Raw genomic sequence first — 56272 nt, 5'->3', positions numbered from 1 at the left:
TGGGTCGGTCATCGCTGGTGCCATCTGATGGCCGACGACACCGACGAACTGCATCGTTTCGCGGCTAAGCTTGGCATCAAGCGCTCGTCCTACCAGGGTCCGCCGAAGACATCGGCGCCGCACTATGACATAACCGGCTTTGAACGCGATCGCGCGGTACGGCTCGGCGCGATTGAATGCAGCCGCGAGGAGATCGTCGCGATCTTCCGGCGCGTGCGGGTACCGAAAGGGAAGATAAGGTCATGACATTGACGGCTTTTGTGGCCTATTGCGTCGCCATCACGCTCGCCGCCGCCACGCCGGGTCCGGCGATGTTTGCCGTCATCACCAACGGCGTGTCGCGCGGCTTTGTCAGGGCTTTCATGGCCGGCCTCGGCGTCGCCGCCGGAGACGCGGTGCTGGTCACTTTGGCCCTGCTGGGCCTGGTGGCGCTGGCCCAGACCTTCGAATGGGTGTTTCTCGCCCTGAAATATGCAGGTGCCGCCTATCTGGTTTTTCTCGGTATCAGGATGTGGCGGTCGGCCGCCGCGCAATCGGATGGGTTGCAGGCAGAACAGGCAAGGTTGTCGCGATCGTTTTTCCTCGGCGCCTCGATCGCGCTGGGCAACCCCAAGGCGATCCTGTTCCACGCCTCCATCATGCCGCTGATCCTCGATCTCAACACCATGACCTTCGCTGACGGGCTGCTGGTGATTGCGGTGGTGATCAGCGTCAACATTGTCACCATGGGCGCCTATGCGGCACTTGCAGGCAGAGCCTCGGGCTGGTTCAGGACACCGCGGCGCATGCGGCTGATGAACAGGTTTGCCGGTGGCGCCATGATTGGCACCGGTGCGCTGATCGCCGCACGCTGAACCGCAGGGCGCCACAGCGCTTGCCTTTATCGCGCATCCCCTCTATATGCGCGCTCATTCCACACACGGACTTTGGTGTCTTCCCGGGAGAAATCCGGCTGAAACCTCCGGTGGCGTTCGAGGACAAAGTCCAAAAATGCCTGTGTCCGTGGAGGCTAACCGGAAAAGGAACTAAGAATGGCACTGCCTGATTTCAGCATGCGCCAGCTTTTGGAAGCTGGCATTCACTTCGGCCACCAGACCCACCGCTGGAACCCGAAGATGGCGCCTTACATCTATGGCGCCCGCAACAACATCCACATCATCGACCTCTCGCAGACGGTGCCTTTGCTGCACCAGGCGCTGAAGCAGGTTTCCGACACCGTCGCCAAGGGCGGCCGCGTGCTGTTCGTCGGCACCAAGCGCCAGGCGTCCGACATCGTCGCCGACGCCGCACAGCGCTCGGCCCAGTATTATGTCAACTCCCGCTGGCTCGGTGGCATGCTGACCAACTGGAAGACGATCTCGAACTCGATCCAGCGCTTGCGCAAGCTCGACGAGATGCTGGCCGGCGAGGCCCAGGGCCTCACCAAGAAGGAGCGCCTCAACCTCGATCGCGAGCGCGAGAAGCTCAACAAGGCGCTCGGCGGCATCAAGGACATGGGCTCGACGCCCGACCTGATGTTCGTCATCGACACCAACAAGGAAGCGATTGCCATCCTCGAGGCCAAGCGTCTCGGCATCCCGGTTGTCGCCATCATCGATTCCAACTGCGATCCGGACAAGATCGACTTCCCGATCCCGGGCAATGACGACGCGGCTCGCGCCATCCAGCTCTATTGCGATCTGATCGCCAAGGCAGCGCTTGACGGTATCGCCCGCCAGCAGGGCGCGCTCGGCGTCGACATCGGCGCTTCGGTCGAAGCTCCGGTCGAGCCTGCGCTCGATCCGGCCCCGGCCGCCGAGACCCCGGAAGCCTGATAGTCGAAGGCCGGCTCCGGCCTTCATATTTCTCATATTTTGGCGCGCTAAGCGCTGGCGTTGGGCGCATCACCGAGATTCGGTGGTGCGTCGGCGCATTTTAAACCAAAGAGGCGACAATGAGCATTTCGGCTGCACAGGTCAAAGAACTCCGCGACTTGACCGGCGCGGGCATGATGGACTGCAAGGCGGCGTTGACCGAGACCAACGGCAATATGGAAGAGGCCGTCGACTGGCTGCGCAAGAAGGGCATCTCCAAGGCCGACAAGAAGGCTGGCCGCACCGCGGCTGAAGGCCTGATCGGTGTCGACAACGGCGTCCGCGAGGCCGCTGTCGTCGAGGTCAATTCCGAGACTGACTTCGTCGCCCGCAACGCCGCTTTCCAGGAAATCGTCGCCAATGTTGCCAAGGTTGCTCTCGCCTACGGCACGACAGAGGCTGTGGCTGCCGCAAAGTATCCGGGTTCGGACAAGTCGGTTGCCGACACCATCAAGGACGCCGTCGGTACCATTGGCGAGAATATGGGCTTCCGCCGCTCGGCCAAGCTGACCGTTCCGCACGGCGCAGTCGCTACCTACGTCCACAACGCGGTTGCCGACGGTCTTGGCAAGCTCGGCGTTCTGGTCGCGATCGAGACCACGGGTAATGAGCATGCCGCCAACGCCTTTGGGCGCCAGGTCGCCATGCACGTCGCCGCCACCAACCCGCTGGCGCTGACCGCAGAGCAGATCGATCCGGCAGCGGTCGAGCGCGAGAAGGCGATCTTCTCCGACCAGGCGCGCCAGTCCGGCAAGCCGGAAGCGATCATCGAAAAGATGGTCGAGGGCCGTATGCGCAAGTTCTACGAAGAGGTTGTGCTGTTGAAGCAGGCTTTCGTGCTCAATCCCGACATCACCGTCGAGAAGGCGCTGAAGGATGCCGAGAAGGACATCGGCGCTCCGGCCAAGATCACCGCCTATCTGCGCTTCGCGCTCGGCGAGGGCATCGAGAAGGAAGAGACCGATTTCGCGGCGGAAGTTGCGGCTGCGGTGAAGAAATAGTCCTTTAGAATAGTCCCTGAAGAGGGGCTTCTCAGCTCAGGCAACTCGGCCGGGTGTCCGCAAGGATGTCCGGCCGATCTCTTGTGCGGAATCGATGAAGGCCCGCAGCTTCGGCGCCATCGCCGCCCGGCGCGGGAAGTAGAGGAACAGGCCGGGCTCCTCGATCGCCGTCTGCGGCAGGATCTGCACCAGCCGGCCTGCGGCAAGATCCGCGCGCACCAAAGGTTCGAAGGCATAGGCTAGACCGACTCCGGCAAGCGCCAGGTCGATCGCGGCAAGCGAATCCGTGACGATGACCGTACCTTTCGCCTCCACAACGACATCCTTGCCGTCCTCGGTCAGGTCCCAGCGGTAGAGCGCACCGGAGCGGACAAGCCGGTAGCCGATGCAATTGTGGTTGGCGAGATCGGCCACGCTGCGTGGACGGCCATGCCGTCCGATATAGGCGGGAGAGGCAACGATGACGGCCTTGAATGCCGGTGTCAGCCGGACCGTGACCATATCCTGCGCGATCATCTCGCCCAGCCGGATGCCGGCGTCGAAACCCTCGCCGACAATGTCGACCAGCCCCTGCTCGGTGAGCAATTCAACGGTCACATCCGGATAGCGCTCCGCCATCGCCGCGATCACCGGCGTCACCGCCAGCGGAACAGCGATGTTGGGAACGTTGAGCCTGAGCAGGCCCGAAGGTCGGCCCTTGATGGCACGGATCCGGTCCATTCGCTCTGTAATGTCCTGAAGGGCAGGGGCCGCCGTCTCCACCAGTGCCTTGCCGGCTTCGGTCAATGAGACGCTGCGCGTCGTGCGCGCGAACAGAGGCTGGCCGATGCGCTCCTCGACAAGGCGCACCGCATGGCTGACCGCGGACGGGCTCATGCCGAGTTCGGCCGCGGCAAGCGCGAAGCCGCCGCGCCGGGCAACGGCGACGATGACGGGCAGATGGCTGAGCAGGTCCCGATCCATTCATGAGCAATATCGCATAGTGCTTGCGAACAATGCAATCTTATAGATGTCAGCGAACTGCTCCACATTCTCGCCAACACATCGGCAGCGGGCCGATGCGCAAAGGAGAAGGCAGATGAGTGCGCTGAAGCAAATTACCTTCGCGGCAAGCCTTGCGCTGGCGCCGTTCGATGCCGGCGGGGCTGAACCACCTCGGGCAATGGCGCTCGCCGATGAGCGTGCCGTCATCCGCATCGCCGATGCCATCGATCGCGCTGTCGATGCCCAGGATTGGCGGCTCGCCCGCAGCTTTTTCGCCGACCGCGTCACGGTCGACTTCAGCAGCCTGAGCGGACAGCCTGCGGCCACCATCGCGTCGGACGATTTGATCGCAACCTGGGCAGCGAATCTCAGGGGCAGCAAGACCAGCCTGCATCTGCGCACCAACCATCAGGTCGTCATGGCCGCCGGCGCTGCGACCGTCTTCTCCAACGCCTATGCCTGGAACCGGATGGAAGGCAATGGCGACCCGCTGTGGGAAGTCTGGGGCACCTACGAACACCATCTCATCCGTTCCGGCGCAGGCTGGAAAGTGGATGGCTTCACCTTCCGCATGACGCATGAGCGCGGCAATCCCTGGGTCAAGACGACCCCCGGGCAGGATCGGCGTTGAACATCGGATCAGGAACGGAACGACATCATGAGCATGACCTACTACACCCTTGGCAACAGCGGCCTCAGGGTCAGCCGGCTGGCGCTGGGCACAATGACCTTCGGCACCGAATGGGGCTGGGGGGCGGACAGAGAAACCGCGCGCGCCATGTTCGACGCCTATGTCGAGGCCGGCGGCAATTTCTTCGACACTGCTGACCTCTACACCGGCGGCACCAGCGAGACCTGGCTGGGCGAATTCATCGCCGAGCGTGGAATGCGCGACAACGCGGTCATCGCCACCAAGTTCACCTTCAACGCGGAGCCTGGCAACCCGAATGGCGGCGGCAACGGCCGCAAGAACATTTTGCGCGCCGTGGACGCCTCACTGAAGCGGCTGGGCACGGACTATATCGACCTCTATCTCCTGCATGTCTGGGACAGGCTGACGCCGGCCGAGGAGGTCATGCGCACGCTGGACGACCTCGTCCGCATGGGCAAGGTGCGCCATATCGGCCTGTCCGACGTGCCGGCCTGGTATGCCGGTCGGGCGCAGGCGATCGCCGAACTGCGCGGCTATGAGTCGGTCTCGGCCTTGCAGCTCGAATACTCGCTCGCCGAGCGCACCATCGAACATGAATTCGTGCCCTTCGGCACGCGCCATGGCGCCGGCATCATGGTGTGGAGCCCGCTGGCCAGCGGCTTACTCAGCGGCAAATACCGGCCGACCCAGAGCGGAAACGTTGGCCGGCTCGATGGTTTCCGCAACACCACCCATCCAGGGTTCCAGAAATTCACGGAGCGCAACTGGGCGATCGTGGCCGAACTCGAAAACGTCGCCGCTGAACTCGGCCGCAGCATGCCCCAGGTCGCACTCAACTGGGTGGCGACGCAGCCGGGCATCGCCTCCGTCATCCTCGGAGCCACCAAGCTTGCTCAGCTGCAGGACAATCTCGCGGCGCTGGACTTCTCGCTTCCCCCTGACCTTCGCGATCGGCTGGATGCGGTCAGCCGCGTTCCGGCACCGTTTCCCCATTCGTATTTCGGTTCCGAGATACAGGCCAGGGTTACCGGCGGCACCGCGACCGGCGACAAGCCTTCCGGCTATGCACCGCCGGTGGTTGTCGAAGGCGAAGCCGTCAGCATCAGCAGCAACTGATCGGCTGCACGCGAAACGGCTGGGAATTTGCGACAGGGCGCGGCGTGACATCGCCGCGCCCTTCGTGTATCGGGTCAACGCATCGTGACAGCACCGCCGGGCGAAGCGGGGTCGGTTTTGCCTCCCGAATTCCCGCGCCGAGATTTTCGAGGAACCAGATGACGGCCAAGCCTCTCTTTCGACGTGTCTTGCTGAAAGCGTCAGGCGAAGCGTTGATGGGTGAGCAGCATTTCGGGATCGACGTGTCGGTGGTCGATCGCATCGCCGCCGACATCGCCGAGGCCCGCGCTTTGGGCATCGAGGTCGGCGTCGTCATCGGCGGCGGCAACATCTTTCGCGGCGTGGCCGTAGCCTCCAAGGGCGGCGACCGCGTCACCGGCGACCACATGGGCATGCTCGCCACCGTCATCAACTCGCTGGCGCTGCGCACGTCGCTGAACAAGATCGGCGTCGACGCCGTGGTGCTGTCGGCAATCGCCATGCCCGAGCTTTGCGAGAGCTTTTCGCAACGCCAGGCGACCGCCTACATGAACCAGGGCAAAGTCGTCATTTTCGCCGGCGGCACCGGCAATCCGTTCTTCACCACCGATTCGGCCGCAGCGCTTCGCGCCGCTGAGATCGGCGCCGACGCGCTGTTCAAGGGCACCCAGGTCGACGGTGTCTATTCGGCCGATCCCAAGAAGGATCCGCACGCGACGCGCTTCGAGCGCATCAGCCATGCCGAAGTGATCAACAAAGGCCTTTCGATCATGGATACCGCGGCGATTGCACTTGCGCGCGAAAATAACATTCCGATAATCGTCTATTCGATCCACGAAAAGGGTGGTTTTGGCGACATTCTGAGGGGCGGCGGCCGTTGCACGGTCGTTGCCGACGATTGATCCGGAGCAAGATCCCGAAAACCGGGTTTTCGGAGTGAGGCTCGAACACAAGCAGTGAACCCGGGCAAACGGGTCGAGGAGACAATGATGAGTGGTGAGTTCGACGATCTCAAGCGGCGCATGGATGGCGCGATCGCCGCATTCAGGCACGACCTGGCTTCGCTGCGCACCGGCCGCGCCTCCGGCAACCTGCTCGACGCCATCCAGGTTCAGGCATACGGCACAACCATGCCGATCAACCAGGTGGCGAATGTGTCGGTGCCCGAGCCGCGCATGATCTCGGTTTCGGTCTGGGACAAGTCGATGGTCGGCGCGGTCGACCGTGCCATCCGCGAATCCAATCTCGGCTTCAACCCGATCGTCGACGGTACCAATCTCAGAATTCCGCTGCCGGAGCTCAACGAGCAGCGCCGCAAGGAGCTGGTCAAGATTTCGCATGGCTATGCCGAGAATGCCCGCGTCGCCGTGCGCCATGTCCGCCGCGACGGCATGGATTTCCTGAAGAAGGCGGAAAAGGACGGCGATATCAGCGAGGACGATCAGCGCAAGCGCTCCGATCAGGTCCAGAAGCTGACCGACGAGACGATCAGCACCATCGACCACCTGCTTTCCGATAAGGAAGCTGAAATCATGCAGGTTTAGGGTCTGGCCATCGGCTGGCCCGAAAGCGAGAACATGGCAACGCCCGCGCATGTCGCGATCATCATGGACGGAAACGGACGCTGGGCCAAGGCGCGTGGCATGCCGCGGCTCGCCGGCCATCGCGCCGGCGTCGAGGCGCTGCGCAAGACGGTACGCGCAGCACCCGGTCTCGGCATCTCCTTCCTGACCGTCTATGCCTTCTCGTCAGAAAACTGGTCGCGGCCGAAAGCCGAAGTCAGCGACCTAATGGGTCTGTTGAAGCTGTTCATCCGCCGCGACCTTGCCGAGCTGCACCAGAGCGGCGTGCGGGTGCGGATCATCGGTGACAGGGCAGGGCTGCAGCCCGACATCAGGGGCCTACTCGAAGAGGCCGAATCGCTGACCGCTGGCAACGAGTCGCTGACCCTGGTCATCGCTTTCAACTATGGCGGACGCGACGAGATCGTGCGCGCGGCGCGCAAGCTCGCCGAGGCCGTGGCGCGCGGCGAACTCGCCAGCGAGGCGATATCAGTCGAATCCTTTGCCGGCTCCCTCGACACGCAAGGCATTCCCGATCCGGAATTGGTCATACGCACCAGCGGCGAGCTTCGTTTGTCGAACTTCCTTTTGTGGCAGGCAGCCTACAGCGAACTTGTCTTCCTGCCTTGCTACTGGCCCGACTTCAGTCGTGAGCATCTGGCTGACGCATTGCGCGATTTCGCCGGCCGCGAGCGCCGTTTTGGCGGACTTGCCGCCCAAGACGTCGCATCGTGACCGGCGCCGGCATGAGCAATCTCCAGCTTCGTGTCGTCTCGGCAGTCGTTCTGGCCGCGATTGCCCTTGGCTTGACCTGGCTCGGCGGGTTGTCGTTCCGTTTGCTTTGCGCTGCCATGGCGGCGGTGATATTCTATGAATGGACGCGCATGTCGCGCCCGGCCGCCGTTGCGGGGCTCGGCTTTCTGCCGGAAGCGCTGCTTCTTGTTTTCATTGGTGCCTTGATCGCCGGCCTGCCGGCGTCCTGGCTGCTGCCTCTTGTCGTGGCCCTTGTTGTCGTCACTTCTGTCGCCGCACGGATTGGCGGAACAACCCAGTGGGATGCTCCTGGCCTTGCCTATGCCGCTGTTTCCGGTCTTTCGCTGGCGCTGTTGCGCGACGGCGACCATTCCGGCCTGATTGCGATCCTGTTTCTGTTCGCGGTGATATGGGCGACCGACATTTTTGCCTATTTCGTTGGCCGCGCTGTCGGCGGCCCAAAGCTGGCGCCGTCGATTTCACCCGGCAAGACGCAGAGCGGTGCGCTCGGCGGCGCCGTCGGCGGCGTGGTTGCGGGGGTGCTTTTGGCTGCTGCGGCCGGAGCCGGCAATCTTGGTGTCCTTGGCCTGGTCGCGCTGGTGCTGTCGATCGTCGCCCAGGCCGGCGACCTTTTCGAATCATGGGTCAAGCGCCGCCACGGCCGCAAGGATTCCAGCGCGTTGATACCGGGCCATGGCGGCGTCATGGACAGGGTCGACGGGCTTGTCGCGGCGGCTTTCGCCCTGTACGTCATCGGCTGGATTTCGGCGACCGCCGATCATCCGGCGCAGGGGTTGTTTCCGGCTTGAGCAGCATTTTCAGGGCGAAGAATGGCGCGCGCCACGGATTCGCCCGGATTGATGTCACAGTCGCGGCGCGAGCTGCGCTGCGGATGGAATTTGAGGGCATGAATTGAACGAGATTCTTCACGCGGTTTTCAGCACGCAGGGCTTCGTCCTCGGCACGCTGGTGCCTTTCCTGTTCGTGCTGACCGTGGTCGTGTTCGTCCATGAAATGGGCCACTACCTCGTCGGTCGCTGGTGCGGCATCGGCGTGAAAGCCTTTTCGATCGGCTTCGGCCCCGAACTTTTCGGCTTCAACGACAGTCATGGCACGCGCTGGAAGCTCTGCGCCATACCGCTTGGCGGCTATGTCAAATTCGTCGGTGACATGAACGCCACGTCGAGCCAGCCCAGCGCGGAAGATCTGGAAACGCTGACCGATGCGGAGCGCAAGATTGCCTTCCACGCCCAGCCGATCTGGAAGCGCGCGGCCACGGTGGTGGCCGGGCCGCTGTTCAATTTCCTGCTGACGATCGCCGTCTTCGCCGTGTTGTTTTCGGCCTATGGTCGCCCCGTGATGGAGCCGATGGTGGCTCAAGTTACTGCCGGCAGTCCGGCGGAAAGGGCCGGCATTCTGCCCGGCGACCGATTCGTTGCTGTCGACGGCAGCAAGGTCGAGACCTTCGCCGACGTCCAGCGCCTGGTTTCGGGCCGCGGCGGCGATGCCATCACGTTCATCATGCTGCGCGACGGCAAGGAGGTCACCGTAACGGCGACGCCGGAACCGATGGAGCAGACGGATGCGCTGGGCAACAAGGGCAAGGTGGCGGTAATCGGCGTCGTCAACAACAATGAAGTCGGTCAGCCCAGGCTGATCACCTACAGCCCTGTCGGAGCGGTAGGCGCCGCGGTCGAGGAGACGGGGCACCTCATTCAGCGCACCGGCCAGTTTCTGCAGCGATTCGTCGTCGGCCGCGAAGACAAATGCCAGCTGGGCGGCCCGATCAAGATCGCGAAGATGTCGGGGCAGGCGGCAAAACTGGGCTTCCTGTGGTTGGTGCAACTCGTTGCCGGGCTGTCAGTCGGGATAGGGTTTCTCAACCTTCTGCCGATTCCCCCCCTCGACGGCGGCCATCTCTTGTTCTACGGCGTGGAGGCTGTCATCCGGCGGCCTGTGTCGGAACGGATGATGGAAATGGTCTACAGGGCCGGCCTGCTTCTGGTGCTCGGCTTCATGGTCTTCGTTGTCTGGAACGATCTGTTTGGGTGCTGAAATCATGAAGGAATTTGGCTTCGGCACGACCAATGTTGAGACGCCGTTTACCATGCAGGGGGGTATGAGTGACGCGAAAGCCACGCACCAGGGTTAAGTAATTACAAATTAACCAGAAGCCTTGCGTGTAGGGAAAATCCGGTTAATACGGTAGGAGAAATTACCGCACGTCCGGTTTTCTCGCCGTGGGGACTTCGAGAAAAGGTACAAAAGCCCGATGAAGGCAGCATCCAAGTTTCTGAGCGCCGCGTCCGCGGTGGCTTTGTCCGCCGCTCTGGTTGTGCCAGGCGCGCTCGCAGTGCAGTTCGTTGCCACATCTGCGGCAGAGGCTGCTGTTGTCAGCAGAGTGGAAGTCAGCGGCAACCAGCGTGTCGACGCCGATACCATCCGCAACTACGTCACCATCAAGCCCGGCAAGGCCTTTTCCAGCTCCGATATCGATGAGGCGGTCAAGGCCCTGTTCGGCACTGGACTGTTCTCGGACGTCCAGATCAACCAGGTCGGTTCGACGCTGGTCATCAAGGTTTCCGAATACCAGGTCGTCAACCAGGTTCTGTTCCAGGGCAACAAGAAGCTAAAGGACAACGCCCTGGCGGCAGCAGTCCAGCTGAAGCCGCGCGGCACGTTTTCGCAAGCAGCTCTCGATGCTGATGTCGAGGCGGTCAAGGCTGCCTACAAGCGAATCGGCCGCGACGACGCCGCTGTCACCACGCAGATCATGGATCTCGGCGACAACCGCGTGAACGTGGTCTTCAACATCAATGAAGGCGGCCGCACCCAGATCGCTTCGATCAATTTCGTCGGCAACAGCGCCTATTCGAGCCGCCGCCTGTCCGATGTCATCGCTACCAAGCGCTCGACTTTCCTGTCCTTCGTGCTGCGTGACGACGTCTATGACGAGGACAAGCTGCGCGCCGACCAGGAACTGCTGCGTCGCTTCTACTACAATCACGGCTATGCCGATTTCCAGGTTGTTTCCGCGGTCGGCGAACTCGACGACACGACAAACAAATACACGGTGACCATCACCGTGCAGGAAGGCGACCGCTACAATTTCGGCGACATCAGCGTCGAGAGCACGATCCCCGAGGTCGACTCGAAGTCGCTGGAATCAGTGGTCCAGACACACAAGGGCGACGTCTACAACGCCAAGGATGTCGAGGACTCGATCATCGCGCTGACCGAGAAGGTCGCGGGTTCCGGTTATGCCTTTGCCCAGGTGACGCCGCGCGGCGATCGCAACTTCGAGAACCACACCATTTCGGTCGTCTACACGGTCGACCAGGGCACCAAGGCCTATATCGAGCGCATCGAGATCCGCGGCAACGATCGCACGCGTGACTATGTCATTCGTCGCGAATTCGACGTCAGCGAAGGCGACGCCTTCAACCAGGTTCTCATCCAGCGCGCGAAGAAGCGGCTGGAAAACCTCAATTATTTTGACAAAGTCGACATCTCGACGGTGCCCGGCTCCGAGCCCGACCAGGTTGTGCTGGTGGTCGATGTGGTCGAGAAGTCGACCGGCGAGTTCTCCGTCGGCGCCGGCTATTCGACCGGTGGCGACACGGCAGGTCCATCTGTCGAAGGCTCGATCACCGAGCGCAACTTCCTCGGCCGCGGCCAGTTCATCAAGATCTCGGCGGGTGGCGGCAAGAATTCCCGCGACTACAGTCTGTCCTTCACCGAGCCCTATTTCCTCGGACGGCGTATTGCCGCCGGCTTCGACATCTTCCAGCAGACCCGGAACTACGACCACTACGACAGCGAGACGTTGGGAGCGACGGTTCGCTTCGGCCTGCCGATCACCGACAGCATCTCGACCCAGTTGGCGTATAACATCGCGCAAGAAAAATACGCGATTGCAGACGGTTGCTTGACCAGTGGGATTTACGATCCCACCAAGTGCACTATCTCCACCGCGATCCTGGATGGTGTGGAACAAAGCCCGTGGATCAAGTCGTCGGTCAGCCTTGGACTGGTCTACAACACCATCGACGACATGAAGAATCCGCATGAAGGCATCTACGCCACTGCCACCACGGAAGTGGCTGGCCTCGGCGGTGACGCCAAGTTCGTCAAGGTCACCGGCCGTACCAGTGTCTACCAGACGCTGTCAGAGCAGCTGGATCTTGTGGGGCTTGTTTCGGGCGGCGCCGGCCATATCTATGGCTATGGCAGTGACGACCTGCGCGTCTTCGATCATTTCCAGAGCAGTGACCGCATGATCCGCGGCTTTGCCTACGGCGGTATTGGCCCGGTGGCTCTGGGCACCAGCGGCGACCATCTCGGCGGCACAACGTATTTCAATGCTTCGGCCGAAGCCCAGTTCCCGCTACCTGTGATCCCGGAAAGCTTCGGTCTGCGCGGTGCGGTCTTCGCCGATGCGGCGACGCTCTATGGCAGCAAGGTCACTGGTGTCGACCCAACGTCAACCGGCATGCAACTGCGCGCGTCGGTCGGTCTCGGGCTGATGTGGGCATCGCCGTTTGGCCCGATCCGCATCGACTACGCGATCCCGGTCAAGAAGGAAGCGACTGACGACGTGCAGGAATTCAACTTCGGCATATCGACCCGCTTCTGATCTGCGGGTAACGATGCTTCCGGGCCGTTGGGGTCCGGAAGAAAGTGATCCGACCTAGCTGGATATTGCTTTTGGAATGACCGATCCGGTGTTCTTCGCGCCCTCACGCCGATACACGGCTGGCGAAGTCGCGAATCTGACCGGCGCGATGCTTGTCGATTCCGACCAATCCCACATATCGATTGCAGCCTTGGCACCGGCGAACGAGGGCGGCGAGGATGCGCTCGTCTTCGTCGACGGCAAGCGCAATTTTGCGCTGATGCAGTCCCTGAAGGCTGCGGCGGTCCTCTGTCCCGCCGAATTTGCTGTCAAGGCGCCGACGGGCGTTGCGGTTCTGGTCCATCCGCGTCCGCAACAGGCTTTCGCGATGGTCGGACGCCTGCTTTTCCCGGCGGCTGCCACGCCGGGACCGATGACCAGCGAAACCGGGGTCTCGCCGCATGCCCATGTCGACCCGACGGCGCATGTCGAGGCGGGTGCGATCATCGAGGCCGGCGCGGTCATCGGTCCGCGCGCTTCCATCGGCAGCGGAACCGTCGTTGCTCCCCATGCGGTGATCGGTCCTTCCTGCCAGATCGGCCGTGACGGCTACATCGGCCCGGGCACCAGCATCCAGTATGCGCTGATCGGCAACCGCGTCATCATCCATGGCGGCGCCCGCATCGGACAGGACGGCTTTGGTTTCGTGGGCGGCGCCAAGGGACCGGAGCGCGTCCCGCAGATCGGCCGTGTCATCATCCAGGACGATGTCGAGATCGGCTCGAACACAACGGTCGATCGCGGCGCCATGTCCGATACCATCATCGGCCAGGGCACCAAGATCGACAATCTGGTGCAGATCGCCCATAATGTTCGCATCGGCCGCAATTGCATCATCGCAGGGCTTTCGGGTATTTCCGGTTCCGTAACTGTAGGCGACAACGTCACCATGGGTGGTGGTGTCGGTCTTGCGGATCATTTGACCATAGGGGCAGGGGCCAAGCTTGCTGCGAGAAGTGGATTTATGAGCAACGTGCCTGCCGGCGAGATCTGGGGGGGCTATCCGGCCCAGCCGATGGCGGAAGCCATGCGCGAGATTGCCATGCTGCGCAAGCTGGCCAGGACGCGCAAGCAGGGCGACGGGGGGAATAGCTGATATGACGGCGGCGACGACGCTGGAGGCGGTTGACATATTGGGGCTGATGAAGCTCCTGCCGCATCGCTATCCGTTCCTGATGATCGATCGCATCATCGACATCGATGGCGATGACTCCGCCGTCGGCATCAAGAACGTCACCATAAACGAGCCGCATTTCCAAGGTCATTTCCCCGATCAGCCGGTGATGCCGGGTGTGCTGATCGTCGAGGCAATGGCGCAAACCGCCGGCGCCATCTGCATCCGCAGCCTTGCCGCCGAAAAACCATCCCTGGTCTATTTCCTGACCATCGACAACGCCAAATTCCGCAAGCCGGTCGTCCCTGGCGACCAGTTGAAAATCTATGTCAAAAAAATCAAGAAACGTGGCAATCTGCTCAAATTCGCCTGTGAAGCTCTGGTCGACGGCGCCAAGGCCGCTGAGGCCGAGATTTCGGCGATGATGGTCACCAGCGGCTGACGATCGAATGCTCATGAAAATCCAGACATCAATCCATCCTTCGTCGGTCATCGAGGAAGGCGCTCAAATCGGCGAAGGCGCCCGTATCGGGCCTTTCTGTCACATCAGTGCCGACGCCGTGATTGGCGATCGCGTTGAGCTGGTCAGCCACGTCTCAGTGCTGGGCGCAACCACCATCGGCGCCTCGACCAAGGTCTATCCGATGGCGACACTGGGCGGGCCGCCGCAGAACACCAAGCACAAGGGCGGCCGAACCACCCTGATCATCGGCGAGAACTGCACGATCCGCGAAGGCGTCACCATGCATCTCGGCACCGATTCCAGTCGCGGCGAGACGACGGTCGGCAACAACGGCAATTTCCTTGCCTACGCCCACATTGCGCATGATTGCGTCGTCGGCAAGAACGCCACCTTCGCCAATGGCGCGACGTTGGGCGGCCATTGCGAGGTGGGCGACAATGTCTATATCGGCGGCCTTACCGCCGTGCACCAGTTTGTCCGCATCGGTGACAACGCCTTTCTCGGCGGCTGCTCGGCTGTCGTGGGTGACGTCATCCCCTTTGCCATTGCCGTCGGCAATCGCGCCAGCCTGCGCGGCCTCAACATCATCGGCCTGAAGCGCTCCGGCCTGCCGCGCTCGGAAATCCATGTGCTGCGCAAGGCTTACCGGACGATCTTCGATCGCTCCCGCACCGTCGGCGAGAACATCGAATTCGCCAAGGCGGAATTCGCCGCGTCGCCGACCGCCATGAAAATCATCGATTTCATCGCCAGTCGCGGCAAGCGGCACTATGCCGTCCCGTCGCTCAAGGGTGGCGACGGCGATACCGATGACGAAGACTGAGGTCAGCGGAACGACGCTAGATCTCGCGCCAGGCTCCAGAGTCGGCATCATTGCCGGCGGCGGCAGCCTGCCGGTCGAAGTGGCAGTCGGCCTGGCGGAGCGGGGATATCCGCCTGTTATCATCCTGATGGAAGGCGAAGTCGACCGTATACCGGACCTCGCCGGGTACGAGCAGGAAACCCTTGCTCTGGAGGACATCGGCTCACTCGTGCCGTTGCTGAAGCGACGCCGAATTACACATCTGGTGCTGGCAGGAGAGATCAGGCGCCGGCCAAGGCTGACCAGTCTGCGACCAAGTCTCAGCCTGATCGCCGTGATTCCCGTGGTAATCAGGGCACTGGCCCGCGGTGACGACGGCCTATTGAAGGTTGTGGCGCGAGGTCTGCAAGCGAGAGGCATCAAGCTTGTCGGTGCTCACGAGGTCGTTCCTGAATTGGCCGCGGCCGAGGGCTCGCTGACCAGGGCCGAGCCGCGAAAATCCGACTGGCGCGACATCGAGGCTGCCCGCGCGGCGGCAAAAGCCATCGGCGCGCTGGACATTGGCCAGGCGGCGGTCGCGATCGGTGGCCGGGTGATTGCCCTGGAAGGCGTCGAGGGCACCAACGGGCTGCTTGAGCGGACGGCACAATTGCGTGGTCATGGCAGGCTCGCCGGCAACACGCGCGGTGTCCTGGTCAAATGCGCCAAGCCCGGTCAGGAACTGCGTGCCGACTTACCATCCATCGGCCCGCAGACCGTCGCCGCAGCGCATGCCGCCGGGCTTGCCGGCATTGCCATCGAGGCCGGGCGTTCGCTTGTCCTTGAAGGCCCAGCCACAATCGCCAATGCCAATGCGCTCGGCCTATTCATCGTCGGTCTGCCTGCAGCGGAGCTGGCGCATGGCCACTGACAAGCCGCTGAAGATCGCCATCGTTGCCGGCGAAGAATCCGGCGACCTGCTTGGAGCCGACATCGTCCAGGGGCTCAGGCGCGCGACCGGCCGCGACATCCAGCTGGTCGGCATCGGCGGCCGCCATTTGCAGGCGCACGGGCTTAACTCCCTGTTCGACGGCAGTGAAATCGCGCTGATGGGATTTAGCGCCATCCTGCGCGACCTGCCGCGGCTGATCCAGCGGATCGGCCAGACGGCAAAGGCGATCGCGGCTGAAAAACCCGACTGTCTCATCACCATCGACAGCCCGGATTTCTCGCTGCGGGTGGCAAAAAAGGTGCGTGCCGCCGATCCGGCAATCCCGATCATCCACTATGTCTGCCCGAGCGTCTGGGCGTGGCGGCCGGGCAGGGCTGTGGCGATGAAGCCTTATGTCGACCACATCCTGTGCATTCTGCCATTCGAGGTGAAGGCGCTCTCCCGCCTTGGCGGCCCGCCCGGCACCTATGTCGGGCATCGCCTCACCCATGACGCGGGCCTGGCAGGTGCTGCTAGGGCACAAGGCCTGCCACGCGACCTGTCCAATGACCGTGTGAAGACATTGCTCGTGCTGCCCGGTTCGCGCCGCGGCGAAGTGCGCCGGTTGATCGAGCCCTTTGGCAAGACAGTGTCGGCACTGCGCGCGCGGGGGCACCGCTTGCGCCTGCTGTTGCCAACCGTGCCGCATGTCGCCGACCTGGTCAGGGCGTCGGTGGCTCGCTGGGACGAGACGCCGGAGATCATTCTCGACCCCGAACGCAAGTGGCAGGCTTTCGGCAAGGCCGATGCGGCTCTGATCGCCTCGGGAACGGTGTCCCTGGAGCTGGCGCTGTCCGGTGTTCCGATGGTGTCCTGCTACAAGCTCGACCCCATCGCGCGCCTGATCGCGCAGCATGTCATCAACGTCTGGTCGGCGCTGTTGCCCAATTTGATCGCCGACCGCGCGCTGATCGCGGAATTCTACGACCAGTATGTCAGGCCGGACAATTTGGCCCATCAGCTGGAGGCCCTGTTTGCCGAGACCGGCATGCGTGCCTGGCAAAAGGACGGTTTCGCCGAGATCGCACGGCGCATGACGACCGACAGGCCGTCCGGGGACATCGCCGCCGATGTCGTGCTTCGCCACATCAAACCTGGTCACCACAAATAGAAAGCGCCCTTGCGGGCGCTTTTGACGGTTCGGTCTTGGCCTGCTCAGCGCTTGGCGATCGGCACGTAGTCGCGTTCGGGCGCGCCCGTATAGAGCTGGCGCGGGCGGCCGATCTTCTGGTGCGGATCCTCGATCATCTCCTTCCACTGCGCGATCCAGCCGACGGTGCGGGCGACCGCGAACAGCACGGTGAACATGGTGGTGGGGAAACCCAGTGCCTTCAAGGTGATGCCCGAGTAGAAGTCGACGTTCGGATAGAGCTTCTTCTCGATGAAATAGGAATCGGTCAGCGCGATCTTTTCCAGCTCCATGGCGATGTCGAGCAGCGGATCGTCCTTGATGCCGAGCTCGCCCAAGACCTCATGCGCGGTCTTCTGCATGATCTTGGCGCGCGGATCGTAGTTCTTGTAGACGCGGTGGCCAAAGCCCATCAGCCGGAATGGATCGTTCTTGTCCTTGGCGCGGGCGATGAATTCCGGGATGTGGTCGACATGACCGATTTCGCCCAGCATGTTCAGCGCTGCCTCGTTGGCGCCGCCATGGGCGGGACCCCACAGGCAGGCGATGCCGGCGGCAATGCAGGCGAACGGGTTGGCGCCCGACGAGCCGGCAAGACGAACGGTCGAGGTCGAGGCGTTCTGCTCGTGATCGGCATGCAGGATGAAGATACGCTCCATCGCACGCGCCAGCACCGGGTTGATCTTGTATTCCTCGCACGGCACCGCAAAGCACATATGCAGGAAGTTGGCGGCGAAGTTCAGCTCGTTCTTCGGGTAAATGAAGGGCTGGCCGATGTGGTACTTGTAGGCCATCGCCGCGATCGTCGGCATTTTGGCGATCAGCCGCATCGAGGCGACCATGCGCTGGTAGGGGTCGGAGATGTCGGTGGAGTCGTGATAGAAGGCCGACAGCGCGCCGACCACGCCGCACATCACCGCCATCGGGTGCGCGTCGCGGCGGAAGCCGGTGAAGAAGCGCGACATCTGCTCATGCACCATGGTATGGCGCGTCACCCGGTAGTCGAAATCGTCCTTCTGCGCCTTGGTCGGCAATTCGCCGTAAAGCAGGAGGTAGCAGACTTCGAGGAAGTCGCCATGCTCGGCCAACTGGTCGATCGGATAGCCGCGATGCAACAGGATGCCGGCATCGCCGTCGATGAAGGTGATTTCGGACTCGCAGCTCGCGGTCGAGGTGAAGCCGGGATCATAGGTGAAGGCACCGGTGGTGCTGTACAGCGAGCCGATATCGATAACATCTGGCCCGACCGAGCCGCTTCGCACCTTGAACTCGTGCGTTTTGCCGCCGAGTTCCAGCGTTGCGGTCGACGTGTGCGGTTTGCCGCCAAATTCCAGTTTTGTCGCAGCTTCGGTCATTGCAAGCTCCTTTTGTTTCGTCATGCCGGCAAAGGCAAATATCTGCAACGCAACACGTCGAAGGCATCGGACTGCGCGCTGGCGCCCGCAGGGGGATTTCCGTGCCAGATTGGACCAAGACCTAATGTTGCACTGCGAAACGTACCTTTCAATGCCAATCTTCTTGGGCCAGATCTCTCCTAATCGATTTGATCGGCGATGCGGGCCAGGCTTTCCTCGCGGCCAAGCACGGCAAGCACGTCGAAAACGCCGGGCGACGTGGTCTTGCCGGTCAGGGCTGCCCGCAGCGGCTGGGCCACGGCGCCGAGCTTGTGGCCACCGGCCAGCGCGTAGTCGCGGATCGCGGCTTCCGCATTGGCGGCCGTCCAGTCGCCCGAAACCGTCTGCAGTGCCGCGCGGGCGCCGCGCAGAACCGTGCGTGCATCGGCATTCAGCACCAGCGCTGCCTTCTCGTCGATCGGCAACGGCCGCTCGACGAACAGGAAAGCGGCGCCGTCGACCAGCTCCACGAGCGTCTTGGCACGCTCTTTCAGGCCGGGCAGGGCGGCAATCAATTGCGCCTTGCGCTTGTCGTCGAGACGTGCGGCAAGCGCCGGCCCGCCTTCGAGATAGGGCAGAGTGGCGACGAAGATATCGAACAGCGCCTTGTCGTCCATCTTGCGCATATGCGCGCCGTTGATCGACTCCAGCTTGGCGAAGTCAAAACGCGCAGCACCCTTGTTGACATCGCCGATGTCGAACCAGGCAACCATGTCCTTGATCGACATGATCTCGTCGTCGCCATGGCTCCAGCCGAGCCGGGCCAGATAGTTGAGCAATGCCTCGGGCAGGTAGCCCATGGCACGATAGGCCTCGACGCCGAGCGCACCGTGCCGCTTCGACAGTTTTGCGCCGTCGGCGCCGTGGATCAGCGGGATGTGCGACATTGACGGCACGTCCCAGCCCATGGCGTTGTAGATGACGGTCTGGCGCGCGGCGTTGGTCAGATGATCGTCACCGCGAATGATGTGGGTGACGCCCATGTCGTGATCGTCGACGACGACGGCATGCATATAGGTCGGATTGCCGTCCGAGCGCAGGATGATGAAATCGTCGAGATCCTTGTTGGGAAAGCGCACCTCGCCCTGCACGCGGTCGTGCACGACGGTCTCGCCCTCGGTCGGCGCCTTGATGCGGATGGCGCCCTTGACGCCTGCAGGCGCCTCTGAGGGGTCGCGGTCGCGCCACTGGCCATTGTAGCGCGGCGGCAGGCCCTTGGCGCGTGCCGCCTCGCGCATCGCCTCGAGCTCGCCTGGCGTCTCATAGCTGTAATAGGCCTTGCCCAGGCGCACCAGCTCCTCGGCCACCTCGCGGTGGCGCGGTGCACGCTCGAACTGCGATATGGCCTCGCCGTCCCAGGAAAGCCCAAGCCAGGTCAGCCCATCCAGAATGGCCTGGGTAGCCGCCTCGTTGAAGCGCTCGCGATCCGTGTCCTCGATGCGCAGCACCATAGTGCCGTCGGTGTGCTTGGCATAGAGCCAGTTGAACAGCGCCGTGCGCGCGCCACCGATGTGCAGGTAGCCGGTGGGCGAGGGGGCAAAACGGGTGACGACCTTGTCGGACATGGAACTCTCGGGGAACGTAGGAAGCGGGTGCGGTTTCGCGGGCTTTCGCGCGTTGCGCGTTCATGTAGCATAGGAGGTCTAGGGCGCAAGGGGCAGACCCGATGGCTGGACGAGGCCGCAGCGTGGACGACAGCGATGGCGCGACCACAAGCGTCAGCGAACGGTCGCTGTTTGCCGACGTTCCGCTTGTCGAGCAAACGCCGGTTTTGCTGCCGGTGCCAGACCTGGGCATCCCCCCTTCATCGCTCGATGGTCCCACGCCGGTACCAGCTCCCGCGACCGGTCCGGTGTTGCGCTTCCACAGCAGGCTTCGCCGTTCGTCATTGCCCGCAATCCGCCGCGGCATCGCGGTGGCCGCCGGCACGGAACTCGACCGCGGCGTCGCCTTCCTGCTGGTGCCGGTTTTCCTCGCCGCCGGCGTGATCATCTACTTCTCGCTGGCCAACGAGCCGAGCTTTCTGCAACCCATCGCCTTCGTGATGCTGATGGCATCCTGTTCCATTGTCTCGCGGTCGTGGCCGAGGACGCATCTGTGCTGCATGGCTGCGATGCTGTGCGCGCTCGGCGTGGTCGCCGCCAAGCTGGAGACCTGGCGCGCCGGAACGCAAATGCTCGGTTCCGAGATTCAAACACGGCTGACCGCGCGCGTCGTCAGCCTTGAGGAGATGGAAAGCGGCCGCGTCAGGCTGACGCTAGACGTGGTCTCGACCGCTTATCCCAAGCTGCGCTACGCGCCGGAGCGTGTCAGGCTCTCGGCGCGCACGGTTCCCGCCGATATGACCGCCGGTTCCCTGATCACCGGTTATGCCAGGCTGATGGCGCCAACCGGCCCGGTGCGGCCGGACAGCTATGACTTCTCCTTCGACAGCTATTACTCCGGCATCGGCGCCAGCGGCTTCTTTCTCGGCAACCCAAGAACCATTGCCTCGGTGGACCCCCCGCGGCTTACCGCATGGCTTTCTTCCGCGATCGAAAACGCGCGCGAGAACATTGCAGACCGTATCAGGGGCAAAATCGGCGGCGCAGAAGGTGAGATTGCCGCGGCACTGATTGTCGGCGTGCGTGCCGGCATCCCGGAAGAGATCAATGAGGCGATGCGGCGCACCGGCATCTATCACATCATCTCCATTTCCGGCCTGCACATGGCCTTGGTCGCCGGCACCATCATGGCGCTGCTGCGCGGCGCCTTTGCCCTGTTTCCAGATTTTTCCTCACACCGGCCGGTCAAGAAATATGCCGCGGCTGCCGCGCTCATTTCTATCGCTGCCTATCTCGTCATTTCAGGCGTCGTGGTTGCAGCCGAACGCAGCTTCATCATGCTGGCGGTGATGCTGATCGCCGTGCTGTTCGATCGGGCAGCACTCACCATGCGCAATCTGGCGATCTCAGCCATCGCCGTCATCCTGGTGTCGCCGCACGAAGTCGTCGGCCCGAGTTTCCAGATGTCCTTCGCCGCCACCGCGGCGCTGGTCGGCGCCTATGACGGTTGGTCCGACTACCGCGAGGGCAAGGCAACGTCACCACCGCCTCGGCGCTCACTGCCAGCCTTCCTCAGTGGAAAATTCCTGCTGGCGACAGGCGGTCTGGCCATGACCTCGATCATCGCCGGCAGCGCCACCGCGCTGTTCGCCATATGGCATTTCCAGCGTGTGTCGCCGCTCAGCCTGTTCGCCAATCTGGCCATCATGCCGATCGTCTCCGTCGTCATGCTTTTGGCCGTGATCAGCGCCCTTGCGATGCCGTTTGGCGCCGATGGAATACCACTGTATTTGATGGGCAAGGGGCTGACGGCGATGATCGCCCTGTCGGCATGGATTTCGGAGCGCTCGCCGATCGATGCGGTCGGGTTGATCTCGCTCAAATCGGTGTTTCTGACGACCATCGCGCTGATCATCGCCACCATGGCGACGACATGGCTTCGGCTGGCAGCACTGCCATTTGCACTCGCAGGCCTGCTGACGATTTCCGACACACGCACGCCCGACGTGCTGATTTCCGAAGACGCCCATCTGGTTGCGCTGCCGATTGGCGGCGGTGAGCTGGCCCTCAACCGGGCGCGTTCGAACGAATTCACGACCGACAACTGGAAGCGCGCCCTAAAGTCCGAAACCATCGTCGAGCCCGAGACGTTCGACAACAGCAGCGAACAATTCGATATTGCCGACCCGACCGAATTGCCGCCAGGCTCGCCCTTCTATTGCAAAGCCGGGCTGTGCCTTGCACGGCATCCCTCCGGCGCGATCGTCGCCTATGTCGAAGACCGCAAGAACGCGTGGAAAGCCTGCTCTTTCGCGACCCTGATTGTCATCGACGACGCCACCGCCCATGACCCTTGCCGCGATCCGCTGGTCCTTGTCGTCAACAAGCGACAACTTGCCCGTTCGGGCAGCGCAGCCATCTTCTTCGATCCGCAATCGGCGATCAGGCCGGCAGAGATCGACTTTGCCGTCGACAAGCCATACCGCCCCTGGCACGTCCAACGAAAATTCTCTCGCGAAGCGAGGGGGCTACCGCCCTACAAGAAGCCCGAAAAATCAGCCGTCAAGCCGGCTCAGTAACGGCGGATCAGCCCGACCAACTTGCCTTGCACCTTGACCCGGTCCGGGCCGAAAATGCGGGTCTCATAGGCCGGATTGGCGGCCTCGAGCGCGATCGAGGCGCCCTTGCGGCGGAACCGCTTCAGCGTTGCTTCCTCGTCATCGACCAGCGCCACGATGATCTCGCCCGGGCTGGCGGTATCGGCGTTGCGGATGATGACCGTGTCGCCATCGAAAATGCCGGCCTCGATCATCGAATCGCCCTTCACCTCCAGTGCATAGTGTTCGCCGCCCATGATCATGTCCGGTGGCACCGAGATCGAATGCGTCTGGTGCTGGATGGCGTCGATCGGCACACCGGCGGCAATGCGTCCCATCACCGGGATCGACACGGCGGCGACCACATCGTCGTCATTGCCGGCCGAAGGCATGCGCGAAGGCGCTGGCTTGATTTGCCGCCCGAGGCCGCCTTGTCCAAGACTGCCCTGGATAACGCTCGGCGAGAATTTGCGCGCTGCGTTGAGGCCGGGCGCGATCGAGTCCGGCAGCCGCAGCACTTCCAGGGCGCGGGCACGGTTGGGTAGCCGGCGAATGAAGCCGCGTTCTTCTAGCGCCGTGATCAGCCGGTGAATGCCTGACTTGGAGGCAAGGTCCAGCGCTTCCTTCATCTCGTCAAACGACGGCGGAATGCCGCTCTCCTTCAGTCGCTCATGGATGAACATCAGAAGTTCATGTTGCTTGCGCGTCAGCATGGCGGCCCCCAAGGGTTTCGAACCAGAGATTTCGAACCAGAATCAGAAAAACAAACCCAGAACAAACACTATCTGTTCCAGTTGTGTTCCGCAACCGTTTAAAGTTTAATGAATATGTTAGGGCTCTGGAAACAATGCCGCCGCGCCAACGGCGTCGCCCGCTTTCACCGGAACGAGCCTCATCGCCTTGATTCTGCTGTCGTTTGCCGCCTCCGGGCTCCCGCAAGGCGGCACTTGCATCGGCCGTCAGCCGGCAAAGAGGGCACGCTATTGCAGCCATATCGACGGGGCGATTTGGTTAATGCACCGTGAACGAAACGAAGTCAAAACGCCAACCTTGGGCAGGTTTGGCTCCTGATTTTCAGCACCTGGTCGGACAGCTTGTCATCGGTGGAACCTTGCCGCGCGATGCCAGGTGGTGGAAAAGCGCTGGTGACCGATGGATGCCGTCGTTCCGGCGTTGCGTCGAATGTTGGGGGAGTAGACAAACCATGACAGGAATTCCCGATCTGGCGGCCATCGAGGCGATGGATGCCGCGGATCCGCTGCGCGCCATGCGCGACCGCTTTGTGCTGCCGCAAGGAGTGATCTATCTCGACGGCAATTCGCTGGGAGCCGCCTCGCATGCCGCTTTCGACGAGTTGCGCAAGGCGGCGACCGAGGAATGGGCGCATGACCTGATCCGCGCCTGGAACACGGCCGGCTGGTTCGACATGCCGCTCGAGCTCGGTGACCAGCTTGGGCGCCTGATCGGCGCCGCCGCCGGCCAGACGGTGGTCTGCGACACGACCTCGGTCAACATTTACAAGCTGCTGCACGCCGCGATGGCGATGCGGCCGGAGCGGCCGGTCATCGTCGCCGAGGGTGACAGTTTCCCGACCGACCTCTACATGGCCGAAGGCGTGGTCTCGACGCGAAAGAACACTCAGCTGCGCCTTTCGGGTTTCGACGCGCCTGATATCGAAGGGCTGATCGACGAACGCACCGCCGTGGTGTTGGTCAACCACGTCAACTACAAGTCCGGCGAGTTGCGCGACATGCCGGCGCTGACGCGCAAGGCTCAGGATGCCGGGGCGCTGATCGTCTGGGATCTCTGCCACACCGCCGGTGCGATGCCAGTCGAACTGGACAATGCAAACGCCGACTTCGCCGTCGGCTGCACCTACAAATATCTGAATGGCGGCCCGGGCGCCCCTGCCTTCATCTATGCGGCCGAGCGCCACCTTGCCGACATCCAGCAGCCGCTCACCGGCTGGTGGGGCCATGCAAGGCCCTTCGCCTTCGAGCCGGGCTATGCCGCCGGCATTGGCATCCGGCGGTTTCTGTGCGGCACGCAGCCGGTGCTGTCGATGCGCACGCTGAAGGGCGCGCTCGACATCTGGAGCGATGTCGACATGGCGGCGGTGCGAAGCAAGAGCATTGCGCTGGCCGACCTGTTCATCGAACTCGTCGAGGCCAAGTGCGGCGCTTACGGGCTGACGCTGGAAAGCACCCGCGACGGCAATAAACGCGGCAGCCAGATTTCGTTCGCGCACGAGCATGGCTACCAGATCATGCGGGCGCTGATCGAGCGTGGCGTGATCGGCGATTTCCGCGCGCCTTCGACCATGCGCTTCGGCTTCACCCCGCTCTATGTCGGTTATGCCGATGTCTGGCAGGCGGTCGAGGTGCTCGAAGATATCCTGCGCACCGGCGCCTGGAGGGACGCGCGCTTCGCCGTCAAGACGGCTGTCACCTGATCGGGAGCGCTGGTATCAAACGCCTTTCGGCGCGCGCAGCCGGAAACGCTGGATCTTGCCGGTCTGCGTCTTGGGCAAGGCGTCGACGAATTTCACCGAGCGCGGGTATTTGTAAGGCGCGATCGTTGCCTTGACGTGGTCCTGCAGGCGTTTGACGGTTTCCTGGTTTGCTGAGACGCCTTGCACCAGCACGATATGGGCTTCGACGATCTGGCCGCGTTCGATATCTTCGGCGCCGATCACCGCGCATTCGGCGACGTCGGCATGCGAAAGCAGCGCCGCCTCGACCTCCGGCCCGGCAATGTTGTACCCGGCGCTGACGATCATGTCGTCGGAGCGGGCAGCAAAGTGGAAGAAACCGTCTTCATCCTGCAGAAAGGTGTCGCCGGTGAGGTTCCAGCCGTCGCGGACATACTCCTTCTGCCTGATATCGGCCATGTAGCGGCAACCTGTGGGGCCGCGCACCGCCAACCTGCCTGTCGTGCCGCGCGGCACTTCGCGCATTTCGTCGTCGACGATGCGCGCCTCATAACCGCCAACGGGTTTTCCGGTTGAAGCCGGTTTCATGTCACCAAAACGGTTGGAGATGAAGATGTGCAGCATTTCGGTGGCGCCGATGCCGTCGAGGATCGGCTTGCCGGTCTTCTGCGTCCATTCCTCGAAAACCGGCGCCGGCAACGTCTCGCCGGCCGAAACGGCGACGCGCAGCGACGACAGGTCGGCGCCTTCATCCATCGCCTTCAGCATCGCCCGATAGGCGGTCGGCGCGGTGAACGAGATGGTCGCCCTGTAGGTCTCGATGATGTTGACCATGTTGGGCGGCGTCGCCTGTTCGAGCAAGGTCGCGGCGGCGCCGAAGCGCAGCGGGAAGATCGCGAGCCCGCCGAGACCGAAGGTGAAGGCGAGCGGCGGTGAGCCGACAAAGATATCGTCCGGCGTCACCTCGAGGATTTCGCGCGCATAGGCGTCGGCGATGATCAGCAGGTCGCGGTGAAAATGCATCGTCGCTTTCGGCACGCCGGTCGTGCCGGAGGTGAAGCCGAGCAGGGCGACGTCGTCGCGGCCGGTCTTCACCGCGGCAAAAACGACCGGCTTGTCGAGCGCCGCGCGATCGAGTTCGGCATCATGGTTGGCGGTGCCGTCGAAGCCCACGACCTGCTTCAGGAACTGGCTGTCCCTGGCGCAAGCCGCCATCTCGTCCATCAGCCTGACATCGCACAGCGCCAGGGTTATCTCCGCCTTGTCGACGATCTTGGCCAACTCGCCGGCGCGCAGCATCGGCATGGTGTTGACGACGACCGCACCCGCCTTGGTGGCGGCCAGCCAGCAGGCGACCATGGCCGGATTGTTGGCCGAGCGGATCAGCACCCGGTTGCCCGGCCTGACGCCAAAATTCTCGACCAGCGCGTGCGCCAGACGGTTCGTCCAGTCGGACAGTTCCTTGTAGGTGCGGCGGCGGCCATTGCCGATCAGCGCCGTATGGTCGCCAAGGCCTTTTTCGACCAGCCTGTCGGTCAGTTCGACCCCGGCATTGAGAAAATCGGGATAGGCAAAGCCGTCGAGCAGGAAGTTTGGCCATTGCTCCTGCGGCGGAAGATTGTCGCGGGTAAATGTGTCGGTATGGGCTGTCGGTCCAAGCATTTCGCGGCTGTGTCCCCACCTGCTTTGTGACCATGGCGTGCGTTGCCTGGACAGGCAACATCGCATCTGCCGAAAATTGTTTCAAGCCTAAAGGTTTTCGCCTCGAAGCATTGACGGCGCCCCGCGCCATGCTCATTGCTACGTTGCAAAAGCCACATCGCCAGGGGGAGGGCGCCAGTGCTCGAACATCACATTGCCGATTGGGACAACGCCTATGCCAACGGCGCCAACATCGCCGGCAGCGACCGCTGGCCCGCGGCATGGGACGAGCCTGCGCAGGCCTTTCGCGACGCTCTTTCGGCCAAGGGCAGGGCGCAGCTCGACATTGTCTACGGCGATAACTCACGCAACCGACTCGATCTCTTCTTACCCAATGCCGCGCCCAGGGGGCTCGTTGTGTTCATCCATGGCGGCTACTGGATGGCGTTCGACAAGAGTACCTGGTCGCACCTCGCCAATGGCGCTGTCGGTCACGGCTATGCGGTGGCAATGCCGTCCTACACGCTCTGCCCCGACATACGCATCGGCGGCATCGCCAGCGAAGTCGGCGCGGCGATCGGCAAGGCGGCGGCGCTGGTCGAAGGGCCGTTGATGTTGACCGGGCATTCCGCCGGCGGCCATCTGGCCAGCCGGATGGTGACGACAACCACGCCTCTGGCGGTCGATGTCGCGCGGCGCATTCGCCATGTCGTATCGATCTCGGGTGTGCACGATCTGCGCCCGATCATGCGCACCGGCATGAACGAGACGCTGGCGATCGATGAGGCCGAGGCGCTGGCCGAAAGCCCGGCGCTGCTGCGACCGATGGAGAAGGCCCGCCTGACCTGTTGGGTCGGCGGCGGCGAGCGCGCCGAGTTCCTGCGCCAGAGCGCGCTGCTCGCCAACATCTGGACCGGCCTCGGTGCCGCGACCAGTTCGGTGGTCGAGCCTGACCGGCATCATTTCAACATCATCGACGGTTTGGCCGATCCGGACCATAAGCTGACCAGGACCTTGATCGCGGAGTGAGAGACAGGTTCAGCGCAGCATCAGCACGCTGCAGGTGGCGCCCACAGCGGCGGTAGGTGCAAACGGTTCGCGCACGATCAGCCCGTTGGCGTCGGCCAGCATTCGCAGCATCGAGGAATCCTGGATGCCGAATGGTGTTGCTATGAGCGTACCTGCGTCTTCCCTGACGACGGCCCGCACATAGTCCTGCCTGAGATCGTTGGCCGGCATCGCGGCGCCAAGTTTTGCGTCGCGTATATCCTGGCGATGGCTGCGGCCGCCGAGCCGCGCCAGCAGCGGCTTCAGGAACAGCTGCGAGCAGACCAGGCTCGCCACCGGATTACCGGGCAGGCCGATGCACCTGATATCGCCGAGCCGACCGAACATCAGCGGCTTGCCGGGGCGCATGGCGATCTTCCAGAAATCCAGCGTCATGCCTTCGCCGGTCAGCACGTCATGGACGAGGTCATGGTCGCCGACCGAAGCGCCGCCCAGTGTGACGATGACGTCCGCGCCGGCCGCGACCGCCTTTTTCACCAGCGCCGCGATCGCTTCCTTGCGGTCAGCGGCGATGCCGAGGTCGAGCGCGCGGGCGCCGACCGACTGCGCGGCGGCGGCAACGCCATAGGCGTTGGAGGAGATGATCTGGTCGGGGCCGAGCGCGCTGCCCGGCGGCAGCAACTCGTCGCCGGTGGCGATGATGGCGACCAGCGGCCGTTTGACCACGCTGACCGTTGGATGGTTGGCCGATGCTGCCAGCGACAACGCCGCCGGATCGAGCAGGCGGCCTTTTTCCAGCAAAATGTCGCCCTTGGAAAAATCGAGGCCTAGCCGGCGAATGTTGCGTTCCGCCGCCGTCGGTTCGGTCACCTCGATGCTGCCGTCACCGAGAACCCGGACATTTTCCTGGATGACGATGGTGTCGGCGCCTTCAGGCAAAGGCGCGCCGGTGAAGACACGAACCGCTTGCTTCGGGCCGACAATGCCGTCAAAGCCGCGCCCGGCGGGCGCAACGCCGATCACCGAAAGCCGCGCCGGAACCGAACCGACATCCACCGCCCGCGCGGCATAGCCGTCCATCGCGGAAGCGTTGAAGGGCGGCTGTGTGCGGAGTGCAACGACCGGCTCCGCCAGCACCCGGTCGGCCGCGTCCAGCAGCGCGACGCTTTCGCTGCCCGTCGGCTGCGCGCCCTCCAGCAGGCGCTCCAGCGCCTCTGCAACCGGCACCAGTGCCATTATTGACCTGCCTTGTAATCGCCCGACTTGCCGCCGGTCTTTTCAACCAGCCTGATGCCTGAGATTACCATGGCGCGGTCGACCGCCTTGGCCATGTCGTATATGGTCAGGCAAGCGACCGAGGCAGCGGTCAGCGCTTCCATCTCGACGCCGGTCTTGCCGGTGACGCGCGCGAGCGCCGTCACCCTGAGGCCTGGCAGCGCTGCGTCGGGCTCGATGTCTACGGAGACCTTGGTCAGCAGCAGCGGATGACAGAGCGGGATCAGATCATGCGTCTTCTTGGCCGCCATGATGCCGGCGATGCGCGCGGTGCCGAGCACATCGCCCTTCTTGGCATTGCCCGCCAGGATCATCTTCAGCGTCTCAGGCTGCATCGAAACAAAGCCTTCGGCGATCGCCGTGCGCGTCGTCTCTTCCTTGTCGCCGACATCGACCATATTGGCCTCGCCTTGCGCGCCAAGATGGGTGAGGGCGGCTGCCATCGTCAGATCGCCTCGGTCGGCGCCTTGCCCGTCAACAACAGGCGTGTTGCGGCCGCCACGTCCTGCTGCCGCATCAGGCTTTCGCCGACGAGGAAGGTGCTGATGCCGGTATTTTGCATCCTCAGGCAATCGTCATGGGTGAAAATGCCGCTCTCGCTGACCAGCAGGTGGCCGCCCGGCACCATCGGCGCCAACCGCTCCGAGGTTTCAAGGTTGGTTTCGAACGTTCGAAGATTGCGATTGTTGATGCCAATCAGCCGCGACGACAGCTTCAGCGCGCGCTCCGTCTCGGCTTCGTCATGGACTTCCACCAGCGCATCCATGCCGAGTTCGAATGCCGTCGCTTCCAATTCGCTGGCCAGGGCATCATCGACGCTGGCCATGATGATCAGGATGGCATCGGCGCCCCAGGCTCGTGCTTCGTAGACCTGGTAGGGATCGAACAGGAAATCCTTGCGCAGAGCAGGCAAGGACACGGCCTTGCGCGCGTTGGTGAGAAATTCCGGCGCGCCCTGGAAGGACGGGGCATCTGTCAGCACCGAAAGACAGGCGGCGCCGCCTTTCTCATAGGCTCGCGCCAGTGCCGGCGGGTCGAAATCGGCGCGGATCAGGCCCTTGGACGGGCTCGCCTTCTTGATTTCCGCGATCAGGGCGAAGCTGCCCGATCTGTGCTCCGCTTCAAGCGCCGCGAGAAAGCCGCGCGGTGCGTCGGCGTCCCTGGCTCGCGCCTTGATTTCGGCCAGTGGCACGCGCTGCTTGGCCGCCGCGATCTCGTCGCGCTTGTAGGCTTCGATCTTGCGCAGGATGTCGGCCATCGCACTATCCGTTCGAAATCTCGACCAGCCTGTCGAGCACTTGCAGCGCCCGGCCGCTGTCGATGGCTTGCGCGGCTGCTTCCATGCCGTCGGACAGCGTCGTCGCCTTGCCAGCCACCACCAGTCCGGCGCCGGCATTCATCAGCACCGTGTCGCGATAGGCGCCGGCGGCACCGCCCAGCATGTCGCGCATCGCCTTGGCGTTGTAGGCGGCGTCGCCGCCGCGCAACTCATCCTTGGTGTGGCGCTTCAGCCCGACCGCTTCCGGGGTCAGTGTAAAGCTGCGGATTTCGCCACCGGCGAGCTCCGCCACCTGGGTCTCGCCGGTGGTGGTGATCTCGTCATAGCCGTCGCCATGCACGACCCAGGCGTGGTCAGTGCCCAGTGCCTTCAATGTCTCGGCCACCGGCATGATCCATTCCGGGAGGAACACGCCGACCATCTGCCGGCTGACACTCGCCGGATTGGAGAGCGGACCGAGCAGGTTGAAGATGGTGCGGGTGCCGAGCTCGACGCGGGTCGGGCCGACATGTTTCATCGCCGGATGATGCGCCGGCGCGAACATGAAGCCGACGCCGGCCTCATGGATGCAGCGGCCGATGGTTTCCGGCGGAATGTCGATCTTAACGCCGAGCGCCGTCAGCACGTCGGCCGCCCCGGTCAGCGACGACAGCCCGCGATTGCCGTGCTTGGCGACAGGCACGCCGCTGCCGGCGATGACGAAGGCGGATGCCGTCGAGATGTTGACCGAGTGCGAATTGTCGCCGCCGGTGCCGACAATGTCGATGGCGCCTTCGGGTGCGACGACGCGCAGCATCTTGGCGCGCATGGTGGCGACGGCGCCGGAAATCTCGCTCACCGTCTCGCCGCGCACGCGCAGCGCCATCAGGAAGCCGCCGATCTGGCCGGGTGTCGCGTCGCCCGACATGATGATGTCAAAAGCTTCACGCGCTTCCTCGAAGGAGAGAGCGGCCCCGGTGGCGACCTTGGCGATATGGGTCTTCAGCGCGCTCATCTGTTCAAGGCTTGGGAAACGGCGGCCTGATCGATGCGAACGTCGTACTGCGTTTGCAACTGCGCCACCAACTGGTCGAGCAGATCGTCGGACATGCCGGAGGTGAAGGATTTCTGCGCATCGGCCGGCACCGAGCTGGCATCGGCCCCGGCAGGCTCGAACACTTCCGCGACCTTGAACAGTATCTGTCCGTCGCCGGTGGGCGAGGGGATCAGTCCGGTCCCGCCTTCGCCGACACCGAACATCGCGGCCGCCCCTTCCTTGCCGAAATCGACGTCGTCGGCTTCGCGCTTGACGCCGCGCTTGGTCTGTTTCTCAAGCTTGAGTTCGCCGGCGATCACATCGAGCGTGGTACCGGCCTTAAGACGCTTTTCCAGGTCGTCGGCCTTTGCGATCAGCCGCTTGGCCGTTTCCGCTGCCGTCCAGTCGGCCACCACCTTCTGGCGAACTTCATCCAGCTTGCGGTCGCGCGCCGGCGTGATCGTCTCGACCTCGTAGAACACGAAGCCGTTGTCGGTCGTGGTCAGGGCCTCATTCTCGGTCTTGGGTTCGGCGGCGAACACCGCCTTGATCAGGTCCGGCGACACCGGCAAATCCTTGATGATCGTCCCGTCCGGCGCCTGGCCGGTGCGATCGATCGCCTCGATGGTGACGTCCTTCAGCTTCAGCTTGGCGGCCGTTTCGGCCAACGTGCTGCCCGAGGCGCGGGTGTCTTCGTAATTGTCGTGCACATCCAGCAGGATGCGGCTTGCCTCGCCCAGTGCCAGGTCCTTGCGGATCTCGTCGGACACCTCGGCCAGCGGCTTCACCACTTGCGGTTTGATCTCGGTGACGCGCAGCAGCACCGGACCAAAGGCGCCCTGCACGACCGGGCTGACTTCGTTGACATTGAGCGCGAAGGCCGCATCGGCCACCGCCTTGTCGGCGATCTTGTCCCTCGCCAGCGTGCCAAGCAGCGTGTCGGCCGGCGTCTTGCCCTCGGCGGTGACGATCTTGTCAAAGGTGGCGCCGGTCTTCAGCGAATCAAGCGCTGCCTTCGCCGCATCGGGCGTCTTGAACACCAGCTGTTCGATGGTGCGCAACTCCGGCGTCGTGTAGCGGCCCTTGTTCTTGTTGTAGTCATCGCTGACCTGTTGGTCGGTCACCGCGCTGACATCCATGATGTCTTGCGGCTCGAGCCTGACATAGGAGAATTTGCGGTATTCGGGCGCCGCATAGGTTTTCTTGTTGGCATCGAAATAGGTCTGGAGCGCACTGTCGGCGGGCGCCTCGATCGGCTCGACCAGTTTTTTCGGCAAGGTCAGGTAGTCGACGGTGCGGTCCTCGCCGCGGTAGAGCGCGACAGCCTTGAAGAAAGTGTCCGGAGCCTTGAGGCCATCCGAGACCGCCTCGACGATCTGCTGGCGCACCGCCACCTGGGCGCGATTTTTCAGATAGTCCTCCGGCCGCATGCCAACCTGTTGCAGCATGTATTCGAATGTCTTGCGGTCGAACTGGCCACTGGGACCCTTGAAGGCCGGATCTTCGCGGGTGAGTTCGGCCAGCCGGTCCTTGGACAGGCCGAGCCCGAGCGTGCGCGCCTGCTCGTCGAGAACGGCGCCCGACACGAGCTGCGCCAGCACCTGGTTGTCGATGCCGAGCGCGGTTGCCTGCTCGCGCGAAATGCGCTGGCCGAACTGCTGCGACATCACGCTGATCTGGCGATCATAGGCCAGCCGATATTCAGTGATCGAAACGGTCGTGCCGCCAGCGGTGATGACCGAATGATGACCGGCCAGCACCCCGCCCACCATCTTGGTGGTGGCGCCCCAGGCCAGAAAGCTCAACACCAGCAGGGACAGCAGTGCTTTCGCGACCCAGGTGCCCGCCGCGTTTCTCAAAATACCAAGCATTGTTACTTCCGATTTTTGCGCATTTTCGCGTGCGCCGAGTCTGAAACAAGCGCAATAGCGCCCTTCCGGCCCAGTGTCGATTGCTTTGTGGCTTGATTTTGGTAGTGAGGGCGAGAGCTTAATAGAGCCCAATGTCGCCCGGAGAAACAACCCCATGACGCCTGGAATTCGCCCGCTCGTTGCCGGCAACTGGAAAATGAACGGCACCAGCGCCTCGCTCAATGAGCTCAGGATGATCGGCAACGGCTTCATGAGCGGCCTCGACGCCGAGACCGAAGCGCTGGTCTGCGTGCCCGCGACCTTGCTGGCGCACGCCGCGGAAATTCTCTCGCGCACCCCGGTCAAGGCCGGTGGTGAGGATTGCCACGCCAAGGAAAGCGGCGCCTACACCGGCTGTATCTCGGCCGAGATGCTGAAGGACGCCGGCGCCAGCCACGTGATTGTCGGCCATTCCGAGCGCCGTGAGCAAAGCAACGAAGACGATGCGACCGTTCAGGCCAAGGCATCCGCCGCCTGGCGGGCCGGGCTCATAGCCATCGTCTGCATTGGTGAGACCAAGCAGGAGCGTGAAGTGGGCGCCACGCTCGACGTGCTTTCGCGCCAGGTCGCCGGCTCTGTGCCGCCGACCGCCACGACGGCCAACACCGTCATTGCCTATGAGCCGGTTTGGGCGATCGGCACCGGGCTGACGCCGACCGCCGCCGATGTCGCCGAGGCGCACGCGCATATTCGCGAAGAACTGGCGGAATTGCTCGGCACGGCCGCGGCGGCCAAAATGCGCATCCTCTATGGCGGCTCGGTCAAGCCGTCCAATGCGGTCGAACTGCTTGGCGTGAAGAATGTCGACGGCGCGCTGGTTGGCGGCGCCAGCCTGAAGGCGGCGGACTTTCTTGGCATCGCCGAAGCGTATCTAAATATTGCGTAGGCGCAGCCTGTCAGGGCGGTTGGGCAGGCCTGCGCCGGGGCCGAAATCGTTGCAAAGGGCGCATTGCTTCCCATATTCCGGCCACGGGCTTGGAAATGCCATCAAAGCATTGTATTGAGCCGCCTCCAAATCACCGGCCGCAATCGCGGCCGCGCAAGGCCTTGCCAGGATAATCTATGGAAACCGTACTGATCGTCGTTCACCTCATGGTCGTCCTCGCGCTTGTCGGCGTGGTGCTGCTGCAGCGCTCCGAAGGCGGCGGCCTCGGCATTGGCGGCGGCTCCGGTTTCATGACCGCTCGCGGCGCGGCCAACGCTCTGACACGAGCAACGGCGATCCTGGCGGCGGCTTTCTTCGTCACGTCGCTGACCTTGTCCATCGTCGCCCGCTATGGCGAAAAGCCGATCGACATCCTCGATCGCGTCCCCGGCACCTCGGGTGGCGTGCTCAACCAGCTGCCCGGCACCACGCCACCGGCGCCACCGTCCGGCAACACCGCGCCGACGCCGCCGTCGGGCAATGATGCCGCCGCGACGCCTCCGGCAACGGCTCCTGCAGCGGCTCCCGCCACGCCGCCTGCTACCGATTCGGCGACACCGCCGACGGCCAATGGCGTCACCTTGCCGGTCACGCCGCAGGTCCCGAACCAGTAATCTGCAGGGTCTGATGCCGCGACCTGTTGTTGTTTCAACACAGTCGCGGCAAATGCCGCATGATCACGGGCATTCGACCGTGTGCCACGCTTGAGGGCGCTCCTTCAGTTCGATTATAGATTGCGCGCGGCACTTTCGGCGTCCTTGGGGGGCGCCGGGCGACGCCGTGGGCAACAAGCATTGAACGATCGGATCTTCGCCATGCAGCTTCGCAGCTTCATTTTCGCCGGCCTTTGTGCCGTGCTCGGCCTGAGTGCGCCCGCTTATGCGGCCATGCCAACGGGCAATTCGGCTCACAAGGCCGCAGTAACAACCGACATCGTCAACGTCGCCGCCAAGAGCGACGCGGCACAGCTGAAGCTTCTCAAGAAGAAGAAAAATCCGACGTCGGACGACCTTGCCCAGATCAGCAAGCTCGAAGCCAAGATCGTCGCCGACAAGGAAGCCGCCCGCGCCAAGGCGCTCGAGGCCCGCAAGCTGGCGATGCGCGACGCGGCGAAAGCCAAGGCCGACGCCGTACGCGAGGCCTTCCTTGCCAAGAAGGGTCAGTCCGCGGCAACGCAGGTGGCTGACGCCAAGGCAGCCACGAAGAAGACCAAGATCATCGAGCCGGTTGAACCGATCGAGCCGATCCAGTCGGCCGAGCCGATCCCGGCCGAGGCGATGAATGTCGCGCTGACCGGCAACAATGGCGAATTGCGCAGCGAGCCGATTGGGCAAAAGCCGCAGACCGGCGGGCTTTTCGCCGGCCTGTTCGGTGGTACGTCTTCTTCGTCGATGTCCTTGCTGCCCGAGACGCGTGCCCTCGACCAGGCGCTCGCCAAGCGGCAAGCCAAGAAGCAGTTCAAGGTGAAGCCCGAGTTCGTGCCGCAGGAAGTCGAATTCACCGGCTATAGCGCCGGCACCATCGTCATCGACACCAGCGCCCGCCGCCTCTACCTCGTCGAATCGGCCTTCACGGCACGCCGCTACGCCATCGCGGTCGGCCGCGAAGGCCTGCAGTTCAAGGGCACGGTCGCCGTCGGCGACAAGCAGGAATGGCCGCGCTGGATCCCGACGCTCGACATGCAGAAGCGCGAGCCGAAGCACTATGGCCAGTACAAGGACGGCATGCCCGGCGGCGGTCAAAATCCGCTCGGCGCCCGCGCCATCTACCTTTACGACGGCAAGAAAGACACCCATCTGCGCATCCACGGCACCATCGCGCCGCAGTCGATCGGAACCAGCGCCTCCAATGGCTGCTTCCGCATGATCAACGAGCACGTCATGGACCTCTACAGCCGGGTGAAAGTGGGCACCAAGGTAGTCATCATCTGACGCCTTGATCCATTCTGCCGAAAGGGCCGGCCTAGCCGGCCCTTTTGTTTTGCCTCGCACACGATCAGAGCGCCTTCTCTGGAAAAAGCCTTCGCGGCGGTTTTTTCTCTGGCGGAATCAATTCGGCCGCGTTAAGCGATGACTCCCATGGCGCGATATGTATTCATCACAGGCGGCGTGGTTTCCTCACTTGGAAAAGGCATCGCTGCAGCGGCCCTTGGGGCTCTCTTGCAGGCGCGAGGTTATCGCGCACGCATCAAAAAGCTCGATCCCTATCTCAATGTCGACCCTGGCACGATGTCGCCATACCAGCATGGCGAAGTCTTCGTCACCGATGACGGAGCCGAGACCGATCTCGACCTCGGCCACTACGAACGCTTCACCGGCCGCTCTGCCAACCAGCTGGACAACATCACCACCGGCCGCATCTACAAGAACATCATCGAGCGCGAGCGCCGCGGCGACTATCTCGGCGCCACCGTGCAGGTCATTCCGCACGTCACCGACGAGATCAAGAATTTCGTCCTCAACGGCAATGACGACTATGATTTCGTGCTGTGCGAAATCGGCGGCACGGTCGGCGACATCGAGGCGATGCCGTTCCTGGAGGCGATCCGCCAGCTCGGCAACGACCTGCCGCGCAACAACGCTGTCTACGTGCATCTGACGCTGATGCCCTATATCCCGACCGCTGGCGAATTGAAGACCAAGCCGACCCAGCATTCGGTCAAGGAACTGCGCGGCATCGGCATCGCGCCTGACATACTGCTGGTCCGCGCCGACCGTGCCATCCCCAAGGAAGAGCGAAGAAAACTGTCGTTGTTCTGCAACGTCAGGGAAAGTGCTGTCATCCAGGCGCTCGACGTGCCGCACATCTACGACGTGCCGATGGCCTATCACAATGAGGGGCTGGATTCGGAAGTGCTGGCCGCCTTCGGCATCGACCCGGCGCCGAAGCCGCGCATGGAGCCCTGGCAGAAGGTGTCCAACCGCATCCACAATCCGGAAGGCGAGGTGACGATTGCCGTCGTCGGCAAATACACCGGCCTCAAGGATGCCTACAAATCGCTGATCGAGGCGCTGTCGCATGGCGGCATGGCCAATCGCGTCAAGGTCAAGCTCGACTGGATCGAGAGCGAGATTTTCGAAAAGGAAGATCCGACGCCGTGGCTGGAAAAGGTCCATGGCATCCTGGTCCCCGGCGGCTTTGGCGAGCGTGGCTCGGAAGGCAAGATCCTGGCGGCCAAGTTCGCCCGTGAGCGAAAAGTGCCGTATTTCGGCATCTGCTTCGGCATGCAGATGGCCTGCATCGAGGCGGCGCGTTCGCTGGCCGGTGTCGAACATGCCTCGTCGACCGAGTTTGGCCCGACCAAGGAACCGGTCGTTGGCCTGATGACCGAATGGCTGAAGGGCAACATGCTGGAGAAGCGCCGGGAAACCGGCGATCTCGGCGGCACGATGCGGCTCGGCGCCTATCAGGCTGACCTGGCCAAGGGCTCGAAAATCGCCACCATCTATGGCGATACGCAGATTTCCGAGCGCCACCGCCACCGCTACGAGGTCAATGTCGACTACAAGGAGCGGCTCGAGGATTGCGGCCTGGTGTTTGCCGGCATGTCGCCCGACGGCGTGCTGCCGGAAACGGTCGAATACCCCGACCATCCCTGGTTCATCGGCGTCCAATACCATCCGGAACTGAAGAGCCGGCCGCTCGACCCGCATCCGCTGTTTGCCAGCTTTATCGAAGCGGCAGTGGAGCAGAGCCGGCTGGTTTAAACTGCCGGCGGATCAGCCATGCAGACCTATGTCGCGCTCCTCTACAGCATCATCCTGGGCGAGGGGCGTCGGGTTGTCATGGCTGACCTCAAGGCGATGGCGGACGGCCTGGGGCTGAAAAACCCACGCACGCTGGTGGCGACCGGCAATCTGGTCTTCGAGACGAGAGATACGCCAGTAGCCGCGCTGGAACAGCGGCTGGAAACGGCGTTCGAAAAAACCTTTGGTCGCCATGTCGACATCATCGTGCGCAGCTCTGACGACTGGCTGGTGCTTGCCGCCGGCAATCCGTTTCCCGACGAATCGGCCGAAACCGGGGATCAGGTGGCGGTGCGGGTGATGCGCAAACCTGCGCCCGCGGAAGGCGTGGCCGCGCTGCAGGCCTACGCCGCCGAGCACGAGAAGGTACAGCTGGCCGGCGGCGACATCTGGGTTGTATTTTCGCGCGAGAGGCCAAGTTCGCGCCTGCTCGCGGCAATGAACCACAAACGCCTCGGCATCGGCACCGCGCGCAACTGGAATACGGTGCGGAGGTTGGCTGAGATGGTAGGAGGTTAGGTCTTCCCTTCTCCCCTTGTGGGAGAAGGTGGATCGGCGCGCAGCGCCGAGACGGATGAGGGGTGTTGGAAGAAACGCGGCGCTGAAAAACAACGCACTCTCAAGCGCTTAATTCTTCAAGGTCGCGATCCGTCCAACACCCCTCATCCGACCTCGCTTCGCGAGGCCACCTTCTCCCACAAGGGGAGAAGGCTAGCCGGCGCTCAGGCCTTCGCCGTCTTGGCGCCCGCACCCAATGCCATGCTGCGCAGCACATAGTAGATGGCGCCGGCGATCGCCACACCGAAGAACCAGCCATAGACGCCCCACCACGACGGCAGCACGGTGGTGAAGTTGGGCAGGATCGAGGAGAAGATGGCGCCGATGCCGGCAGCGATGAAGGCATTGACGTGCCAGCCGCCCTGGAAGCGGAACTCGCCGTCTTCCCTGTAGAGCGCCTCGACGTCGACCTCGCCCTTCCGGATCAGATAGTAGTCGACCATCATCACCCCGAAGATCGGTCCCATCGTCGCGCCGATGACGTTGACGAAGGAGGCCGCACTGCCTTCCCAAGGCGCGAAGGGGTAGAGCACCAGCGCGATCACGGCCGCGATATAGCCGCCCTTCTTGAAGTCGATCTGCCGGGGAAAGACGTTGGAGAAGTCGAAGGCCGGCGAGACGAAATTCGCCACCACGTTGATGCCGAGCGTTGCCACGGCGAAGGTCAGCGCCGCGAGCGCCGCCAGGAACCAGCTGTCGAATTTCGCCGAGATCTGGTCGGGGTGCAGCAGCACTTCGTGGTAGACGTCGAAGGCGGCAATTGTGGTGACGCCGGCGACAAGCGAGAACAGGATGAGGTTGATCGGCAGGCCCCAGATATTGCCCTTGCGCAGCGACGCCCTGTCGGGCGCATAGCGGGCAAAATCGCAAAAATTGAGATAGAGCGCCGAGAAATAGGTCACCCAGATCGCCGCCACCGCAAACAGCGATGTCCACGACCCCGGCGTGCCGGGCACACCCGCATCCTTGGTCTTGTCGAGCAGCACATCCATCGGGATGTCGCTGGTGAAGGCAAATCTCCCTGACTTGACGCAGAGATAGATGGCCAGGACCAGCATCATCACCCACACGGCCGGACCGGCCCAGTCCTGGAAGCGGCGCACCGTTTCCATGCCGTTCTGGATGATCAGCAGTTGCAGCGCCCAGATGACCACGAAGCAGATCACTTCGAGGCCGGTATGGCCGAGGAAATGCGTGTTGGCGTTGAAGTCGGCGAACCATTGCGAGCGGATCAAAAGCGCCACAATGGCGCCAGATGCCGCCGCCGTCTGCGCGCCGTACCAGAAGCAGGCGACGATGGCTCGAACCAGCGCCGGAACGTTGGCGCCCCAGATGCCGAAGGAGGCGCGGGCAAGCACGGGGTAGGGCACGCCGGTTTTTACGCCGGCATAGCCGACCATGTTCATCAGCACATAGATGATGAGCGAGCCGATGCCGATGGCGATGATGAAGTTGACGAAGCCGCCGCAGAACAGAAACAGACTGGCAGCGAGATAGTATCCCCACAGGCTGTGGACGTCCGACGTCCAGACGTTGAAGATTGAAAACGGTCCCCAGTTTCGAACCGTCGCCGGCGCGAGATCCTCATTGTATAGGTCAGGCGATGCGCCTTGTATGGTCACTGTGAAATCCTCCCCTTGAGCCGAACGCACCACCATGCGTTGGCTGCGCGCAGGTTAGGCCTGACGCAGGGGAACCGGCAAGCAACCCATTTGCCGGCTTTGACCTTAAAGATATTCAATGCAAATCGCGCTTATCGATCAGATTTTATGGGTGATCGGCTGATTCAACCGTCGCGCTTGATTCGAATTTCTGCCGGCTTGGCGATCAATCTCAGGATACCGGCGATTTTTCGAAATTGGCGGCAAGCCAGCCTATGGCGCTGGTCACATCATCGAGCACGTATTTTGCCGCGGTTGGCCCACGCGGCCTGACACGGATGGAGATGCCGCCGGCTTCGTTGATCGCCTCGAACCCGTTTTCATCCGGCGCGTCGTCGCCAAGGAAGACAGGCCGTCGCCCGGCAAATGGCGGCATTGCCATGAACCGCCGCACGGCTGCGCCCTTGGCCGCCTCGAGCGGCATCAATTCGACACCGGCATTTCCTGGGATCACCCGATAGCCCTTGGGAAGCTCCGCCAAAGCCTTTTCGACAAGTTGGGTTGCCCGGGCCAGCAGATGCGGTGCCGCGCGGGTATGGATGGCGAGGATCGGGCCTTTGCGCTCGACATAGACCCTGTGCCTGCCCAGTTCGGCTTCGATCTCGTCGGCAAGGGCGGCGACATCGGCCGGAGCGTCGGCAACTTCGACAGGGCCGTCAGGCGTCAGCCGATGCTCCAATCCATAGAGTCCGGCAACGCGCAGCTTTAGCGGATAAAACAATCTGTCGGCGACTTCGACCGAGCGGCCGGTGATGAAGGCGACGGCGCCATCGAGTGTTTGTTCGATGGTGCCGAGAAGCCCGCGCAATTCGTCGCTGACCGACACCGCATCGGGGTGATCTGCGTGTTCGAGCAAGGTGCCGTCAATATCGAGGAAAAGCGCCCAGCGCCCTTCCGGCAGCTCAGCCGCTGAAGGCTGCTGCAGGCTCCTCACGACGCCACCTTCCGCTTGCGCTCGAAGATGGAGATGATGTTGTCGGTGTTCGAGGGCCGCTCGGTGTTGCCCGTCGCCCGGTCGAGATCGCCGCGTTTGCGCAGGCGCGCCGCGTCCAGAAGCATGGAGCCAGCCCAGCGGTAGACATTGTTGTCGCGCACCATTTCGCGCATCGGGCGCATGCGATCGCGTTGCTCCTCCGGCGACATGGTCAGCGCCTGCAACAGCAACTCGCTCATCATCGCCGCATCGTAGGGATTGACGATCAGCGCCTCCAGCAGTTCGCGCGAGGCACCGGCAAAGGTGCTGAGCATCAGCACACCCTGTTCGTCGTCGCGTGCGGCGACGAATTCCTTGGCCACCAGGTTCATGCCGTCATGCAGGCTGGTGACCATGCAGATGTCGGCGGCCCTGTAGATTTCGTAGACCTGTTCCTGCGAGTGATGCTCGGCCACCATGATGATCGGTCTGTAGCCCTCGCTGCCATAGCGCTGGTTGAGCTCTTCGGCGTAGCGCAGGCATTCGTCGTGGAGCTGCTGGTAGGCCGGTAGCGTGCCGCGGCTGGGCGCCGCGATCTGCAGGAAGACCAATTTGCCCACCCATTCCGGGTATTTCATGAACAGCTCGTCCAGCGCCTGGAAGCGGTCGAGAATGCCCTTGGTGTAGTCGAGGCGCTCGACGCCGACGGCCAACTTCACGTCCGCCTTCAGCCCGAACCGGTCGCGCAGACGGGCGCGGCATGCGTCGACATCAGACAGTTTTGCCAGGAGGGCGGCCGGCCATTCGATGGAGATGGGATAGGCGTGCACCAATGTCGTCTGGCCGCCATAGGAGATCGCCGCATCGGCCCGTTCAATGCGGCTTTCCAGGAAGCGATCGACGCTCTCGGTGAAGTTGTTCGCATGGAATTGGGTGTGGAAGCCGATGATCGAGCTGCCGAGCAGCCCGTCCAGGATCCGCTCCCGCCAGGGGCAGATACTGTACACCTCGGAATTCGGCCACGGTATGTGCCAGAAGGTGATGACGATCGCCTCGGGCAGCCGCTCCCGGATCATCCGCGGCAACAGCGCGAAATGGTAGTCCTGGACCAGCACGATCGGCCGCTGATTGCGCGCTTCGGCCACAACCGTATCGGCGAACTTGCGGTTGACGGCTTCATAGGCCTCCCAATCCGAGGCGCGAAAGATCGGCCGGGTGAAGGCGATATGGCAAAGCGGCCACAGGCCTTCATTGGCGAAGCCGAGATAGTAGCCCTGATGCTCCTCCTCGGTCAGCCAGACCCGGCGCAGCGTGTAGGCGGGATTGCCGGGCGGCACCTGCACGCGGTCGTCATTGTCGACGGTGAGACGGTCCGCCGTGCCGCCACCATAGGCGATCCAGGTGCCGGCGCAGGCGCGGGTGATAGGCTCAAGCGCCGAAACCAACCCACTGGCCGGGACCAGCAATTCGATGCCACCATCATCCTTAGTGTTGTGGATATAGGGCTCGCGGTTGGACACCACGATGACCTGCGCCTCCGGCAGGTCGTCGGCCAGGATCTTGCGCAAGGTCTCGGGCGACCATGTCACCAGCGCCGCATCGGCCGATTGGCTGTTCTTTTCGAATTCGCGCATCACCTTGCGCGCTGCTTCCGCGGCCACGTCCTCACCGGCAGTGCGTTCAACGGCCGGTAGGTGACTGCGGCGCTGCCGAGATATCGAGAACAACACCGCGAGGGTGGAAAGACCGAGACTTACCAGGATCAGAACCCAGAGCAGGTCGACGCCATAGTCTGTCATTGAAATGCCAACTCACTTTCGGCCGTTCGGCGGCCGTTCTTCTTGTTTCGAATTTGAAACCGTTCGCCGGCGACCCGGTCGCCTTTCGAACTCGTATTTGTGCAACGCACAAACATGCGATCTGGTTCCGGCCACAGTCCGGATCGGATCATGTTCGCACGAACAGCGGCACCAGCCCTTCATGGCGGTCTGCGAGAAAGGCGACGACGCGGTCGCCGACCCGCTGGAACGTCAGGTCGACCTTTTTGTCCCCAACACCCAGATGGCGCAGCGTCAGCGTGTCGATGCCGATCGGCAGCCTTGGACGGGTGACGCGTATCTCGCCGTCCCAGCCATCGATCTCCAGCCCGAGACAGGCCTGCATCAGCATGAAGGCCGAACCCGCCGACCACGCCTGCGGCAGGCAGGCGACGGGGTAGGCGATCGGCGCCTCGCCCGGCGCGCGGGTAAAACCGCAGAACAGTTCAGGCAGGCGCATGTTGAAATGCACGGCGGACTCGAACGTGCCGCTCATCAGCCGGACCACGCTTTCCCGCTCGCCGTAGCGCGCAAGGCCGGCGCCGCAGAGCGCGGTGTCATGCGGCCAGATCGAGCCGTTGTGGTACGACATTGGGTTGAAGAACACCGCGTCGTCGGCCAGCGTCCTCAGCCCCCAGCCGGAGTGGAAGGAGGCGGTAAGCAGTTGTTCGGCGACCATTTGTGCCCGCGCCGGTTCAGGCAGGCCGACAAAGAGAAGATGCCCGGCATTCGACGTCCTGACCTTGCAGGGCTCGCCGGCGCCGTCGATCGCCAGCGCATAGAAGCCAAGATCGTCCAGCCAGAAATCGCGCTCCACCGCGGCCCGCATGGCCTCGGCGCGGTCGTCCCAGTGGTCGGCCCTGTCGTCCTCACCACGACGGCGGGCGAGCTTCGCCAGGCCGCGGAAGGCGGCAAAGACATAGCCTTGCACTTCGACCAGGGCGATCGGTCCCTTGGGGATGCGGCCATCGGCATGAAAGATGGAGTCAAAGCTGTCCTTCCAGCCCTGGTTGGCAAGGCCGGATTCGGCGGCGCGCTGATAGGTGACGAAGCCGGTTGCGCGGCTTGCCTCTTCCGTCCATTCGGCTGCGGCGCAAAGCGATGGCCACAGGCCGTCGATGAAAGCCATGTCGCCGGTGCGCTCGGCATAGGCGCAGGCGAGGTGGATGTAGAGTGGCGTCGTGTCGACACCTCCATAGTAGCGGCCGAAGGGAAGCTCGCGCAGCGCCGCCATTTCACCCTTGCGGGTCTCGTGCATGATCTTGCCTGGCTGTGAATCGCTGAACGCCAGCGTTTCGGTTGCCTGGTGCTGGGCCAGGAAGGCCAGCACACCGCGCGCCAGGCCGGGGTTGAGCCACAGCATCTGCATCGCCGAGATGACACCGTCGCGGCCGAACGCCGTCGAAAACCAGGGAATGCCCGCATAGGGGTAGGGGCCGGTCTCAAGCTCGGTGGTCAGCAATGCGACATCGGCGCGGGCACGGGCGATCCAGTCGTTGAAGACACGGCCGGAACTGTGCACCGTGGCGCCATGACGGCGCTTGGCACGCATGCCGAAGCGGGCGCGAGCCGCGGCAGCACGGAAACGGTCTCGGTCCGGCACCTCCGCCACCTGTGGACCAACCTCGACATAGAGCACCTCGCTGCTGCGCTTGGCCACGGCGAGCAGAAACTCGGCACGGTCGGCCGCCAGATGATCCGGCGCCTGCGAAAACGATATGGCCGACGCGCGCGCCAGCCCGTCCAGTCCGTCATAGCGCAGCAGGACGGATGTCGCCTCCGTTTCCGCTGCATGGGCCATGCCGCGCTTGGCCCTTGTCGAGCCGCGCACTTCGAACATGTCGCGGAAATCGGCGGCAAAGTGCAGGCAAACGCTGATGGTGGCGTTTTCCCGGCTGTAGTTCGAAAGGGTGATGCGCTCGAACAGCCGGTCCTGCCAAAGCAGCCTGACGCGTTCGATATGGATGGCGCCTTGCGGAATGTCGCGGCCGGCGGCGCTCTGCATCGGCAAATTGGTCAAATTGCTGGTGAACAGCACATTGTCCTGGCTGAGCGAGGCGCCAAGCAGCGATGTCGGCCTACCGCCGACGGTCAGCCGGAATTCGGACAGCACACGCGTGTCGTCGCGGAAAAAACCGTCGCCGGCGCCCCTGATATCGCCATAGGCATCGGCAACGACAAAGCAGTCGCCTTGCTTCAGCGCAAACAGCCGGTGTGGTTCACGCGGAGCGGTTGCGTCGAGCGACGCCAGCGCTACGGCGGGATCGAGCGTGCGCTCGTCGAGCTGGTTCATCCGCCAACAACTCCGTCGAATTCATTCCAGGTCCTTGACCACGCGACGCCGCTCACGAAGCTCTCGCTTCCTGGACGCCGATCAGGCGCTCATAGGCGGCGACGTAGTCACGCGCCATTCGCATGGCGGAGAACCGTTTTTCGAACGCTGCACGCACCTTGCGCCTGTCGAGCCGCAGCAAGCCTGGCACCGAGGCGACCGCATCGTCGATCGTATTGACGACGAAACCGGTCACACCAGGATCGATGATCTCGGGCAGGGCGCCGCAATTCCAGGCGATCGTCGGGGTGCCGCAGGCCATTGCCTCTATGGCCGCAAGGCCGAACGGCTCCGGCCAGTCGATCGGAAACAGCAGGCCGCCCGCATTGCCGAGGAATGCCGCCTTCTTGTCCTCCTCGATCTCGCCGACATAGTCGACGCGGTCGCCGTCGATCAGCGGCGCGATCTTTTCGTGGAAATAGGCGCGGTCATCATCGCCGATCTTGGCCGCCAACTTCAGTTTCATCCCGGAGCGGGAGGCGATTTCGATGGCGCGATCCGGGCGTTTGTCCCGAGAAAGCCGGCCGAGGAAAACAAGGTACGGCTCTTCTGCCGCGGTCTCGAAAGTCGGCTGGTAGATATCCGTCGGCAGTCCGTGATGGATGGTCGCCAGCCAGTTGGCGTTGGCGAGGCCCGTTCGCTGGCTGCGCGAGATGGAAATCAGGGGAAAGCGCGGAAAACGCTCATAGGCGGGCGCGAGATCGACATAGTCGAGCCGGCCATGCGGCGTCGTCACCGTCCGCTCCGCCATGCCTTCGAAGAAAGGGAAATGCAGGAAATGGCTGAGGTGAAAGTGAATGATATCAAACTCATGAGAACGCTTCCTCACCTCGGCCAGCATCGCAAGATGTGCGGCCGTTTCCGACTTGAGCGGGCGCGGGTCGAGACGAAGCGCGCGTTCGCGCCCCGGCACCAATCGTGCCGACGTCCGGCTGTCGCCACTGGCGAACAGGGTTACGTCATGGCCGAGTTCGACCAGCGCTTCAGTCAGATGGGAAACGATCCGCTCTGTACCGCCATAGAGCCGGGGCGGCACGGATTCGTGCAAAGGCGCGACATGGGCTATCCGCATGGTTTGAATTGTCCCTCGAAAATCATCTCAGGACCCCAATGCGTCAGCCGGCCTTACGTTCCGCACAAAACCACGAACGCACGGCAACGACGTCCGGAGCGCACATTATTTTTGAGGTTCCGCCGATTCTTCTGGAACCAAATGGCCAGTCGTGAGTTTAATGGGGTTCGATCGAGCGGAGGCGATCGACCCGGGAGGAATACGATGGATCGCTTGCATTTCTTTACGCCGGTGCGCATTGCGCGCGGGCAGGGACATCCAGTGGAAGAAGTCGATAGCGTTGCCGAAGCGATGGTGTTTTTGCAGAAATGGCCGGCAGGGCGGCGCGGGCCTGTTTTTCAATGCGCGCTGAATTGTTGCGCCGCGGCTCTCGCTGGCCGGATGTCGCCCGAAGAAGCACGGAAGGCTTTTACCGGCTTTGCCCGCATCACCCGCCTGCTTGACGACGACATGGCACTGCCTATGGGCGGCGGAAACATGGACGGCGCATACGCGCTGAGGCGATAGGGTCAGTCGTTCTTACGATTTCGACGCCGCGCCCTGGCGGGCGCCGGCGCAGCTTTGTTTGTGCGCTTCAAGTCAGGGCTCTGTGGCCTGTTCGATTGCGCCTCACCTCATACACTGTGACAGCGCGCGTGTTCGTGCGAGGCTTGGCGTAGCGTCATCGCCACCGGCCGGAGAAACGACAATGCCCAAATGGCTCAAAACGGTTTTGGGAACGGCCGGCGCCATCGCCCTTGCCATCGTCTGGGCGGTTGTTGCCACCATGATGGGCGCGCCCTCCATCTTGATCACCGTGGGCGCCGTCGCCATAGGCGCGGGCATCTATACCTATCTCAACCGGAATTCAGACTGACCGACCATCGAGCAGGACTTTGTGCGATGCCGCCCGAGAAATACGTCAACGTCAAACGCTTGCTTACTTTTCTCGAGTGGTCGATCTACGCGGATACGATGATGATGAAATGAGGTTATCCCGCGCCCTGGCGTTGGTTTCAGCCTTGGCCGGCTGCGCGCCCAAGGCTGACGATTCCGTCATCTACACGCTCTACCGAAGCTCCGCTGCCGCCGAAATGCGGATGGCAGCCGCTCTGTTTCAGGCGCAACCAGGTGGCGTTGTCCATTATTGGTGCGAGAAAGGGCGATACAGAAAATAGAGAATCCCGCCACCGTGAGGCAGCGGACGAATGTGCCTGCTCATCGCACCTTGACCTACTTCCAATGCATGTGCCGGTTACCCCAATCTCTAAATTGATCGAACAACCCTGTTCTTTTAGCCTGCCAAAACTGGCGCTCGTAGCTCAAACTAGGACAGAGCGGGACCTCCCGGGCAGATGCAGGTTCGAACCCTGCCGAGTGCACCAATTTCTTCCTGACGCTCCTCGATTGCCAATAGCCCTACGAACGGGGGACGGCCATTAGCGGGGGAAAACTTGCGAACGGTGATGAAGACGCGGGCCGACCAAGTTGTCCCGCCCCTTGGCCAGCAGCCGGAACCCGATACGAACCCCGCTGCTGCAGTTCAACAATCCATGGTCCGCGAAGTTCCGAGCCTGGCGATCACATATTCGCAACTGCTTGACTATGCCGCCGGGCGCGACAGAATCCTACCGATGGCGCGGGAAATCAGCATCGGTGACAGGGTGGCGATCACCGCCACTGTGGGCAAACGCATTGACGATCGCGTGACCCTGGCCGTGTCACCGTGCAGGTGCTCGGGCGCGTCACGGTCGATGCCGTCACGGTCGAACAGGTGAAGAAGTTCCGACGATCAATGGAGGAATGAACAACAACCGGATCCCACCGGCACGCTTACGCATCGGAACTCCCCCAACTCGAATTTTGATTCAATATCGCAGAGCTGCTTCCGTTAGCTTTTGCTGAATTAGCCAGTCGAAACTGTTCTGAAACCGTCCGAAACGTCTAGTATGCTCACATGCAGGGGACTCGCATCGCTTTTGGTCCGTTCGTACTCGATCCCGACATCGGGACGCTCCTTAAAGAGCGGATCCCGATCGCTGTTGGGCATCGCGGGCTGACGCTGCTTGCTGCGCTGACGGCACGGCCCGGTGAGATCCTGACCAAGGCCGAGCTGATGGACGCTGCCTGGCCGGGCACCGCCGTTGAGGAAGGCAACCTTACCGTCCAAATCGCGACACTAAGAAAGGCACTCGGTCCGGCTGACAACGGCGGCGAGTGGATCGCCACGGTGCCTCGTATCGGCTACCGCTTCACCGGGACTGTCGAGCCGGTGGCGAGCGCATCCCTCAGACCGACACCGCCGTCCGGCAAGCCGTCGATTGCGGTGCTGCCTTTTGCCAATCTGAGCGGCGATCAGGACCAGCAGTATCTCAGCGACGGCATAACCGAGGACATAATTACGGAGCTGGCCAGGTTCCGCTCCCTGCTTGTCATCGCGCGCAATTCATCTTTTCAGTTTCGCCATCCGGCATTGGACATTGCCGAAGTCCATCGCAAACTCGGCGTTCGCTACCTCGTCGAAGGCAGCATACGAAAGCTCGGTGATCGCATTCGGATCACCACACAGTTGATTGACGCCGCCACCGGCACCCACCTGTGGGCCCAACGGTACGACCGGGCCCTCGACGACATCTTTGCATTGCAAGACGAGGTTGCGGCTCTTATCGCCTCGATGGTCGAAGGCCAAACAGAGGCCGATTCGGCGAGCCGGACCAGACGCAAGCCTCCCGCCGATTGGGATGCATACGACTACTACCTGCAGGGGCGCGCGCACTTCCACCGATATGAAAATGACAAGGCCGAGCCTCTGTTCTTTCGGTGTGTCGATCTCGATTCGACGTTCGCCCAAGGCCACGCTTTCCTCGCACAGGCCCTTGTTAGCCGATTTTGGTACGACAACGATCCGCGGACGCTGCAGAAAGCCTGGGACTCGGCACGAACGGCGCTCGTTCTCGACAGGAGCGATGGCGTCTGTCACCAGAGCATGGGGCTGGTGCTTACGCATATGCGCCAGCACAGCGATGCGGGAGTGCATTTCGAGCAAGCCCGCTCGTTGAACCCACTGGACGTCAACATAGCGGGGGACTACGCAAGCTGGCTCAACTACGGCGGACGGGCCGAGACGGCGCTGAACGTGCTCGAAACTGCGCTCCAGCGCGACCCGTTACCTCCGATATGGTTCTGGGAGGTGAAGGGCAGCTCCCTCTTCCTGCTTGGAAGGTACGCGGAAGCCGTCGGTTCGTATCAGAAGGCCGGCGACCAATTCTTCATTCATGCCTTCCTCGCAGCGGCGTACGCGCATTTGGGCGAGACGCAGAAGGCGCGCGCTGAAGTCGAGGAAGCACTGACGAGGAAACACGACCTGACTATCCGGTTGTTTTCAGGTTTCCCGTTCGCCGACCAAGTCGGCCTCGAGCTTTTCATGTCAGGCTTCAGAAAGGCTGGTTTTCCCGCGTGAACGCACCTTCGAGGGCTGTGTTCTAGATCGATCGGGGTCCAAGTTTGCGAATTCGCTGGGTGGGCAAGAGCAACCTGGATCGAACGTAACCGAAGGCCCGGGCAGCGCGTCCATTCGGCCGGCTAATATCTGAACTCTCGCCCGCAATGGAAGCATTCTCCCATTGGGAGAAGGGGCGTTGAGCAAAGTCCGCCGTTATCAAGGCGCCAATCAGGCTGACCGGTGGCGAAAGCGCGCCGGCAGGAGAAGGTTGTCACGGCGACTGCCGCGACCGCTCTTGGGGCTCATTTTGCTGGGCGTTAGTACGTTTGCCGCAACAGTCACTCAATTCGCTATCCAGAGCACCGCCGGCCAACAGAACACCCCGGTCTCCAAAAGATCACTGGCCTCCAAAACACCATAACAAACACCATCCAAATTGGACAGAACCGCTGCCTGGTCCGATGCAAGGCCGAGCCTCCGTTATCGACGGCGACACGGCCGAGATTGCTGGGCACGCAGGCGGCTAGGAAAATCGCGCAAAATCACCTAAGTCAGCGAAAAGCCGCAAGGATAGAGGCGGCGCGAGTTCCCGAAAATGCAAGACAAGACAAGCGATTACAAAAAATCCCGGCTTGCCATAGCACCCATGATGGACTGGACGGACCGGCATTGCCGGTTCTTCCATCGCCAGCTGACGCGCCGGGCGTTGCTCTACACCGAGATGGTGGTGGCGGACGCCGTCATCCATGGATCGCGCGAGCGGCTGCTCGGTTTCGACGCCGCCGAGCACCCGGTTGCCTTGCAACTCGGCGGCTCCGATCCGCAAAAGCTTGCCGAGGCGGCGCGCATTGGCGAGGCCTTTGGCTATGACGAGATCAACCTCAATGTCGGCTGCCCGTCCGACCGCGTCCAGTCGGGCACGTTCGGCGCCTGCCTGATGAAGGTGCCTGATGTCGTTGCCGATTGCGTTGCGGCGATGAAGGCCGCGGTGAACATTCCGGTGACCGTCAAATGCCGCATCGGCGTCGATGAGCAGGATCCCGAACCGGCGCTCGATGTGCTGGCCGACGGGGTTTTTGCGGCTGGCGCCGACGCGCTCTGGGTGCATGCCCGCAAGGCCTGGCTGGAAGGCTTGAGCCCGAAGGAAAACCGCGACATCCCGCCGCTCGACTATGACAGGGTCTATCGCCTGAAGGCCAAAAAGCCGAGCCAGTTCATCGGCATCAATGGCGGCATTCAGTCGCTCGAGGAAGCCCTTCGCCAGTTCGACCATGTCGATGGCGCCATGCTTGGCCGCGCTGCCTACCATACGCCCGGCATCCTGGCTGGCGTCGACGCCGCGTTCTATGGCGGCGAAGCCGGCGTGTTCGACTTTGCCGCGCTGATCGACGCGATGGCCGGCTATGCGGCGCGTCACATCGAGCAGGGCGGGCGACTCGGCCATGTCACCCGCCATATGGTCGGCCTGTTCCACGGCCTGCCCGGCGCGCGCCGCTACCGACAGATTCTGTCGACCGACGCGACCAGACCCGGTGCGGGACCGGATGTGCTGAAGGCGGCTTTTGCGGCGGTGGAATTCGGCCGCATCGAACAGGCAGCCTGACGAAGTCAGTCGCGCAAGATCATCCGGTCGCCGCGCACGTCGAAGCCAGACAGCGAGCCGATGAAGCTCATGCCGAGCAGGCTCTGGCCGAGCGCGCCGGGTGCGGCGATCATGACCGCCATGTCCTTGCGCACGATGTCGCCGATCGCCACCGTGTCGGTTCTGACAGAGGCCGCACGCGCCATGCCGTTGGCGGTGGAAACCGGTATGGTGAAGCTCAGAGCGTCCAGATCGAACCCGGCGGCGCGGGCATCCTCGGCGGTCAGCACGATGCTGGTCGCGCCGGTATCGACCACGGTGCGAACCGCCGTGCCATTGACCATGATGCGCGCTTCGAAATGGCCATTGTCGGCCTTGTCGAGCGTCACGGTGGCATGGCCGTCCTCGACGCTCAAGGCCAGGGGGCTGCCGGGCACGAGGCCGGCCGTCACCCGGCTGGCGAAATCCTGCAATTCGTAGCGGTACTGGTAGCCGGCAACCAGCGCCAGCACGATGACGCCCCAGGCGCCGAGATTGCGCGCCATGGCGCCGAGCGGTCTGCCGGATCGAATGAGGCCGGCGCTGATCAGCACGCCGAAGGCGCCCAGCCAGATCAGGCGGCTGAAATCGTTGTTTTCGATGCCGAAAGTGCTGCCGGCGGAATTGTTGACCATGAGCAGGATCAGCCCGACCCCGATCGCCGCCATCACGATCCAGAACAATCGGTTCATGGGTGTTGCCGGGTCAAGAGAGGACGCCGCGCTCGCGCGCCATGCGGCCGCGGCGCGTTTCCCGGCGCGGCCGGCGCTCGACCGTTTCCAGCCGTGCCGGCAATTCAGCCATCACGCTTCGGCGCGTTTCCGGCGTCATATCGATCCAGGCGCCGATTTCCTCGCGCGTGCGGCCGCAGCCGAAGCAGAAGCCGGTTTTCATGTCGATCGAGCAGACGAGGATGCACGGGGATTCGATGGCCGTCATGACTTTCTCTTGGAGATTCCGTCCAGAATCCCTCGTTCCATCTCCACATGGTGCAACGGCAAAGCCAATGCAAGCCCTTCGGAATGCGCCGCCGGCAACTGCTTTCGCGCCAATGTCAGGGAAGGTTGTGCCGGCCGGGCAAGGCGGCTATGCCGCTGATCAATTCCACGGACGATCAGGAACGACATGACCAGCGCGCTGCCCTTCGACGATTTTCGCAATCTGCTGGCAAACCTGCCGCCGGCCGATACCGTTGCGGAAAACAGGGTGCGCACCCTGTTTGCCAAAGCCGACAAGCCCGAAAATTCGCTCGGCCGCATTGAAGACATCGCCGCGTGGCTCGCCGCCTGGAGTGGGCGCGCGCCGCCAGCGGTGACAAGGCCCTTGGTGGCGGTCTTCGCCGGCAATCACGGCGTCACCCGGCACGGCATTTCGCCACGGCCGGTGGCGGCGACCGCCAACGCGGTCGAGCTTTGCGCCGCAGGCGGCGCTGCCATCAACCAGATCTGCATTGCCAACGATCTCGGCCTGAAGGTCTTCGATCTCGCGCTGCACATTGCGACCGCCGACATCACCGAGGAGGCAGCACTCGATGAGCGCGGTTGCGCCGCCACCATGGCCTTCGGCATGGAAGCCATTGCCGGCGGCACCGATCTGCTTTGTTTGGGCGATCTCGGTGTCGGCAACTCGACTGTCGCAGCTGCTCTGTGTGCAGCACTTTTCGGCGGCAGCGGCGCCGACTGGGTCGGGCTTGGCTCGGGCGCCGATGCGGCGATGCAGGAACGCAAGGCTGCAGCGGTCGACGCGGCACTTGCGTTTCATGGCGCGAGCCTCAGGGACCCGCTTGAAGCCTTGCGTCGGGTCGGCGGGCGCGAATTCGCGGCGATTGCCGGCGCCATTCTGGCCGCGCGGATGCAGAAGATCCCGGTGCTGCTCGACGGCTTTACGGCGACCGCCGCGGCCGCCGTGCTTTATGCCGCCAATCCTGGTTCCCTCGACCATTGTCTGCTTGCCGGCCTGTCGGTGGAGCCCGGGCAGGTGCGGGCGGCTGGTCAGCTCGGCCTGCGCCCGCTGCTTGATCTCGGCATGAGCCATGGCGAAGGGGTAGGGGCGGCTCTTGCCGCGGGCCTGGTGAAGGCCGCCGCGCTCACCAGTTCGGGGATGGCGGCGGCCGTCAAAGCCTAGTGCCGTCAGCGACGGCGCGCGGCGACCGCCTGGGTCGGCAGCGCCGGCAATTCCTCCATCACCCGGCTTGGCGGGAATATGGCGATCGCCTCGGTGCCCTCGCGCAGTCTGGAATGGAGCTCGAATTCGCCGCCATGCATGGCCAGCAGGCCCTGCACGATCGGCAGCCCCAGCCCTGTCCCCTGTTCGGCGCTCTTGATGGCGATCGAACCCTGGCCGAAGGCGGAAAGCACGATCGGAATCTCCTCTTCAGGGATGCCCGGTCCATTGTCCTTGATCGAGATGTACTGCCCGCCGCCGGCAGTCCAGCCGACGCGAACGCGGATTTCGCCGCCGGTCGCCGTGAATTTGATGGAATTGGACAAAAGGTTGAGCGTGATCTGACGCAGCGCGCGTTCGTCGGCGAACAGACGCGGCAGGGTGCTTTCGAAATCCTGAACGATGCGGATGTCCTTGTTGCGCGCCTTCAGCTCCATCATGTGGCAGCAATCCTCGACGATGGCGAGCAGCATCACCGGCTCCTCGTTGAGCTGGTAGCGGCCGGCTTCGATGCGCGACAGGTCGAGGATCTCGTTGATCAGGTCGAGCAGATGCTGGCCGGACTCGTGCACGTCATGGGCGTAGTCGCGATAGGTCGGGTTGCTCATCGGTCCGAGCACCTCGTTGGCCATCACCTCGGAAAAACCGAGAATGGCGTTGAGCGGCGTCCTGAGTTCGTGGCTCATCGAGGCCAGAAAACGCGACTTTGCCAGATTGGCGTCTTCGGCCCGCCGCCTTGCCTCGTCCGACATCGATTTCGCCGTCTCCACCTCGGCGATCAGCGCGTCCTTTTCGGAGCGGAACGACAAGAGCATCAGCGACGAGCGGTTGAGATGGCTGGCGACATAGTCGAAGAACGGCAGGGCGGCGACCAGCAGCCCGACCATGATCGCCTCGACTGGCAGCCACAGCTTGGCTCCGGAATAGGCATAGACCGCCACCGGAATGGCAAAGGTCGTCAGCAGCGCGCCACGCAGCGACGACGCCATGACGGCCGTTGCCGCCATGGCAAGCAGCAGCACCACCGCCTTGACCACCTGAAACTGGTCGACCTGGCACGCGCTGCAGTCGAGCCAGGCGAACCAGGCCCAGCCGAGGCCACACAGCCAATGGCCGATGAGCAAATCTCTTCGCGTTCGCAATGGGTTGAGCTCGGAAGCTTCAGTGCGTTCGATGCGCCTCGCCATGAACACGACGACGGTGTAGCAGGCGAGGGTGAACAACGCCCAGACACCGATCCGCTTGGCGTCCATGCCGGAAAACAGCCCTGCCGCCGCGATCGCCAGCACAAGCAACGGGATGGCGATCGCGCCGCCCACCATGGCGCGCGCATGCAGCTTCAGCAGTTCGCGGTCGAAATCGGGGTTGCCGGCTTGCTGCGAGAGACGGTCGCGCGTCTTGCGCACCGCGCGCGCCACATCGCTGTTGCGATGGGGTTTCCTGCGGTCCACAATGAATTTATCCGCTGTGTTCGAGCGTAGCAAAGGCATGGAAACTTCAATTCATACGCGCAGCGATTTCAAATTCTTAAGCTACGTTCGAATGATTAAGAGACTGTTTGCCATATGAGCCGTTCGTGGTCGCAAAGGCCTCGCCGGCGATACAATCCGCGGCCGCCGCGAAGCCTGTGGCGCAGGCTGGTGGACTACGGACTGACGATCATCCTGCTCGGCCTGCTGATCCTTCTGGCGGCGCGTCTTGACCGGGTCGAGACGCGCAAGACGCAAGGGGCGGCAATCGTCAACGATGGCGATTCGATCACGCTCGGCGCCGAGCGCATCCGCATGCGTGGCATCGACGCCCCGGAATATCAGCAGACGTGCCGCAAGGACGGCGCTGACTATCCCTGCGGCAAGCTCGCGCGCCAGTCGCTGGTGCGGCTGATATCAGGCAAACCCGTCTCCTGCAGCGGCTGGCAACGCGACCACTATGGCCGGCTACTCGGCGACTGCAAGGCCGACGGCAAGGATCTCAACCGCGCCCAGGTCGAGGCCGGCTGGGCGGTTGCCTATGGCGATTTCGAAATCGAGGAAGCCGGCGCCCGCGCCGGCAAGGCCGGCATCTGGGCAGGCACCTTCGACGAGCCGCATGACTGGCGCGAAACCCACCACGACGGGCCGGTCGAAAGAAAGCATGGCACGCTGGCTTCGATCGGCGACGCGCTGCGCGAGATTTTTCGCTTCTGGTGATACTCAACGCATCAATGCGCGCCCTATAGTCGCGGAAGAGATCGAGGAGGAAGGGAATGAAGCTGTTCGATGGTGGGCGCGCGCCCAATCCACGCCGGGTCAGGGTTTTCCTCGCCGAAAAGGGGCTGGAGGTTCCGCTGGTGCCTGTCGACATGGGGGCGCTGGGACACAGGCAGGAGCCGGTCAGTTCGCGCAATCCGCTGCAGCGCCTGCCGGTGCTCGAACTCGACGACGGCACGATCATCACCGAATCCGTCGCCATCTGCCGCTATTTCGAGGAATTGCACCCAGAGCCAGCGCTGTTCGGACGCGGCGCGCTCGGCAAGGCGCAGGTCGAGATGTGGCAAAGGCGCATGGAGTTCAATCTGCTGAGCTGCGTCGCGCAGGCTTTTCGCCACATCCATCCTGCGATGAAGGAATGGGAAATCCCCCAGATCCCCGAATGGGGTGAGGCCAACAAGCCCAAGGCGGTCGAATTCCTGAAACTCCTCGACACCGAGCTGGCAGACCGCGAGTTTGCCGCCGGCGACAGCTATTCGATCGCCGACATCACCGGACTGATCGCCATCGACTTCATGAAGCCGGCGCGCATCAAGGTGCCGGAAGACTGCACCAACGTGCTGCGCTGGCACGGCGCGATTTCCAGTCGGCCGAGCGCCGCCGCCTGAGGATGAGCTCCGAACTGGAAAGCCTCACGGCAAAAGTCC

Annotated in this window: 52 protein-coding genes and 1 tRNA gene (2 of these 53 only partly in view); 34 read left to right on the top strand and 19 right to left on the bottom strand. The window is 63.0% G+C overall.

Translation table 11 applies throughout. The features are described 5' to 3' along the window. The 4 genes from AC1D0N_RS20710 to tsf form a co-directional block, all read left to right on the top strand. A protein-coding gene (locus tag AC1D0N_RS20710; RefSeq protein WP_477247125.1) for a DUF4031 domain-containing protein crosses the window boundary here: on the top strand, positions 1 to 246 show its 3' portion. 33 nt of this gene lie to the left of the window's left edge; only the last 246 of its 279 coding nucleotides appear in the window; its start codon lies off the left edge, out of view; it ends in the stop codon at positions 244 to 246. Then, positions 243 to 854, top strand: a complete 612-nt coding sequence (locus AC1D0N_RS20705; protein WP_477247124.1) for a LysE family translocator — start codon at positions 243 to 245, stop codon at positions 852 to 854. Before AC1D0N_RS20710 ends, AC1D0N_RS20705 begins: the two co-directional genes overlap by 4 nt. Before the next feature lie 177 nt (positions 855 to 1031). Continuing rightward, on the top strand, positions 1032 to 1814 hold the full coding sequence (gene rpsB / locus AC1D0N_RS20700) for a 30S ribosomal protein S2 (protein ID WP_477247122.1): 783 nt from the start codon (positions 1032 to 1034) through the stop codon (positions 1812 to 1814). A 119-nt stretch (positions 1815 to 1933) separates the two neighbouring features. Continuing rightward, positions 1934 to 2854, top strand: a complete 921-nt coding sequence (tsf, locus tag AC1D0N_RS20695; RefSeq protein WP_477247120.1) for a translation elongation factor Ts — start codon at positions 1934 to 1936, stop codon at positions 2852 to 2854. A gap of 36 nt (positions 2855 to 2890) precedes the next feature. On the opposite strand, the gene AC1D0N_RS20690 is transcribed toward tsf, so the two are convergent. Then, positions 2891 to 3817, bottom strand: coding sequence for a LysR family transcriptional regulator (locus AC1D0N_RS20690; protein ID WP_477247119.1), 927 nt, complete (start codon positions 3815 to 3817; stop codon positions 2891 to 2893). Positions 3818 to 3932: 115 nt separating this feature from the next. On the opposite strand from AC1D0N_RS20690, the gene AC1D0N_RS20685 reads away from it, so the two are divergent. From AC1D0N_RS20685 to lpxB, 13 genes are all read left to right on the top strand, one after another. Next, positions 3933 to 4469, top strand: a complete 537-nt coding sequence (locus AC1D0N_RS20685) for a nuclear transport factor 2 family protein (RefSeq protein ID WP_477247117.1) — start codon at positions 3933 to 3935, stop codon at positions 4467 to 4469. A 27-nt stretch (positions 4470 to 4496) separates the two neighbouring features. After that, positions 4497 to 5606 carry an aldo/keto reductase gene (locus AC1D0N_RS20680; protein ID WP_477247115.1) on the top strand — a complete coding sequence of 370 codons (1110 nt, stop codon included), beginning with the start codon at positions 4497 to 4499 and terminating at the stop codon, positions 5604 to 5606. Between the two features lie 158 nt (positions 5607 to 5764). Further along, positions 5765 to 6487, top strand: coding sequence for a UMP kinase (pyrH, locus tag AC1D0N_RS20675; protein ID WP_477247113.1), 723 nt, complete (start codon positions 5765 to 5767; stop codon positions 6485 to 6487). Positions 6488 to 6574: 87 nt separating this feature from the next. Continuing rightward, entirely contained in the window at positions 6575 to 7129 is a 555-nt protein-coding gene (gene frr / locus AC1D0N_RS20670; protein WP_477247111.1) for a ribosome recycling factor, read from the top strand. Positions 7130 to 7162: 33 nt separating this feature from the next. Continuing rightward, positions 7163 to 7882 (top strand): isoprenyl transferase, encoded by a 720-nt coding sequence (locus tag AC1D0N_RS20665; protein ID WP_477247109.1) that lies wholly within the window; start codon positions 7163 to 7165, stop codon positions 7880 to 7882. Between the two features lie 11 nt (positions 7883 to 7893). Continuing rightward, positions 7894 to 8709, top strand: coding sequence for a phosphatidate cytidylyltransferase (locus AC1D0N_RS20660; protein ID WP_477247107.1), 816 nt, complete (start codon positions 7894 to 7896; stop codon positions 8707 to 8709). A 103-nt stretch (positions 8710 to 8812) separates the two neighbouring features. Next, positions 8813 to 9955 carry an RIP metalloprotease RseP gene (gene rseP, locus AC1D0N_RS20655; RefSeq protein ID WP_477247105.1) on the top strand — a complete coding sequence of 381 codons (1143 nt, stop codon included), beginning with the start codon at positions 8813 to 8815 and terminating at the stop codon, positions 9953 to 9955. 217 nt (positions 9956 to 10172) lie between these two features. Further along, entirely contained in the window at positions 10173 to 12536 is a 2364-nt protein-coding gene (bamA, locus tag AC1D0N_RS20650; protein WP_477247103.1) for an outer membrane protein assembly factor BamA, read from the top strand. 76 nt (positions 12537 to 12612) lie between these two features. Then, positions 12613 to 13671 (top strand): UDP-3-O-(3-hydroxymyristoyl)glucosamine N-acyltransferase, encoded by a 1059-nt coding sequence (lpxD, locus tag AC1D0N_RS20645; protein ID WP_477247101.1) that lies wholly within the window; start codon positions 12613 to 12615, stop codon positions 13669 to 13671. After that, positions 13664 to 14131 (top strand): 3-hydroxyacyl-ACP dehydratase FabZ, encoded by a 468-nt coding sequence (gene fabZ, locus AC1D0N_RS20640; RefSeq protein WP_477247205.1) that lies wholly within the window; start codon positions 13664 to 13666, stop codon positions 14129 to 14131. Before lpxD ends, fabZ begins: the two co-directional genes overlap by 8 nt. Before the next feature lie 13 nt (positions 14132 to 14144). Further along, positions 14145 to 14975, top strand: coding sequence for an acyl-ACP--UDP-N-acetylglucosamine O-acyltransferase (gene lpxA / locus AC1D0N_RS20635; protein WP_477247203.1), 831 nt, complete (start codon positions 14145 to 14147; stop codon positions 14973 to 14975). After that, the gene (locus AC1D0N_RS20630; protein WP_477247099.1) at positions 14962 to 15864 is read left to right on the top strand and encodes an LpxI family protein; all 903 of its coding nucleotides are present in this window, start codon (positions 14962 to 14964) and stop codon (positions 15862 to 15864) included. Before lpxA ends, AC1D0N_RS20630 begins: the two co-directional genes overlap by 14 nt. Further along, positions 15854 to 17035, top strand: a complete 1182-nt coding sequence (lpxB, locus tag AC1D0N_RS20625) for a lipid-A-disaccharide synthase (RefSeq protein WP_477247097.1) — start codon at positions 15854 to 15856, stop codon at positions 17033 to 17035. Before AC1D0N_RS20630 ends, lpxB begins: the two co-directional genes overlap by 11 nt. 44 nt (positions 17036 to 17079) lie before the next feature. Here lpxB and gltA read toward each other — a convergent pair whose 3' ends face one another. Both gltA and gltX read right to left on the bottom strand, forming a co-directional pair. Further along, positions 17080 to 18408, bottom strand: coding sequence for a citrate synthase (gltA, locus tag AC1D0N_RS20620; RefSeq protein WP_477247095.1), 1329 nt, complete (start codon positions 18406 to 18408; stop codon positions 17080 to 17082). Between the two features lie 179 nt (positions 18409 to 18587). After that, positions 18588 to 20012 carry a glutamate--tRNA ligase gene (gltX, locus tag AC1D0N_RS20615; protein WP_477247093.1) on the bottom strand — a complete coding sequence of 475 codons (1425 nt, stop codon included), beginning with the start codon at positions 20010 to 20012 and terminating at the stop codon, positions 18588 to 18590. Positions 20013 to 20113: 101 nt separating this feature from the next. Between gltX and AC1D0N_RS20610 the strand changes: the two genes are divergently transcribed. After that, positions 20114 to 22570: a ComEC/Rec2 family competence protein gene (locus tag AC1D0N_RS20610; RefSeq protein ID WP_477247091.1), complete on the top strand. Its 2457-nt coding sequence runs from the start codon at positions 20114 to 20116 to the stop codon at positions 22568 to 22570. On the opposite strand, the gene lexA is transcribed toward AC1D0N_RS20610, so the two are convergent. Then, positions 22564 to 23301, bottom strand: a complete 738-nt coding sequence (gene lexA, locus AC1D0N_RS20605; protein ID WP_258601763.1) for a transcriptional repressor LexA — start codon at positions 23299 to 23301, stop codon at positions 22564 to 22566. The two genes, AC1D0N_RS20610 and lexA, sit on opposite strands and share 7 nt — an antisense overlap. A gap of 491 nt (positions 23302 to 23792) precedes the next feature. On the opposite strand from lexA, the gene kynU reads away from it, so the two are divergent. Continuing rightward, positions 23793 to 25040 carry a kynureninase gene (kynU, locus tag AC1D0N_RS20600; protein WP_477247088.1) on the top strand — a complete coding sequence of 416 codons (1248 nt, stop codon included), beginning with the start codon at positions 23793 to 23795 and terminating at the stop codon, positions 25038 to 25040. Positions 25041 to 25055: 15 nt separating this feature from the next. Here the strand turns inward: kynU and AC1D0N_RS20595 are convergent, their stop codons facing one another. Next, positions 25056 to 26681: an AMP-binding protein gene (locus tag AC1D0N_RS20595; protein WP_477247087.1), complete on the bottom strand. Its 1626-nt coding sequence runs from the start codon at positions 26679 to 26681 to the stop codon at positions 25056 to 25058. A gap of 177 nt (positions 26682 to 26858) precedes the next feature. Between AC1D0N_RS20595 and AC1D0N_RS20590 the strand changes: the two genes are divergently transcribed. Next, complete coding sequence (locus AC1D0N_RS20590; protein ID WP_477247085.1) at positions 26859 to 27689, top strand: alpha/beta hydrolase; 831 nt, start codon at positions 26859 to 26861, stop codon at positions 27687 to 27689. A 9-nt stretch (positions 27690 to 27698) separates the two neighbouring features. On the opposite strand, the gene AC1D0N_RS20585 is transcribed toward AC1D0N_RS20590, so the two are convergent. From AC1D0N_RS20585 to AC1D0N_RS20565, 5 genes are read right to left on the bottom strand one after another with little or no spacing between them, the layout of a single operon-like run. Continuing rightward, a complete protein-coding gene (locus tag AC1D0N_RS20585) occupies positions 27699 to 28904 on the bottom strand; it encodes a molybdopterin molybdotransferase MoeA (RefSeq protein WP_477247083.1) in 1206 nt (401 codons plus the stop codon). Further along, entirely contained in the window at positions 28904 to 29386 is a 483-nt protein-coding gene (moaC, locus tag AC1D0N_RS20580; protein ID WP_477247081.1) for a cyclic pyranopterin monophosphate synthase MoaC, read from the bottom strand. The genes AC1D0N_RS20585 and moaC overlap by 1 nt, the downstream gene beginning before the upstream one ends. A 2-nt stretch (positions 29387 to 29388) precedes the next feature. Further along, entirely contained in the window at positions 29389 to 30201 is an 813-nt protein-coding gene (gene trpC / locus AC1D0N_RS20575; protein ID WP_477247079.1) for an indole-3-glycerol phosphate synthase TrpC, read from the bottom strand. 4 nt (positions 30202 to 30205) lie between these two features. Next, entirely contained in the window at positions 30206 to 31216 is a 1011-nt protein-coding gene (gene trpD, locus AC1D0N_RS20570) for an anthranilate phosphoribosyltransferase (RefSeq protein WP_477247077.1), read from the bottom strand. Then, the gene (locus tag AC1D0N_RS20565; RefSeq protein ID WP_477247075.1) at positions 31213 to 33108 is read right to left on the bottom strand and encodes a peptidyl-prolyl cis-trans isomerase; all 1896 of its coding nucleotides are present in this window, start codon (positions 33106 to 33108) and stop codon (positions 31213 to 31215) included. The genes trpD and AC1D0N_RS20565 overlap by 4 nt, the downstream gene beginning before the upstream one ends. 154 nt (positions 33109 to 33262) lie before the next feature. On the opposite strand from AC1D0N_RS20565, the gene tpiA reads away from it, so the two are divergent. From tpiA to AC1D0N_RS20540, 5 genes are all read left to right on the top strand, one after another. Further along, the gene (gene tpiA / locus AC1D0N_RS20560) at positions 33263 to 34033 is read left to right on the top strand and encodes a triose-phosphate isomerase (RefSeq protein ID WP_477247073.1); all 771 of its coding nucleotides are present in this window, start codon (positions 33263 to 33265) and stop codon (positions 34031 to 34033) included. Between the two features lie 176 nt (positions 34034 to 34209). After that, the gene (gene secG, locus AC1D0N_RS20555; protein ID WP_477247071.1) at positions 34210 to 34686 is read left to right on the top strand and encodes a preprotein translocase subunit SecG; all 477 of its coding nucleotides are present in this window, start codon (positions 34210 to 34212) and stop codon (positions 34684 to 34686) included. Between the two features lie 201 nt (positions 34687 to 34887). Then, on the top strand, positions 34888 to 36003 hold the full coding sequence (locus AC1D0N_RS20550; protein WP_477247201.1) for a L,D-transpeptidase: 1116 nt from the start codon (positions 34888 to 34890) through the stop codon (positions 36001 to 36003). 138 nt (positions 36004 to 36141) lie between these two features. Continuing rightward, positions 36142 to 37779 carry a CTP synthase gene (locus AC1D0N_RS20545; RefSeq protein WP_477247069.1) on the top strand — a complete coding sequence of 546 codons (1638 nt, stop codon included), beginning with the start codon at positions 36142 to 36144 and terminating at the stop codon, positions 37777 to 37779. An 18-nt stretch (positions 37780 to 37797) separates the two neighbouring features. Next, a complete protein-coding gene (locus tag AC1D0N_RS20540) occupies positions 37798 to 38337 on the top strand; it encodes a DUF1697 domain-containing protein (RefSeq protein ID WP_477247067.1) in 540 nt (179 codons plus the stop codon). A 203-nt stretch (positions 38338 to 38540) separates the two neighbouring features. On the opposite strand, the gene AC1D0N_RS20535 is transcribed toward AC1D0N_RS20540, so the two are convergent. From AC1D0N_RS20535 to AC1D0N_RS20515, 5 genes are all read right to left on the bottom strand, one after another. After that, positions 38541 to 39998, bottom strand: a complete 1458-nt coding sequence (locus AC1D0N_RS20535) for an NCS1 family nucleobase:cation symporter-1 (RefSeq protein WP_477247065.1) — start codon at positions 39996 to 39998, stop codon at positions 38541 to 38543. A gap of 211 nt (positions 39999 to 40209) precedes the next feature. Continuing rightward, entirely contained in the window at positions 40210 to 40971 is a 762-nt protein-coding gene (gene otsB, locus AC1D0N_RS20530) for a trehalose-phosphatase (protein ID WP_477247063.1), read from the bottom strand. Further along, a complete protein-coding gene (locus AC1D0N_RS20525; RefSeq protein WP_477247061.1) occupies positions 40968 to 42749 on the bottom strand; it encodes an alpha,alpha-trehalose-phosphate synthase (UDP-forming) in 1782 nt (593 codons plus the stop codon). The genes otsB and AC1D0N_RS20525 overlap by 4 nt, the downstream gene beginning before the upstream one ends. A 148-nt stretch (positions 42750 to 42897) precedes the next feature. Beyond that, positions 42898 to 45060 carry an amylo-alpha-1,6-glucosidase gene (locus AC1D0N_RS20520; RefSeq protein WP_477247059.1) on the bottom strand — a complete coding sequence of 721 codons (2163 nt, stop codon included), beginning with the start codon at positions 45058 to 45060 and terminating at the stop codon, positions 42898 to 42900. A 52-nt stretch (positions 45061 to 45112) separates the two neighbouring features. Next, entirely contained in the window at positions 45113 to 46171 is a 1059-nt protein-coding gene (locus AC1D0N_RS20515) for a glycosyltransferase family 4 protein (RefSeq protein WP_477247057.1), read from the bottom strand. A gap of 204 nt (positions 46172 to 46375) precedes the next feature. On the opposite strand from AC1D0N_RS20515, the gene AC1D0N_RS20510 reads away from it, so the two are divergent. The 5 genes from AC1D0N_RS20510 (at position 46376) to dusA (ending at position 51195) form a co-directional block, all read left to right on the top strand. Further along, complete coding sequence (locus AC1D0N_RS20510) at positions 46376 to 46678, top strand: DUF982 domain-containing protein (protein WP_477247199.1); 303 nt, start codon at positions 46376 to 46378, stop codon at positions 46676 to 46678. 181 nt (positions 46679 to 46859) lie between these two features. Next, entirely contained in the window at positions 46860 to 47027 is a 168-nt protein-coding gene (locus AC1D0N_RS20505; protein WP_477247055.1) for a hypothetical protein, read from the top strand. A 434-nt stretch (positions 47028 to 47461) separates the two neighbouring features. Then, positions 47462 to 47535, top strand: a tRNA-Gly gene (locus AC1D0N_RS20500). 572 nt (positions 47536 to 48107) lie between these two features. Then, entirely contained in the window at positions 48108 to 49610 is a 1503-nt protein-coding gene (locus tag AC1D0N_RS20495) for a winged helix-turn-helix domain-containing tetratricopeptide repeat protein (protein WP_477247053.1), read from the top strand. A 577-nt stretch (positions 49611 to 50187) separates the two neighbouring features. After that, positions 50188 to 51195 carry a tRNA dihydrouridine(20/20a) synthase DusA gene (dusA, locus tag AC1D0N_RS20490; RefSeq protein ID WP_477247051.1) on the top strand — a complete coding sequence of 336 codons (1008 nt, stop codon included), beginning with the start codon at positions 50188 to 50190 and terminating at the stop codon, positions 51193 to 51195. Positions 51196 to 51200: 5 nt separating this feature from the next. On the opposite strand, the gene AC1D0N_RS20485 is transcribed toward dusA, so the two are convergent. From AC1D0N_RS20485 to AC1D0N_RS20475, 3 genes are read right to left on the bottom strand one after another with little or no spacing between them, the layout of a single operon-like run. Further along, positions 51201 to 51905 (bottom strand): TIGR02281 family clan AA aspartic protease, encoded by a 705-nt coding sequence (locus tag AC1D0N_RS20485; RefSeq protein WP_477247049.1) that lies wholly within the window; start codon positions 51903 to 51905, stop codon positions 51201 to 51203. A gap of 13 nt (positions 51906 to 51918) precedes the next feature. Beyond that, positions 51919 to 52152: a DUF1289 domain-containing protein gene (locus AC1D0N_RS20480; protein ID WP_477247047.1), complete on the bottom strand. Its 234-nt coding sequence runs from the start codon at positions 52150 to 52152 to the stop codon at positions 51919 to 51921. After that, complete coding sequence (locus AC1D0N_RS20475; protein ID WP_477247045.1) at positions 52149 to 52340, bottom strand: hypothetical protein; 192 nt, start codon at positions 52338 to 52340, stop codon at positions 52149 to 52151. The genes AC1D0N_RS20480 and AC1D0N_RS20475 overlap by 4 nt, the downstream gene beginning before the upstream one ends. Here AC1D0N_RS20475 and AC1D0N_RS20470 point away from each other — a divergent pair. Further along, positions 52339 to 53337 carry a nicotinate-nucleotide--dimethylbenzimidazole phosphoribosyltransferase gene (locus AC1D0N_RS20470; protein ID WP_477247043.1) on the top strand — a complete coding sequence of 333 codons (999 nt, stop codon included), beginning with the start codon at positions 52339 to 52341 and terminating at the stop codon, positions 53335 to 53337. The genes AC1D0N_RS20475 and AC1D0N_RS20470 overlap by 2 nt on opposite strands. Before the next feature lie 5 nt (positions 53338 to 53342). Here AC1D0N_RS20470 and AC1D0N_RS20465 read toward each other — a convergent pair whose 3' ends face one another. After that, positions 53343 to 54866 (bottom strand): sensor histidine kinase, encoded by a 1524-nt coding sequence (locus AC1D0N_RS20465; protein ID WP_477247041.1) that lies wholly within the window; start codon positions 54864 to 54866, stop codon positions 53343 to 53345. Positions 54867 to 54941: 75 nt separating this feature from the next. Here AC1D0N_RS20465 and AC1D0N_RS20460 point away from each other — a divergent pair, with 75 nt between their 5' ends. The 3 genes in view from AC1D0N_RS20460 to AC1D0N_RS20450 are tightly spaced (at most 56 nt apart) and all read left to right on the top strand, a layout consistent with a single transcriptional unit that may run on beyond the window. Next, on the top strand, positions 54942 to 55565 hold the full coding sequence (locus AC1D0N_RS20460; RefSeq protein ID WP_477247039.1) for a thermonuclease family protein: 624 nt from the start codon (positions 54942 to 54944) through the stop codon (positions 55563 to 55565). 56 nt (positions 55566 to 55621) lie between these two features. Next, entirely contained in the window at positions 55622 to 56233 is a 612-nt protein-coding gene (locus AC1D0N_RS20455) for a glutathione S-transferase (protein ID WP_477247037.1), read from the top strand. A 2-nt stretch (positions 56234 to 56235) separates the two neighbouring features. Further along, positions 56236 to 56272, top strand: partial view of a uracil-DNA glycosylase family protein gene (locus AC1D0N_RS20450; protein ID WP_477247035.1) — the 5' portion only. The gene runs 581 nt beyond the window's last position; the window shows 37 of its 618 coding nt (coding positions 1-37); it begins with the start codon at positions 56236 to 56238; the stop codon falls past the right edge of the window.

The organism is Mesorhizobium sp. P2_E10, assembly GCF_056404235.1.
This window is presented reverse-complemented; position numbering and strand designations above follow the sequence as displayed.

Excerpts from the sequence above, each read along its gene's own strand:
- lexA (WP_258601763.1), bottom strand. The coding sequence starts at position 23,301 with ATGCTGACGCGCAAGCAACATGAACTTCTGATGTTCATCCATGAGCGA.
- AC1D0N_RS20520 (WP_477247059.1), bottom strand. The coding sequence starts at position 45,060 with ATGAACCAGCTCGACGAGCGCACGCTCGATCCCGCCGTAGCGCTGGCG.
- pyrH (WP_477247113.1), top strand. The coding sequence starts at position 5,765 with ATGACGGCCAAGCCTCTCTTTCGACGTGTCTTGCTGAAAGCGTCAGGC.
- AC1D0N_RS20470 (WP_477247043.1), top strand. The coding sequence starts at position 52,339 with ATGACCAGCGCGCTGCCCTTCGACGATTTTCGCAATCTGCTGGCAAAC.
- AC1D0N_RS20510 (WP_477247199.1), top strand. The coding sequence starts at position 46,376 with ATGGATCGCTTGCATTTCTTTACGCCGGTGCGCATTGCGCGCGGGCAG.
- kynU (WP_477247088.1), top strand. The coding sequence starts at position 23,793 with ATGACAGGAATTCCCGATCTGGCGGCCATCGAGGCGATGGATGCCGCG.
- AC1D0N_RS20550 (WP_477247201.1), top strand. The coding sequence starts at position 34,888 with ATGCAGCTTCGCAGCTTCATTTTCGCCGGCCTTTGTGCCGTGCTCGGC.
- AC1D0N_RS20495 (WP_477247053.1), top strand. The coding sequence starts at position 48,108 with ATGCAGGGGACTCGCATCGCTTTTGGTCCGTTCGTACTCGATCCCGAC.
- lpxB (WP_477247097.1), top strand. The coding sequence starts at position 15,854 with ATGGCCACTGACAAGCCGCTGAAGATCGCCATCGTTGCCGGCGAAGAA.
- dusA (WP_477247051.1), top strand. The coding sequence starts at position 50,188 with ATGCAAGACAAGACAAGCGATTACAAAAAATCCCGGCTTGCCATAGCA.
- frr (WP_477247111.1), top strand. The coding sequence starts at position 6,575 with ATGAGTGGTGAGTTCGACGATCTCAAGCGGCGCATGGATGGCGCGATC.
- AC1D0N_RS20665 (WP_477247109.1), top strand. The coding sequence starts at position 7,163 with ATGGCAACGCCCGCGCATGTCGCGATCATCATGGACGGAAACGGACGC.
- AC1D0N_RS20460 (WP_477247039.1), top strand. The coding sequence starts at position 54,942 with ATGAGCCGTTCGTGGTCGCAAAGGCCTCGCCGGCGATACAATCCGCGG.
- AC1D0N_RS20480 (WP_477247047.1), bottom strand. The coding sequence starts at position 52,152 with ATGACGGCCATCGAATCCCCGTGCATCCTCGTCTGCTCGATCGACATG.
- AC1D0N_RS20505 (WP_477247055.1), top strand. The coding sequence starts at position 46,860 with ATGCCCAAATGGCTCAAAACGGTTTTGGGAACGGCCGGCGCCATCGCC.
- AC1D0N_RS20545 (WP_477247069.1), top strand. The coding sequence starts at position 36,142 with ATGACTCCCATGGCGCGATATGTATTCATCACAGGCGGCGTGGTTTCC.
- AC1D0N_RS20595 (WP_477247087.1), bottom strand. The coding sequence starts at position 26,681 with ATGCTTGGACCGACAGCCCATACCGACACATTTACCCGCGACAATCTT.
- AC1D0N_RS20610 (WP_477247091.1), top strand. The coding sequence starts at position 20,114 with ATGGCTGGACGAGGCCGCAGCGTGGACGACAGCGATGGCGCGACCACA.
- gltX (WP_477247093.1), bottom strand. The coding sequence starts at position 20,012 with ATGTCCGACAAGGTCGTCACCCGTTTTGCCCCCTCGCCCACCGGCTAC.
- bamA (WP_477247103.1), top strand. The coding sequence starts at position 10,173 with ATGAAGGCAGCATCCAAGTTTCTGAGCGCCGCGTCCGCGGTGGCTTTG.
- trpD (WP_477247077.1), bottom strand. The coding sequence starts at position 31,216 with ATGAGCGCGCTGAAGACCCATATCGCCAAGGTCGCCACCGGGGCCGCT.
- trpC (WP_477247079.1), bottom strand. The coding sequence starts at position 30,201 with ATGGCCGACATCCTGCGCAAGATCGAAGCCTACAAGCGCGACGAGATC.
- AC1D0N_RS20630 (WP_477247099.1), top strand. The coding sequence starts at position 14,962 with ATGACGAAGACTGAGGTCAGCGGAACGACGCTAGATCTCGCGCCAGGC.
- AC1D0N_RS20680 (WP_477247115.1), top strand. The coding sequence starts at position 4,497 with ATGAGCATGACCTACTACACCCTTGGCAACAGCGGCCTCAGGGTCAGC.
- rpsB (WP_477247122.1), top strand. The coding sequence starts at position 1,032 with ATGGCACTGCCTGATTTCAGCATGCGCCAGCTTTTGGAAGCTGGCATT.
- AC1D0N_RS20705 (WP_477247124.1), top strand. The coding sequence starts at position 243 with ATGACATTGACGGCTTTTGTGGCCTATTGCGTCGCCATCACGCTCGCC.
- gltA (WP_477247095.1), bottom strand. The coding sequence starts at position 18,408 with ATGACCGAAGCTGCGACAAAACTGGAATTTGGCGGCAAACCGCACACG.
- AC1D0N_RS20565 (WP_477247075.1), bottom strand. The coding sequence starts at position 33,108 with ATGCTTGGTATTTTGAGAAACGCGGCGGGCACCTGGGTCGCGAAAGCA.
- AC1D0N_RS20660 (WP_477247107.1), top strand. The coding sequence starts at position 7,894 with ATGAGCAATCTCCAGCTTCGTGTCGTCTCGGCAGTCGTTCTGGCCGCG.
- AC1D0N_RS20540 (WP_477247067.1), top strand. The coding sequence starts at position 37,798 with ATGCAGACCTATGTCGCGCTCCTCTACAGCATCATCCTGGGCGAGGGG.
- AC1D0N_RS20690 (WP_477247119.1), bottom strand. The coding sequence starts at position 3,817 with ATGGATCGGGACCTGCTCAGCCATCTGCCCGTCATCGTCGCCGTTGCC.
- AC1D0N_RS20515 (WP_477247057.1), bottom strand. The coding sequence starts at position 46,171 with ATGCGGATAGCCCATGTCGCGCCTTTGCACGAATCCGTGCCGCCCCGG.
- tsf (WP_477247120.1), top strand. The coding sequence starts at position 1,934 with ATGAGCATTTCGGCTGCACAGGTCAAAGAACTCCGCGACTTGACCGGC.
- tpiA (WP_477247073.1), top strand. The coding sequence starts at position 33,263 with ATGACGCCTGGAATTCGCCCGCTCGTTGCCGGCAACTGGAAAATGAAC.
- AC1D0N_RS20455 (WP_477247037.1), top strand. The coding sequence starts at position 55,622 with ATGAAGCTGTTCGATGGTGGGCGCGCGCCCAATCCACGCCGGGTCAGG.
- AC1D0N_RS20525 (WP_477247061.1), bottom strand. The coding sequence starts at position 42,749 with ATGACAGACTATGGCGTCGACCTGCTCTGGGTTCTGATCCTGGTAAGT.
- AC1D0N_RS20465 (WP_477247041.1), bottom strand. The coding sequence starts at position 54,866 with ATGCCTTTGCTACGCTCGAACACAGCGGATAAATTCATTGTGGACCGC.
- AC1D0N_RS20475 (WP_477247045.1), bottom strand. The coding sequence starts at position 52,340 with ATGTCGTTCCTGATCGTCCGTGGAATTGATCAGCGGCATAGCCGCCTT.
- moaC (WP_477247081.1), bottom strand. The coding sequence starts at position 29,386 with ATGGCAGCCGCCCTCACCCATCTTGGCGCGCAAGGCGAGGCCAATATG.
- AC1D0N_RS20485 (WP_477247049.1), bottom strand. The coding sequence starts at position 51,905 with ATGAACCGATTGTTCTGGATCGTGATGGCGGCGATCGGGGTCGGGCTG.
- lpxA (WP_477247203.1), top strand. The coding sequence starts at position 14,145 with ATGAAAATCCAGACATCAATCCATCCTTCGTCGGTCATCGAGGAAGGC.
- secG (WP_477247071.1), top strand. The coding sequence starts at position 34,210 with ATGGAAACCGTACTGATCGTCGTTCACCTCATGGTCGTCCTCGCGCTT.
- AC1D0N_RS20685 (WP_477247117.1), top strand. The coding sequence starts at position 3,933 with ATGAGTGCGCTGAAGCAAATTACCTTCGCGGCAAGCCTTGCGCTGGCG.
- lpxD (WP_477247101.1), top strand. The coding sequence starts at position 12,613 with ATGACCGATCCGGTGTTCTTCGCGCCCTCACGCCGATACACGGCTGGC.
- AC1D0N_RS20585 (WP_477247083.1), bottom strand. The coding sequence starts at position 28,904 with ATGGCACTGGTGCCGGTTGCAGAGGCGCTGGAGCGCCTGCTGGAGGGC.